We start from the raw sequence: 57,671 nt of genomic DNA, 5'->3' as shown, positions 1-57,671 counted from the left end.
CTTTTCCATTTAGTAATTGGTTTAAATGTGTGGGATAAAAATGTTCAGAAAAATAGAGCTCTACTTCTGCCTTTCCTTGTTCAGAAAGATAAAACTCCCCACTTGTGTCGTTTGCTTTGATCCAACCTCTGGTAATAAAAACTTGAATCATCTGATTATACTGCTCTCGTTTTAAATTAGGAAAAATCGAAAAAAACTTTATCATATTGTACATATGCGCTTTGAATAAAATAGAAGCGGTTCTTTTTCCTGTTAAGATATGGTATAACGTTGAAGGTTTAATTAGATAGTCTTTAGAAAATAATGAAAGACAGAAAAACTGACTGTATAACGATTGATCCAAGACATTCACCCTCATTTCAGATACTTTAACAATCCTAACAGCTATGCTGATACATCGTTAAACCTAATATACCAAAAATAACTAATTTTAGGGTATTCTTTTATAAATTTTAATAAATATTAATCAGGAGCGTTTACATAAGCTTAGAAAAAAAGAAACCGCAAAAATTTGCGATTTCTCTTTTTTTATTTAAAACTAACTTTTGTCATTTGATTACGAAACAACCAATTTTTTAATTTTGCAAAGATTAAGATAAATACTGTGCTTACTATTGCTCCTTTTATTATATTAAATGGTATAACACCCATTAAAAGATACTCTCTAATAGGTCCTACACTAAAGTTTAATACCTTTAAGTATAAAGGAAGTAAGAATAAATAATTTACCAATGATAAAACAACTGTTAAAGATGCTGTTCCAATCACATTTGCAAACACAATATTTTTCATATCATGAACTTTAGTCTTCATGATTAAATAGATTGGCAATGTATACGCGACAGAAGCTATAAAACTTGCAGTATCCCCAATGGGATATCCTGCGTCACCACCCGTTTGAATATAATGAAGTAATGAACGTATAAACGCAACCATTATGCCTCCAACGGGGCCGTATAAAAACATTCCAATCAAAACAGGAATATCACTAAAGTCTACTTTAAGAAAAGTAACTCCTGGAATTATTGGAAAACCAAATGAAATCAATATGGTTGCAAAAGCAGCCAACATGGAGATTCCCACCATTTTTTTCGTATTGCTAGTTTGCATAAAAATCCTCCTAAAAGGATTCATCAGCATAGGCATTTCTGAGTTTATTTAAATAAAAACAACATAAAAATGCTCGTCCTAATTATCTTCAGATAATTAAACAGAGCACTTGAATAATGAAACCTATTCAAATAAACTCCATCTTCTTTATCCAGACTTTACTGTCGGTACTGGAATTAAACCAGTTCAACTAAATAATGCTATTTAGCTCGTGGACTATACCACCGGTCGGGAATTTCACCCTGCCCCTGAAGACGAATCTTTATATTTTTTTTACACTTTAATTGTATATCATAATAAAAGAAAAATCAATAGTTACTTACTTTATATTAATGAATCAATCAATATACGGCAAATGAATAATAAAAACAGTGTGTTCATGCACAACACTTTTTACTTCAACAAAGCCACCATGCGCTTCTATAATGTTTTTAACAATAGATAAGCCAATACCCGTTCCCGTTTTGTTTCCTTTCATTACAGTACGTGATTTGTCAGCTTTATAAAAACGATCAAAAACATATGGGATGTCTTCTTCAGAAATACCTGTTCCGTTATCCTTTACTTCGATTAGAACCTCATCCATGATTCTATCCAAATGAACCCAAATTTCAACTTTTTTATGCTCTTTATTAGACAAACTAGTATGTCTAATTGCATTATTAATCAAATTTACAAATACTTGATTCATCTTATCTTCATCCATATAATAAGAATCTAAATTAGGATCAATCGTCAATGTCATTTCAATATTATTTTTTTCAGACATCGTAGCAAATCGCGTAAATAATTTGTTAAAAAAGTCGTCTAACTGAACATCTAGCTTAATCAAATTAATAAAACCAGCTTCCATTCTAGAACTATCAAGCATTTCATTGACCATACGGTTCATTCGAATAGATTCTTCACCGATTATCTTAGCCATTTCTTTTTTTTCTTCTTGCGTTTCGGCTACATCATCCAAGATAGCCTCACTGTAACCTTGAATCATAACTAAAGGTGTTCTTAATTCATGAGAGATGTTGTTAATAAAATCATTTCTCATAATATCAAGTCTTTTTTCTTTAGTGATGTTCTGAATAGAAACCAATACACCACGAACACTTTCTAAATTTTCATCAAAAAGTGGTATCAACGTTATATTGTAATAATAATCATCGATATTGTTTTCGTAGCTTACTTTTTCTGGGAATTTGATAACAGAATCAATTCGGTATTCTAACACTTCAGGTACAACTGTTTTCATCACTTGATCTGATCGATACAAGTGTTGTAAGTACTCATCACCAAGTGGATTAGACATCAACAAAGTTTTATCCTGATTGTAATACAATACACCAGTCGAGATGGACGTAACAATATTTTCTAATAATTCTTTTTCTTGTCTAGTTGCAGCTCCAGTTACTTCCAATGATTTACCCATCTTATTCATAGCAAGCGCTAATTGAGCTAACTCATCTTTGTAATTCGACTGCGTTTGTTTTGAAAAATCATTTTTAGCATAGTCGTAAGCAATATCTCTCAATTGAGTTAAAGGATGACCTAGTCTGCGTTGGAAATAATAAAACAATAAAATTCCTATTATAATATAAAGAATTAAATTCGCAATTGACCACATTGCCATTCTACTATGGGTTTTATTTAAAAATGTTAAATCTCCATAGATGTATAGTTGACCCTCTTGATTATTAAGACTAAAATGCTTGATTTTCATAATAAAAGGTGTTTTTGATTCTCCATCAAATGCTACTTCATCTTTAATTAATGCATCTTTTCCACTATTTAATGCTGCGTTCACTTGACTGGTAGCCTTAACTTTTTCTATAACTTTTAATTGTTTATCCAAATCAACGTTTGAAGAATAAACTATTGGTTCATCTCCTTGCTGAAAGCCTAAAAAAAGATGTGAATTAAAAGCTCTTATTTTATCCAAATTTTCTATTAAAAAATTTGGATCTTCTTCAGACATGGTTGCAATAGCATCCATTGAATTTTCAAAATCTTTTATATAGTTTTCTTCAATATTTTTTTTGTAAATCATTCCATATACTTGAGTTGAGGTAAAAAAACAAAAACCTATAGCTAACATGGTTACTACCCAAGTACGGGTTACTAGGCTATTTAATTTAAACATATCCCGACCTACTTTTCAGATTCTTCTGGAAAAGAATTAAATTTATACCCAAGACCCCATACAGTCACAATCATTTTTGCGGCCGGTTCAGAATGCTTCGTTAATTTTTCTCTTAAGCGTTTGATATGAGTATCTACCGTTCTTAAATCACCAAAAAATTCATACTTCCAGACTTCACGTAAGAGCTGTTCTCTTCCAAAAATTTGATCCGGAGATTGTGCCAGATACAACAATAAATCATATTCTTTTGGAGTCAAATTAACAGCATTGCCATCTGCCAAGACACGATGAGATTGGTCATCTATTTCAAAATGAGGCATCTTAATTAAATCAGGATTTTCTTTTTCTTTTGGTTTTCCGCTTTGGGTTCTTTTTAGAATAGCCGATACTCTTAAAACTACTTCTCTCGGACTAAATGGTTTAACAATATAATCGTCTGCACCAACTTCAAATCCCTCTATACGACTAACTTCTTCCCCTTTAGCGGTCAGCATCATGATCGGAGTATTTTTACTTTCTCTTATTTTCTCAGCAGCTTGAATACCATCCATTTTAGGAAGCATCAAATCTAACAGAATCAAATCGTAATCATTTTCTAAAGCCATCTTAACGGCATCTTCGCCATTATCTGCTTCAGAAATGACATAATTCTCTCTCTCTAGATACATTTTTAATAGTCTACGAATACGATCTTCGTCATCTACTACTAATAGATGCATTACATCATTTTCCATTATATTTCCACCTCATCATTTTCCTTTAGCACTTTCACACACAAATTTAGTCTGATATCAGTATACACAACATTTGTTACAAGTTTCAACTAATTGATATGATTCCTTGTTGAAATATTAAAACGTTCTCAAAAGAAAGTATTTATTAAAAAAAAATAGAAAAATTAAATTATTATTTATCTATAAAAAAAAGAGCTTGATTTTTATTCAAGCTCTTTAATCATTTAATTATTTTCTTCTTGAATTGCTGAATTACGCAATTGATAGATTTCAAAAGTCTTTAATTCACGCCATTCGCCTGGTTGTAATCCATCCAACGTCAAAGTACCATAAGATTCTCTTTTTAATTTTTCTACCGGATGCCCAATAGCTTGAAACATATTTTTTACTTGTCTATTGCGACCTTCATGTATTGTTAATTCCACCATAGTGATATCTTTTGCTCGATCAGATGAAAGGATCTTAGCTTTAGCTGGTGCCGTTTTTTTACCTTCGACGACGATACCTTTTTCAAGTTTATTCAATGCTTTTCGATCAACTAAACCTTTCACTTTAGCAACATACGTTTTATCTATTTGATACTTAGGATGCATCAATAATTGGGAAAGTTCCCCGTCATTTGTTAACATCAATGCTCCTGTTGTGTCATAGTCTAATCGGCCTACTGGATAAATTCGTTGTTCGATATTAGCAAACAAATCCGTTACTACAGGACGTCCCTTATCATCTGAAACGGCTGTAATCATATTTCTAGGTTTATTTAATAAAAAATAGACCGGTTCTTCTCTATAAATCGGAACTCCATCCACTTCCACTACATCAGAATTTCCAATTTGAATTCCCATTTCCTTAACAACTTTTCCATTTACTTTAACATGTCCTTTAGAAATAAGTTCCTCTGATTTACGTCGCGAGGCTACTCCGGCATGAGCTAAAACTTTTTGCAATCTTTCCATAATTTCTCCTTCATACAACTCTATTTTTATTCTTATTCAAACTGCTGGTTAAAACGTTCAAAAAATAAATCTGATTCTTTTTCGTTAGTTTCAGTTTCTAATTCGGTTATCTTAGGTAGGTCGTTTAGATTTTTTAGACCAAAGTAATCCATAAAATAGTCCGAAGTCCCATATAAAATAGCTCTTCCAGGACCTTCTGCTCGGCCTTTTGGTTCAATCAACCCTCTAAGCGTGAGTTTTTGTAGTGCTCCGCTTGTTTGCACTCCTCGTATTTCATCAATCTCCATACGAGTCAACGGCTGCTTATAGGCTATAATGGCAAGTGTTTCTAGTGCTGCTTGTGAAAGATTAGTGGTCAAAGGCGAAATTGCATACTTTTTTATGACATCTGCATACTCTTTTTTTGTCGCTAGTTGATAGTGATTTCCCACTTCAAGCAACATTAGCCCACTGGTAGACATCGTTTCGTACTCTTTTTGAAGTCTCATCAGAAATTGATACACTTGCTGAGTGGAACACTCTAAAAGAGTTGAAATTTCTTCTAGTGTCATCCCCTCATCTCCAGCTACAAAAAGAAGTGCCTCAATTGCTGCTAATTCATCCATACTACTCATCACCTATTTCTTCTGTTTCTGATGGATAGACAATAATATCTCCATAGGTTAATTCTTGTTGAATGTAAATATCTTTTTCCTTGATGAGTTCAAGTAAAGCCATAAAGGTCGTTACCATCTCATTTTTTGTTGGCTCTTCAAAAAAACCTGCAAACAAAACCCCTTGGTGGGCTTTTACATTTCTCAGTTTCCCCATAATAAAATCCATTTTCTCATTAATTGAGGTCTCTTCAGCTTTAATTTTTGTTTGTAAGGGGACTTTTTTCATTTTCTTATTAAACATTTCTTGAAAAGCAGCTACTAAATCAAATGTACTGATTTGTAGAGGTTCGAGAGGAACCTTTTCTTGTAACAGTACTAAATTAGCGGGCTCCTTAGAAAAGTAAAGACTTCGTTCTTCTTCTTTAACTTTTAACAAAGCTGCGGCTGATTTAAATCTTTTGTATTCTAACAATTGTTCTACTAAGGCATCTCGAGGATCTTCACCAGAATCATAAAACCCTTCATCTTCTTGATCTGCATCGATTTCCTGTTTAGGCAATAGAAGTTTGCTTTTAATGGCCATCAACGTAGCGGCCATAACTAAATAATCACCTGCAACATCTAGCTGCAATACTTTCATTGCTCGAATATAATTTAAATATTGTGACGTTACATCAGCAATTGGAATATCGTAAATATCGATTTCTAAATGTTTGATCAAGTGCAGCAGTAAGTCTAACGGCCCCTCAAACGCATCGGTTTTTATATTTATATCGGATGACATCTAACCCTCGCCTTTTTCATCATCAGATACTAAGATCTGCTGTTGGTTCTGTTTACTTTTTTCTTGTTCCCACTTAGCAACTAAAGCAGACGTTTCTAATGTTCCCATTATTTTTTTTTGTAGGAAACGATGCTCTAAAGCTTCTAACATTTTATAACTAATGCCTTCATTTCTATATGAGGGATTGATTGAGATATGTCTTAACAATATCATATCGTTTCCAATTTCTACGCCTATTACACCTACGATATCTTGAGTGTCCTCACTTTTCCATAAATAAAGTTTGCGATCTTCTTTACTTTGATACCAATCCATTTCATCTTTCAAACGTGAAACGTCTTTTAAGTCTGGAACAAATGAGAGCAACCCCATTGAAATTTTTTCATAATCATTTTTGTAATCGAGTAACATAATTTCCTCCTAGCGCCTTAAGCTTGCAACACTAAATATTAGCGCATATCTATATTAATAAAGAGAGCATTCTAATCTCATTAAGTCTGCATAACTTTCTCGCTTAATAGCCAAAAAATCTTTTCCATTTTCAACAAATACTACTGGTGGTCTTGGAATGCGGTTGTAATTGCTGGCCATTGCATAACCGTAAGCCCCTGTACTAAAAACAGCTAAAATATCAGTGGCATCTGCTTTTGGCAGTGGCAGGTCCCAAATTAACATATCGCCAGACTCACAACATTTACCGGCTATAGAGTAAATTTCTTCTACTGCATCTGCTACACGATTAGCCAAAACTCCTGTATATTTTGCATCGTATAAGGCAGGTCTGATGTTATCCGTCATACCGCCATCAATGGCTAGGTAGTTTCGAACATCAGGTATCATTTTTTGCGAGCCGACTTGATATAAGGTTATCCCTGCATCACCAACTAGACTACGACCTGGTTCAATCCAAATTTCAGGCAAGGGCAGTTGAATTTTTTCTGAAACAGACTGAACTTCATCAATTAAGTTATTTACATAATCTTCAATTGGCAATGGTTCATCTTCAGATGTATATCTAATACCAAAACCTCCACCGACATTTAAAACACGCAATTGAAAACCAAACAATACTTGCCATTCTTTTGACTGCATCATTAGTTTATCAATCGCTAGACTAAAGCCGTCTGTTTCAAAAATCTGTGAACCAATATGACAATGCAAACCCAGGACATCGATATATGGCATTTCCAAGGACATTTCTAAAGCTTGTTTTGCTTGGCCATTTTCTAGATCAAATCCAAATTTAGAATCGGTCTGTCCAGTGGTAATGTATTCATGAGTATGAGCTTCGACTCCAGGAGTTACCCGTAATAGAATAGACACTTTTTGCTGGCGTTTTTTAGTATATTCATTCAATTTATTTAATTCATAAAAATTATCGACAACAAAACAACCAATGTCATAATCCAAAGCTGCAATAATTTCTGAATCTGACTTATTGTTCCCATGAAAATGAATTTTTTTATTTGGATATTCCGCTTGAATAGCTGTAAATAATTCTCCACCAGAAACAACATCTAATGACATTTCTTCTTTTGCCATCAACTGATAGATTGCCAAACAAGAAAATGCTTTACTGGCATAGGCAACTTGAGCTTTAATGTTACGATCTTGAAAAGCCTTTTTGAATGTACGTGCTTTGTATTTTATTTGAGAAATATCATATACGTAGACTGGTGTTCCATATTTTTCAACCAATGAAACTGTGTCTACGCCACCAATTTCTAAATGGTTAGCTTCATTCATTCTCATTGTGCCCGTTAGTAATCTTTCATCCATTAATCGACTATCCTCATTTCAATTTCTCTTGTTTTTTGCTTTACTTACTTTAACACAAAAAAAAGCATTTCTCAATGTAGGCTTGTACCTTGAATAAGCCTACATCGCTTCATTCTCCAACTTGATCACAAGATGAAGAAAAGAGAAACTGATTAAAATTACGGCTATTAAACCATAGATTTTTACAGTTTCTCTTTGTATTTGTCTGATCACATTTCTGAAAGGATATTTTTTACGAATGCTTTAAACGTATGTTTAACACGTTGAGTAGTTTCAACAACTTCTTCATGATTTAATTGAGCCTGCATCCCTGCTGCTAAATTAGTGATACATGAAATACCGATTACTTTCATATCGGCGTGTTTTGCTACTATAACTTCCGGAACAGTTGACATCCCTACTGCATCGGCTCCAAAAAGACGAACCATTCTTATCTCTGCAGGTGTTTCGTAAGTAGGTCCAGAAAACCCGATATAAACACCTTCTTTTAAGTCGATATTCATATCTTTTGCCACAGAACGGACTGTTTCTTGATACGTTGCATCGTAAGCATGGCTCATATCCGTAAAGCGTGGCCCCATAGAAGCATCATTTGGTCCAATCAAAGGATTTACACCTGTATAATTGATTTGATCTGTAATCATCATTAATTCCCCAGGTGTAAAGTCAGCGTTAACTCCACCCGCTGCATTTGTAACGATTAGAGAATGAATACCTAAAGCTTTCATTACACGTATCGGGAAAGTTACTTCTTCTAAAGAGTAACCTTCGTAAAAATGAAAACGTCCTTGCATAGCTAGTACTTTTTTACCACCAAGTGTTCCATATACTAATTGTCCAGCATGACCTTCTACAGTAGAAACAGGAAAATGAGGAATTGTACTGTAAGAAATCGCAATTGCATCTTCAACTTCATCGCCCAATTCACCTAATCCTGATCCTAAAATTAAGCCTATTTCGATATCTTGAACGCCTTTTTCTAGGATATAATTTTTTGCTTCATTTATTTTATTTGACAATGCAGTAGTCATAACCGTCCTCCAATAATTCTTTTTTAGTTTAATTCCTTTAAGAAACTTTTCCCAAAACCAGTATCTTGAACATTGAAGTTTTCTGCAATAGTCGCTCCAATATCAGCAAAGTGTCCTTGAGGAATTTCTCCGTGCGCTTTCATAGAAGGGGAATATGCTAGTAAAGGAACATATTCTCTTGTATGATCTGTTCCAGGAGCTGTCGGATCATTTCCGTGGTCAGCTGTAATCAATAATAAATCGTCTTCTTTTAATTTCCCAACAATTTCATCAATTCGATTATCAAATTCATCTATTGCTTTACCATAACCAGCAACATCACGCCGATGCCCAAACTTAGCATCAAAATCAACAAGATTTAAGAAGCTAAGCCCTTCAAAATCTTTGTCCATAACGGTCAATAATTTGTCCACACCATCCATATTGTCTTCCGTACGTAACGAATCAGTAATTCCTTTTCCATTATAAATGTCATTGATTTTACCAATTGCAATTACTTCTTTTCCAGCTTCGCTTAAATGATTTAAGACGGTTTTTCCAAAAGGATCTAACGCATAGTCATGACGTCCACTTGTTCTTGAGAAATTACCTGGTTTCCCAATATATGGGCGAGCAATAATTCTGCCAATCATGTAAGGATCTTCTTTTGTAATATCTCTTACAAATTGACAAATACGGTATAACTCTTCTAAGGGGATAACCTCTTCATGAGCTGCAATTTGTAACACAGGATCTGCAGACGTATAGATAATCAAATCTCCTGTTTCTAATTGGTGCTGTCCATATTCATCAAGGATAGCTGTCCCACTTGCTGGTTTATTTCCAACAATTTTACGACCAGAAAAGTCTTCAATTTTTTTTAATAAATCCTCTGGAAAACCTTCTGGAAAAACACGAAATGGAGTCTGAATATTCAGCCCCATAATTTCCCAATGTCCAGTCATCGTATCTTTACCTACTGATACTTCTTCTAATTTAGTATAATACCCTAAACTATCTGCCACACTGCGAACATCTTTCAACGGTTTTATATTTCCAAGCCCTAATTGTTCTAAATGAGGTATTGTCAAGCCAGCCTCTTGCGCAATATGACCTAAAGTATCGCTTCCTAAATCATTAAATTTATCAGCATCAGGCGCTTCACCAATACCAACTGAATCCATAACGATTAAATGCACTCTTTTATATGACATTCGTTCTTCATCCTCCTAATAATAGGTTTCTACAGTTTCATTATAGTAAAAAGTACACAATAAAGCGAGCAAAACTCAGAATACTTTATTTTTCAAGCTCTGGGATGATAGGTTTTGTAAACGCTTGACATCCTTTGTTTGGTAATATGTGTATATATTTGAGTTGTGGAGATATCTGAATGACCTAACAACTCTTGCACCACTCTTAAATCAGCACCATTTTCTAATAAATGCGTCGCAAAAGAATGACGCAAGGTATGAGGTGTCACTTCTTTTTCAATCCCAGCGTTTTTTACGATTATTTTCAAGTTTTTCCATACACCTTGTCTGGTTAATTTACGCCCATGGTGGTTTAGAAATAAGTACGGTGAACGCTGACCTTCTTTTTCTAACTTTGTCCGACTATAGCGTAAATATTTTTCAATCCATGTGATTGCCATATCTCCTAAGGGAATGATTCGTTCTTTATCACCTTTACCAATTGTTTGAATTAATCCAAGTGATAAATGCAAATCATCTAATTTTAATTCTGTTAATTCAGAAACGCGCAAACCAGTTGCATACATTACTTCAAGCATGGCCCGATCTCTTAATCCTAAAGTCACTCCTGTATTCGGAGTTTCTATTAGACGATCTACTTCTTTGATTGACAATACTTTTGGTAATTTTTGTGCTTTCTTTGGCGTGTCGATATGTAACATCGGATCACTTTGAGCTATTTGTTCCTGTTTTAAAAACTGATGGAATTGTCTTAGGCAAGAAATCATTCGAATAATAGTACCTGCTGATTTTTCTTTCTCCTTTAAATTCTGTAAAAATGACAACACAGTATACCGATCAATTTGATTCCATTCGATTACCTTAGTTTGTTCAATAAAAACCAAATATTGTTTGATATCTCTTTTATAGCTTTCAATTGTATTTTTTGAAAGACCACGTTCGATTGTAAGAAAACGTATATATTCTTCTATATCTTCATTCAATTTCTTCACCTCTATCACATTAAACATACTACATTGAGTGACATACAAAAAGAAGGCAAGAACACTTTGTGAACTGCCTTCTTTAGATTATTCATTATCTAGTTCTATTCGTTCTTCTTCATTTTCTACTTTAGTTACGGGTGAAACAAGTTTTGTTTCGCCATCTTCTTGTACGATTAAACGTTGTTTCATTAAATTTCCAATAGCACGCTTAAATTGACCTTTACTGATTCCAAATCGATCAGAAATATCTTCTGGCGAACTTTTGTCGGTATAAGGGAAACTACCTGTTTTTGTTCTTTCTAAAATGGCCATCAACATTGCAGCATCGTCTCCTATAGCTTCATAGGCACGTGGCATTAAAGATACATTTATAACACCATCTGGTCTGACACCTATGACACGTCCAGATACAACTTCTCCTAAACGAGGTTCGTCTTTACGTTCTGAAGGATGGATGAATCCAATTTGGTTATCTTCTGTCAAAATAAAAGTTCCAATCATCTTCAGGCGGTAAGCTGTTCCTTTAATATTTTGATTGATTAATTCTTCTGTTCCTTTTTTTGCTAGCGATTGATAGACTTCATCACTTGCCAGTTCTCCCCACATGCGGTCTTTGTCATCTACTCTTATTGTTATCAGTAAACGGTCACCTTTTTTAGGCCACAATTGTTTAATGGTAGGCAACTCGTCAAGCGAAACAACTAATTCTTTATCAGGTAAACCTACATCTACAAATACACCTAGATCTTTACGTGTATCTATAACCGTTCCCCACGCGTAATGTCCAACTTGAGCTTTAGGTATGTCTTGAGTCAACATAAAATCTTTATCCATTGAGATGTAAGCAAAACCTTCTACGGTATCTCCAAGTTTGTATTCCATTCCTTCTGCTTTATCTAACTTATAAGTTACTCCATCTTTTTGTATAAAAAACGCGTCCTCGTTTACATCTGTAACAAGTCCTGTAATGACTTTTCCTAATGATTGATTCATATTTTTTTCCTCCATATATTTCAAAATAATCTGTACCTTTTTGTTCTACTGATCCATCTATTTCATTTTATAGGAAAAAGAAGTAGATAGAAAGTAAGGAACAATTTATTTAAAACAAGTTTACCATATTTTTTTTATGTAAACTAAATAATAAATTTCTCAAAAAAAAACTCTCTATCGGATCTAAAATCAATCCTCAAGAGAGTTTTGTTTAGTTAATTGTAATTAGATTGCTGTAGTAGCTCCACGGTAAACAATTCCGCGACGTGAGTCAACAGTAATTAATTCATCATTTTTAATAAGTGTTGTTGCATTTTCAACATTCACAATTACAGGAATGTTCATTGCAATAGCAATAACAGCTGCATGACTAGTCAAACCGCCTTGTTCTACTACTAAAGCTGATGATTTTTCAATTGCTGGCAAGTAGTCTTTATCTGTTGTTTTAACAACTAAAATTCCACCTTCAACAGCATTTTTATTTGCTTCATCAGCACTTGTTGCGACAGTTGCTTTACCAATAACAGCATCTGATCCTACACCTTGACCACTAGCTAATTTAGTTCCAATTAATTGGATTTTCATTAAGTTAGTTGTTCCACGTTCTCCAACTGGCACACCAGCAGTAATGATGATTAAATCTCCTGCTGAAGCAAATCCAGTTTCTTGAGCGATTTTAGTAGCAAGATTAAACATATCATCAGTTGAACCAGGTTTTTCAGAAACAACTGGAGAAACACCCCATGTTAATGCTAAACCACGCATTTGACGTTCTGTAAAGGTAACTGCAACGATGTTAGCTTTTGGACGGTATTTTGCAATCATACGTGCAGTATGCCCAGATTCAGTTGCTGCAACAATTGTTTGAATGTTTAAGTTACGAGCAGTATGTCCTACTGATTGACCAATAGCTTCAGTCATATCTGTTTGGCTGTAAGCTTTTAATGCAAATGCATCTTGGTTTACTAACGCTTCTTCTGTACGAATAGCGATACGCGCCATAGTTTGTACAGCTTCAATAGGGTAATCCCCAGCAGCAGTTTCTCCAGAAAGCATAATAGCGTCTGTACCATCAAAGATAGCATTTGCAACGTCACTTGCTTCCGCACGAGTTGGACGTGGATTTTGTTGCATTGAGTCTAACATTTGTGTAGCTGTGATAACTGGCTTACCAGCTTGATTACATTTTTGGATAAGTGCTTTTTGAACAATAGGAACTTCTTCTGTTGGAATTTCAACTCCTAAGTCTCCACGTGCAACCATTAATCCATCTGAAACTTTCAAGATTTCGTCAATGTTATCTACGCCTTCTTGGTTTTCAATTTTAGGAATAATTTGAACGTGTGTCATGTTTTCTTCTTCAAGAATTTGTGTGATTTCTAATACATCACTTGCACGACGTACAAAACTTGCAGCAATATAGTCAATATCATTTTCTAAACCAAAACGAATATCAGCAGCATCTTTATCAGTAATACCTGGTAAGTTAACAGATACGCCTGGTACGTTAACACCTTTTTTGTTTTTCAATGTTCCAGGATTTTTAACTAATACAACAATTTCACCATTTGCATGGTCTAAATCTGTTACTTCAAGATCCACTAAACCATCATCTAATAAGATGTGAGTTCCAGGGTTTACATCATTGATCAACTCAGGGTAACTGATTGAGAATTTTTCTTTTGTTCCTTCAACTTCTGTCATTGAGATGCGAACAACGTCTCCTGCTTCAAAATCCACACGACCATCTTTCATGTTATGTGTACGCATTTCAGGACCTTTTGTATCTAATAGAATTCCTACCATTTTGCCAGTACGTTTTGAGGCTTCACGAATGTTTTGGATACGCGCACCATGCTCTTCAAAATCACCATGTGAAAAGTTTAAGCGGGCTACATTCATACCTGCATCTATCATTTGAACCAGTTGATCAACTGTTTCACTTGCTGGACCAATCGTACATACAATCTTCGTTTTTTTCATTCTATTATCTCTCCCAACAGCAATTTTTTATTACAATTTTTTAAAGTTTGTAATTCGTTTAATAAGATATTTCTTGATTTAATTTGTATAAGCTGACATCAGGCATATGTTTTTTTGTTTTCAAGGTTTCAACAATATCATTTTCAACAATTTTATTGTTTACGATTCCTATGCATAATCCGCCTTTACCAACTTTTAATAAATCAACAGCTCTCGCACCAAAAACACTTGATAGTACTCGATCACGAGCAGTTGGAGAACCTCCGCGCTGAACATGCCCTAGAACCGTAACACGAGCTTGATAATCACCAAATTTTGATAACTCATCTGCAAAGTCATTTCCGTTCATTACGCCTTCAGCTAAAATAATGATACTGTGTTTTTTACCACGTTCACGACCTTTTTGAATCGTGCCTGCAATTTCTTCCATATTAAATTCTGTTTCAGGAATAATAATTTGTTCTGCTCCTCCTGCTACACCAGTCCATAATGCGATATCTCCTGCATTACGTCCCATGACTTCAATAATGAAAGTACGCACGTGACTTGTTGCTGTATCACGGATTTTATCAACAGAATCTAATACAGTGTTTATAGCCGTATCAAAACCGATACAAAAATCAGTACCTGGAATATCATTGTCGATCGTACCTGGTAAAGCTACAGTTGGATAGCCGTGTCTAGTTAAAGCAGCAGCACCCATATAAGAACCGTCTCCGCCAATAACTACTAAGCCTTCAATTCCAAATTTATTTAGTTGTTCAATACCTTTTAATTGACCTTCTTCAGTAGCAAATTCAGGATAACGAGCAGAATAGAGAAAAGTTCCACCTCTCGAAATCTTATCACCTACATCTCTACGAGTTAATTTACGTATATCACCAGCTACCAAACCAGCATAGCCATAGTTAATACCATATACTTCCATACCTTCATAAAGACCTTTACGCACAACAGCTCGAATAGCTGCATTCATTCCTGGAGCATCTCCACCACTTGTCAAAACAGCAATACGTTTCATACTGACTTCACCTCATAAAATAGATTAAAGTAAACAGGTCTTCTAAACAACTCGTAACTAGTATCATTTAAAAAATCTTTTTACTCATTACACTTATATATTCTAGCACAAATCATTCTTGGTTCAAACTTACAAACATAAGCTCAACTGCTATTCTACCATTTTTATAACGGCTTGTCTTTTTAAAAATCAGTTTTTATTAAAAAAATACTTATATTTAACTATTTTTGATCACAACATTTTCTTTCCCAAGCAGTTCTTCTAATTGTTCCATTAATTCTGGTGTGTCCTGGATCCAATTCTCTTCTGCTAAAACAATTTTTTTGTTTGTTTGTACATAATAGAGAACGACCGGTATATTGCCTTTTGCCTTCATCATCATTTTTTTCATTTGTTCTAACGTATCGTTAGTATTCTGCAAAGTTTGAATCCGTATAAAGCATTTCTTAGTGGTATAATTGTCCATTACGCTATTAACATCTTCTATTTGACTGACGATCATTTGAGGTGTATCTTCACGTTTTGAATCGACTTTCCCGGAAACGTATAAAATAGTTCCGTTATTAAGAACATCAATAAATTGACGATATTTTGTTGGGAAGAGTGTGAGCGAGCAATCTCCAGAAGTGTCACTAATCGTTACGAAAGCCATAGATTCGCCTTTTTTCGTGCGGATTTTATGCACATTTTTTATCATCCCGATAATTCTACTTGTTTTTCCAACAGTCAACTCGCTTATATACTCAACTTGTTTCCATTGCCTCAGCTGATCATACTTTTCTGTTGGATGACCTGACAAATAGGTGCCTAAGTATTGTTCTTCTGTTTCAAGTTTTTCTTCCAGCGTTAGATCTGGGGCAAATTCATATTTAGGTTTTAATAATTCAAACAAACCAATATTATTTCCGCTCATTTTTATACTTTGAACAATTCCATCAACAGATGCTAAAAGAGCACCTCTAGAGTAATCAAATTGATCGAATGCTCCAGCGTAAATTAAAGGTTTAATGTATTCTGGCTTCAACCATTTTTTATCCAATCTTTTTAGAAAATCAATCAAATCTAAATATCTTCCATTATTTTTCCGATTTTGGATTATTTCGACAATCATATCTCTTCTTAGCCCTTTGATTGAATTGAAACCAAATAAAATATCATTTTCAGTTAATGTAAATCCGCTGAAACTCGTATTGATATTAGGTGGGATAACTTTTATTTTTCTTTTCTTTGCTTCAATAATATACTCTTTCATTTTAGCAGAACTGTTTAGAGCTGAATTTAATAGCGCCACAAAAAAAGCATTCGGGTAGTGCGCTTTTAAATAGGCCATCTGATAAGCAATGAAAGAGTACGCTACTGCATGGGAACGGTTAAACCCATAATTCGCAAATCGTTCGATGTAATCATAAACTTGCATGGCTACTTCTTTAGTGTATCCTAATTGTTTTGCACCAGAAATGAAATGGTGTCTCTCTTTATCAATAATTGATTTTTGTTTTTTCCCGATCGCTCGTCTTAAAATATCTGCTTGACCTAAAGTATATCCACCCATTTTAGCAGCCACCTGCATGACTTGTTCTTGATAAACCATTACACCATAAGTGACCGCTAAAATTTCTGACAAGCTTTCATGAGGATATTCTATAGGAAGGATACCTTTTTTCCTTTTAATAAAGGTATCGATTTGTTCCATTGGACCTGGACGATACAAAGCATTTACGGCTGCGATATCTTCGATTGAAGAAGGCTCTAATCTACGAAGAACATTTTTTATTCCAGTAGATTCAAATTGAAAAATTCCCACCATATCTGCTTGACGGAATAATTGAAGAGTCTCTTGGTCTTGCATTGGAATAGTCAAAAGATCCAAGCGTTTGCCTGTTTCCCTTTGAACCAATTTTAACGTGTTGTCAATAATCGTTAAATTTTTCAACCCTAAAAAGTCCATTTTCAATAACCCGATTTCTTCTACATTTCCCATCGGGTATTGTGTTAATAGAATCTCTCCTCCACCTTTTTGCAAAGGTACATACTGAGTTAATGGATTATCACTGATAACGATTCCGGCTGCATGTGTCGATATATGACGAGGCAAACCTTCAATTCTTTTGGCTGTTTTAAATAGCAACTTATTTTTATCATTTTCTTCAACTAATTTTCTGAGCATTACTGATTCTTTATAGGCTTTTTCTAAAGTGATGCCCAATATTTTGGGAATAGCCTTTGACCAAACATTTGCTTCTGAAGGACTTAACCCAAATACTCGTGCTACATCTTTTAGAGCCATCTTAGCTGCTAAGGTTCCAAAAGTGGCTATCTGAGCAACATGATTTTGACCATACTTACTTTTTACATAAAGTAAAATTTCTTCGCGACGATTATCAGGGAAATCCAAATCGATATCCGGCATTGTATACCGTTCTTCATTCAAAAATCGTTCAAATAATAAATTATACTCAATTGGATCAACGTCTGTGATTTCCAGTAAATACGCCACCAAAGAGCCAGCTGCTGAACCTCTACCAGCACCTGTAACGATTTTAACTTTGTGAGCATACGCCATGACATCCCAAACAATTAAAAAGTAATCTTCAAACCCCATTTTTTGAATAACGGCTAATTCATAATTTAATCTCTTTGTGTATCGTTCATCTGATTGAGGTACTCTCAATGTTAACCCTTTTAGGCATTGTTCTTTTAAAAACTCCGTTGTCATTGTGTCTTTAGGTAAAGGGAATTTTGGCAATAATTGTTGATGTAAGGATATATCCGCATCAATCATTTCAGCTATCTCATTGGTCCGTTGAGCAGCTTTTTCTAAGTCATTATCTATAAATAACTGTTCTACCTGATTGCTTTCAGGCAAATAATACTCGCCTTCTTCAGTCGCTTGTTGAGGAGAGAGAGTCTCTCCCTTATTGATTGCTCTTAATACTGTAGTACTAAAGTCGTCAGCTGCATCAATATACCGAATATCTTGCAATGCAACTGTTAAAGTGCCCGTTTTATTTGCTAGTTCATCTATTGCATCTTTAATTTTCTTTAGTTTTTGATGCAGCTGTATGCCAAGATAAAATTGCTGCTCAGGAAAAACAGTTTGCCATTCTTTAACAACTGTTGCTGCTGATTTTTTTTCATCTTGAAGTAAAAGAGATTCTACTTCTCCCTTTTCCCCAGGTGTGACTGCGATTAAATTTTGACTGTATTGACTTATTTGTTTAATTGTAAGACGTTCATTTTCAGCTAATAACATTTTTTCACTTGAAAGAGCCATTAAACTTTCATATCCTCTAGCATTTTTAGCTAATAGAATAAGTGAATATGTCTCTTCGTTATTTACAGTGCCACCAATATCTAACGTTAACCCTAAAATGGGTTTGATCTGATGTTTTTTGCACATTTTATAAAAGTCAACCATTCCATATAAGACATTGTGGTCTGTTAAGGCAATCGCTTGATAACCTCTTTCTTTTGCTTTGACCACTAATTCTTCAATTGAAGTTGTACTTTGTAATAAACTATATGAACTAATAACTTGCAATTGTACAAATGACATTTTGTCACCCCATTCTAACTCATTACTATCCATTATACCCTTCTAAGATTCGGATACGCAAACCTTCTAAAAAGAACTTTTTATTTTTTCTGCATTATTTTAAAGCAACCTATGATCAATAAAATTTCTACTTACTTTTGCTTTACAAAGTTTTTGAAAGTGCTAAAATGAACGAGTAAAAGAAGAGAGGTTATATCATGAAATATTTAGTAACATTATTTTGGGGATTCCTTATAGGACAAGCGGTAAATTACATTGGCAGCTCATTATCAAGCGGTTCGTATGACTTTGTTACAGCATCTGCTATTGGCTTATTTATTGGCGTTATGGTTATTTTAATTGCCAAGTCTTTTCCTGATCAAAAACACGGACATGCAGCTAAATAAGCTCTTATAAACAAAAAAAGACATTCTAATGAATGTCTTTTTTTGTTTAATCATTTAAAATTGTTGTCTCATAAGATAATTGATCCTCTTTTAAGGTAATCGTTACTTTAGATTTTGGTGGGATTTCTCCAGAAATGATTCCTTTAGCTAAAGGTGTTTCCACTTCTTTAGTAATAAATCTCTTCAACGGTCTCGCACCATACATAGGATCGTAAGCTTTTTCTGCTATCCATATTTGTGCCTCATCTGAAATAGTCAGCTCAATATCTTGTTCTGCTAAACGTTCTGACAAATTGCGTACTAATTTGAGAACAATCTTCTTCACAACTTGTATGCTAAGTGGGGCAAACAAAATCGTATCGTCGATTCGATTTAAAAATTCTGGTTTAAAGGACGTTTTTAACAAGGACATCACATGTTCTTTCGTCGCTTCTTTTATTTGTCCTTTTTCATCCGTCCCTTCCAACAATAGATCAGAACCAATGTTACTTGTCATGATTAAAACGGTGTTTTTAAAATCGACCATTCTGCCTTTAGAATCGGTTAGGCGTCCATCATCCAATACTTGTAATAAAATATTAAATACATCCGGATGTGCTTTTTCAATTTCATCTAATAAAACAATAGTATATGGACTTCTTCTTACCGCTTCGGTCAATTGTCCTCCTTCATCATATCCAACATAACCAGGAGGCGCTCCTACTAATCTTGAAACAGTATGTTTTTCCATATATTCGCTCATATCGATCCGCACCATATGATCTTGCGAGTCAAATAAGTTTTCGGCTAAAGCTTTAGCTAATTCGGTTTTCCCTACACCAGTAGGTCCTAGAAACAGGAATGAACCTAGTGGACGATTAGGATCTTGTATGCCAGCTCGAGCCCGGATAACAGCATCTGATACACTTTGTACCGCTTCATCTTGACCGATAACGCGTTCACTTAATGACGTATCTAAGTGCATCAATTTTTCACGTTCTCCCTTAACTAATCTACTAACAGGAATACCCGTCATCCGACCAATAACGACAGCAATTTCTTCATCCGTTACCGATTCTTGCACAAGCCTGGTTGAATTGCCTTGGGCAGCTAATTGTTCCTCTTCCAGATTTTTCAATTCTTTTTCTAAAGCAGGAATTTGCCCATGTCTTAAAACAGCGGCACGTTCTAGGTCATAGTTACTTTCAGCTTCTTCTAACTCATGACGCGCTTTTTCAATTTCAGCACGTTTATTACGCAATTTAGCGACTTCTTCTTTTTCAGTTTCCCATTTCATTTTCAACTGATTGGCTTCTTCACGAAGATTAGATAATTCTTCTTGAATGATATCTAATCTTCGGATGCTAGCATCATCTTTCTCTTTTTTCAACGCTGCTTCTTCGATTTCCAGCTGCATCAAACGACGCGAAACTTGATCCAATTCAGTAGGTCGTGAATTCATCTCCACTCGAATTGTTGCACAAGCTTCATCTATTAAATCAATGGCTTTATCCGGTAAAAAACGGTCCGTAATGTAACGGTTTGATAACGTTGCAGCAGCAACTAAAGCATTGTCATGGATATTTACACTATGGTGAATCTCAAATCGTTCTTTTAATCCCCTTAAAATACTGATGGTCTCTTCTACCGTTGGCTCATCAACGAGCACTTTCTGGAAGCGTCTTTCAAGCGCTTTATCCGTTTCCATGTATTTCCTGTATTCATCTAGTGTGGTTGCGCCAATACAGTGCAATTCGCCACGAGCTAACATAGGCTTCAATAGATTTCCTGCATCCATGCTGCCTTCTGTTTTACCGGCACCTACAATAGTGTGGATCTCATCAATAAATAAGATAATTTGCCCTTCACTTTTTTTCACTTCTTTTAAGACTGCTTTTAACCGTTCTTCAAATTCACCACGGTATTTAGCCCCTGCGATTAATGCACCCATATCTAATGAAAAAATAGTTTTTCCTTTTAAGTTTTCAGGAACATCTTTTCGAACGATTCGTTGTGCCAACCCTTCTACTATGGCTGTTTTACCAACACCAGGTTCTCCAATCAGTACAGGGTTATTCTTTGTTTTACGAGATAAAATACGAATCACATCACGAATTTCATCATCTCTTCCAATGACTGGGTCTTGATCTCCACTTCTTACCGCTTTAACTAGATCGGTTCCATATTTTTCAAGTGCTTGATAGGTTTCTTCTTGATTTTGTGAGGTCACGCGATCTCCTCCTCTTATTTTTTCAATTTCAGCTTTTAATGCTTTTTCAGTTAATCCATTTTTAGTTAAATACTTTGTTAAACTGTGGTTCTTTAATTTCATAAGTGCTAACAAAACAATTTCAGTTGAAAGGAAATCATCTTGAAATTCAGCCCTCAAGGTATCTGCTTCTGTTAGCAAACGATATAGGTTTTGGCTCATTCCTTGTCCATACTGCACATTTGAACCTTCAACAGTTGGGTAGTTGTCTAATTCTTGGTCTACAAAAAATTCAAAATCATCTGTATCGATTCCTAGAGATTGATAAAGTCCACGTGCAAAATGTTCAGGAGTCAAAAATACTTTCCATAAATGGAGAAGATCAATCTCTTGATGTTTTCTTGTTACAGCAATACTTTGAGCTTCGCCAAGGGTTTGCTGCATTGTTGTGGTCATTTTTTCTATATCCATTGGAAACCCTCCTTAATTTTTCTAATCATATTATATTTAATTAGTCAGTAAAGGTCAAACGAAAATAATTGAATTTTCAAACTCATTTTTTTGGATTTACTTGAATAGAACTTAATTCCAGCTACTAGAATTAAAAACGTTTACTCTGACTTTTGTAGAGTAAACGTTTCTTTATCTAACGCCTAACGCAATTCTTGCATAACGGCTCATTCTGCTAGTATCCCAAGCAGGATACCAGACTAGCTTAACTTCGGTTGAAGTAATTTCAGGGATCGATTGCATAGCTGTCATAATATCATTAGTTATGGTATCTGCTAATGGACAGCCCATTGTCGTTAACGTTAACTTTATCACACAGTGATTTTCATCCATTAGTTCAATAGCGTAAACTAACCCTAGATTGACAATGTCAATGTTCAGTTCTGGATCGATAACTTGTTCTAAAGCTGTCATTATGCGTCCTTTAAGCTCTTCTATCTGATTTTCACGAGTTGGTTCCATTGGGTAACCACCTTCTCATTTTTGACTTTATTTTACCTCTTATCAGAGGTGAAGTAAATCATTTTAACGAGAGATTGTGATTTTTTTATAAATGTTTATTGAAATATTCAGCTGTTTCAACCGAAATCATATAAGGGACATGATGACCATGTCCTTCCGTCGTTGTAAAACTCACATGTTGTCCATAATCTTGATCTTTTATTTTTTTATAAAAATCAAAAGTGGGTTGATAAGGTACTAAATCATCATCTTCATCATGCCAGAAATGAACAAATTTACCATCAATTTTTTCAGGTTGTAAATCGAGTGAAATAGCTTTTAACGATTCGATAGCAGGAGCAAATTGTTCTGACTCAAAATCGATTTCGACCCCTTGTTGCCATTTAGATGTCAATAACCATTTAGAAAATGGAATCGGTGCAGGACTTCCCATCAAGACAACCGCTGTTTTTATCCAAGGATATTGCGTTAATAAAGCTGAAGTTGTTACGCCGCCCATAGAAAGGCCAGACACACCGATGCGACTAGGATCTGTTAATCCCGCTTTTACATAATGGTCGATGATGGATGGAAATTCCACTAGACTATGTTGAACAACATCCCAAAATTCCATACTTCTTTCGTTTACTGGTGCTCCTTGACTTCTTTCTCCATGTAAATAAGCTTCAGGAATTAATACTCTAAATCCTTTTTTGGCGATTTCATACCCATGGACTAAAGAGCTTTCTTTAAAATTTGTCCATCCATGATAAAAAACAACAGTTGGTAAAGTTTCATTTATACTTTCTGTTGAAACAACTTCTAATATAGGGATGCCATTCACGTTCTCCTGTTTTACCGTTATCATCTATCTAACCTCTTTCTATATTTATTCTTATAGACTTTGTGGTACACTATTCGTAAAGGTTCTATGCAGTAAGTGTAGCATAAAAGAAACATAGAAGCTTTTATAAAGACAAATGAAGAATAGTCGGAGGATTTTGATGAATAAAAAATTAATTGCTCTTGATTTAGATGGCACTACATTGAACAATCGTTCAGAGATTTCAGTAAGAACACAAAAAGTTCTCACAACTTTAAGAAATGCGGGTCACCTTGTTTCAATCGTAACAGGCAGACCTTATAGAAACAGTAAACAGTTTTATACTCAATTAGGTATGGAAACACCCATGGTTAACTTTAACGGGGCATTATGTCATTTACCAGACCAGTTAAATTGGGAATCACAATACCATAAAACATTAGATCGTGAGATTGCCTTAGATATGCTGAATTTAAAAAAAGAGTTAGATATCCACTTAATTGCAGCCGAACTCAGAGATACTGTTTTTGCTGATAACTATTTCGTTCCTTATAGCGATTTCTTTCCAGAAGGAAAAAATGGTGCTTCAAAACTAACTTCTTCTAGTTTAAAAGAAGATCCTACCGCTGTTTGTGTATTTACAGATAAAGAAAACCAAGCTTATATCATTGAAAAAATTTCTGCTCGTTATGGTGATTCAGTCGAAATTAGAACTTGGGGCGGACAAACACCTTGCTTAGAAATCGTAGCAGCAGGTGTACAAAAAGCATTAGGTGTCGAACGCATTGCTCAAGTATATGGCATAAAACAAAAAGATATTATTGCTTTTGGTGATGAAGACAACGACTATGAAATGATTCAATATGCAGGTCATGGCGTAGTAATGAAAAATGGAATCGATACTTTAAAACATATTTCAAATGATGTAACAGAGAAAACCAATAATGAAGAAGGTTTGGCTCATTATTTAGAAAATTACTTTAAATTAGCCTAATTTTTTTCCATAATTAAGGTATAAAAAAGACAAGGAGTCATTCATTAGGAATGGTTCCTTGTCTTACTTTATTTATTTAATTGAGATTCCTTTTGTCGGTCAGAACTCCAAAATTCGCCTAATACTTTATTTGTTTCCATGAAATTAACAAATGCTGAAGCATCTGCTTCCCTGACCGCTTGTTCTAGTTCGTACATCTCATAACGAGTAATCACCACCATTAAAATAGAACGATCCATTCCTGAATAAGCTCCTTTTGCAGGTATAATGGTGATTCCTCTGATTAATTTCTCGTGGATGACTTTTACTAGAGCATCTGGTTCATTGGTCACGATCATTGCCGTTACTTTTTGATGACTGGTATGAATTGTATCAATTACTTTCGTCATAACATAAATCGATACTAATGTGTAAAGCGCATATTCCCATCCGTATAAGAAGCCGGCTGACGAAACAATCAGCAAATTCATGGCAAATGTTAAGGTTCCAATTGACCTACCCGTTGTTTTGGCTAACACCATTGAAATAATATCCATTCCACCAGTTGAAAAACCATATTTCAAAGCAAATCCAATCCCGGCTCCACTGATAATACCTCCAAATAAAGCATTCATCATAGGATCCGCTGTTAATGGATTAACCGGCAAGAGAATGATAAAAAATGAAATCAAGATAGAGGTTAAAAAACTATATAACGTAAAGTTTTTCCCTACTTTAAACCACCCAAGTATTGCGATTGGAATATTAAATACGAGAATCAGGATACCTGTATCAATGACGATTCCTGAACTGCTTCCTAGAATATCTGCTAATAATTGCGATACTCCATTAATTCCAGATGCATAAATATTAGAGGGAATTAAAAAGTTATTCATAGCTATTGCGTTTGTAATGGCTGCAAAAAAAATAAAAAAGATTTTTTTTGCATGTTCGATCCAATAATTTGGTGTTTTTAATTTTGTCATTTTGCAACTCCCTACTTACTTAATCAAACAAGGATAACAAGTTTTCCTTTATAAAGAAAGCAAAAAATACTTTTATTCATTACGCTCTCATTTGTATCCGTTTCCTTCTCCTACACACGTCTTTGTGGTACAATTTAAGAGCACAATGTAGAAGGAGGAAACAATTATGGCAAAAGAAGCAAGTTTTGATATCGTTTCAGAAATGAATATGGAAGAGATAAAAAATTCCATCCAGTTGGCAACAAAAGAAATCGCCAACCGTTTTGATTTTAAAGGCTCCATCAGCGAGATTAAATTAGAAAAAGAAAAATTGGTTTTAATTTCAGATGATGACTTCAAATTAGAGCAAGTAAAAGACGTATTGTCTAACAAATTAGTTAAAAGAGGTGTTCCTACTAGAAATCTACATTATTCTTCAACTGAAAAAGCTTTTGGTGGGAATGTCCGTCAATTCGCTGACTTAATTAATGGAATCGATAAAGAACACGCAAAAACGATTACTCAACTGATTAAAAAATCTGGTATTAAAGTTAAAACTCAAATACAAGACGATCAAATACGAGTAACTGGTAAAAATCGTGATGATCTACAACAAGTTATTGCTCTATTAAGAGATACAGATCTCCCAATTGATTTGCAATTTATCAATTACAGATAATTCAACATTTTTTTAGTGAGTAAAATGCAAAAGACCTTCAAATATAAACTTGAAGGTCTTTTCAGCGTTTTTATCTAAAACTGTTCAACTGCTGTTACAGAAACTGTTTGGCTTCCTGCCAATAATTTAGATACCGGACAACGATTTTCAGCTTCTTCTACGATTTTTTCGCTTTCTTCAAAAGCTAGCCCTTCAATTTTTGCAAAAGCTTCTACATTAAAGAAAAAACCGATTCCGTTGGGTTCACGCATATAGTCAACATGTACTTCAACGCGGCTTTCATTCTCTTTTCCTCTTGCTTTTAGCAAAGACTGAATCGTAGCATTGAGGCATGTACTAAACGATAATCCAAGTAATTCTTCAGGATTTGTTCCTTTTTCATCACTTAAAGGGCTGGACAATTTAACATTCAGTCCGCCATTTTTTACAAATGCTTGACCATTCACGCCTGTTTCGTTAACTATCTCAGTATGGAATAAAGGTTTGCGTTCTTTCATGAAATCCCTACTCTCTTTTCATGATAACGATTCTATTAAATCTATTTTTTTCCTACAGCTTCTTCTATTTTAGGGAGAATACTTTTAGCAATCGTTGATCCTACGATCATCATTTCATAAGCAGCTCTCACATCTTCTGTTGTACGCGAAAGAAGTCTCATATAAATTTCTCCATCTCCAGCAAGACAAACACGGTAGTAACCTGTTTTCATTTCATTTAATTCATTTAAAACTTCTAACACTTTTTGTTTTGCATCAAAGTTTGTTACATAAGCTAGTTTATGGTACACAATTTGAAAATCAATGATACCTTCTTCTTTATTATCAAAAACAACCCCAAATGGCAAAGCTTGTTGATCATTTAATTTAAATTTACCATTATACAAAATTTGTCCATTTTTTATTTCTTTTTTAGCTAAAGGCACATGTTTTGCCTTTAAGATGGCTTCAAAGTTTACTAATGCTTTATTCACTCTACAATACCCCACTTTTTTTTAGTTCTAATCGCTTTTTCATTTTCAATTATAACCTACTCTATTCATAATTAACAGCGTATTTAAGAAAACAAAAAAAGTTCTAACTCAGAAGAGTTAGAACTTAAAAAATTCATCTTAACGACGGATTTCTTTAATACGAGCTGCTTTACCGTGTAATGCACGTAAGTAGTACAATTTAGCACGACGTACTTTACCAAAGCGAACAACTTCGATTTGAGCAACACGTGGTGAATGTAATGGGAATGTACGTTCAACGCCAATTCCATTAGAAATTTTACGAACTGTATAAGTTTCGCTAACTCCAGCACCACGGCGTTTGATTACAACACCTTCAAATAATTGGATACGTTCTCTAGTACCCTCAACGATTTTAGCATGAACACGTACAGTATCTCCTGGACGGAAAGCTGGGATATCTTCACGTAATTGTTCGTTAGTGATTGATTCAATTAAATTACTCATTATGTTTTTCTCCTTCCAACAAACCTTCATATATCACATATGGATACAGCGGAACATCGTTTTAATGGCAGGCTTTACCCGCTCACCAAATAATTCTAACATATGCGCTAAAGGGTGTAAAGTAATTTTCCTTATTTTTAATAAAAAATAACGGGAATTAGAGTTTCTTTATTCTTTAAGTGTCGCTTCTTCTGTTTTTATTTCTTCTAAATATTTTTGTTGTTCAGCTGATAACAAAATGTTTTCAAGCATATCAGGGCGTCTTTCCAACGTACGTCTGATTGATTCTTTGTCTTGCCACTCTTTTATTTTTTTATGATTTCCACTAATAATCACATCAGGAACTTTCATTCCGCGGTACTCAGCAGGTCTAGTGTATTGAGGATGCTCCAATAACCCAGTGGAATGAGAATCCGTTTTAGCTGATTGATCGTTTCCTAAAACTTCAGGTAACAAGCGTACCGTCGCGTCAATCATCACCATAGCACCTAGTTCTCCACCTGTTAAAACGTAATCCCCTAACGAAATCTCATCCGTTACCAATGTCCGAATTCGTTCATCATATCCTTCATAATGGCCACAAATAAAAACTAGATGTTCTTCTTCTGCCAGTTCTTCCGCTACCGCTTGAGTAAACGGAACACCCGCAGGATCTAGTAAGATCACTCGTTTTTTAGTATCAGGCGCCTGTTCATTAATTGCATCTATGGCAGCAAAAATAGGCTGCGCTTTTAATAACATTCCTGCACCACCGCCATACGGATAATCATCTACATTCTGGTGCTTATTATCTGTATAGTCTCTAAAATTCATCACATTTACTTGTAATAGGTCTTTATCAATTGCTTTTCCAATAATGGATTCAGTTAATGGTCCTTGAAACATTCGTGGAAACAATGTCAAAATATCAATTTTCATTAATCATCTAGCCCTTCCATCATATGAATCGTTACCATTTGTTTTTCTAAATCAACCTCTAATACGACCTCTTCAATATACGGAATCAAGAGATCTTTCTTTTTGGGACGTTCAATTACCCATACGTCATTAGCACCTGGAGACATTACTTCGCTAATTTTACCAATAATATTTTTTTCTTCATCCTGTACAGTTAATCCTACTATTTGATGTAAATAGAATTCATTTTTTGGCAATTCTGTTAAACGATCTTCACTAACTTTCAATATGCCATCACGGTATTTTTCTACATCATTGATATTTGGGTGATTTTCAAAAGATAAGATATCAAAATTCTTGTGTTTACGATGGCTTGCAACAGTTAAATCTGTTACTAACTTGCCATCTTGAAATAAAGATAACGTAGACCCTTTTTTGTATCTTTCTTCGGGAAAATCAGTTTTTGAAATAACTCGAACTTCCCCTTTTATCCCTTGTGTATTAACAATTTTCCCTACATTATACAATGTTTTCATTGCGTTCCCTCATTTACAATTAATTTTTCATTTAAGTATCTATTTAGCTGGACGTCTTATAAAATCATTTATAAAAAAAGAAACCATCTCTTATTGAAGAAATGATTTCTTTTCCGGAATTTAGCTATTGGCAATTGTTAATCTTACACGTTTGGGTCCAAGAACTCTAACACTGTAAACAATTGTACGAATAGCTTTTGCTACGCGACCTTTTTTTCCAATTACTCGTCCAACATCATCAGGGTGAACAAACAATTGATATTCTAAAAACTCTTCAGTTTCTACTACATCAATTGTCAACTCATCAGGATGACTTACAAGAGGACTTACAACTGTAAGAATTAAATCTTTTATGTCAGCCATAGAAAACATCCTTTTTATTTAATGTTTTTTGATTCATGGAATTTTTTCATAATGCCTTCTTTTGAAAGGATGTTACGAATTGTATCAGAAGGTTGAGCACCATTAGCTAACCATTTTAATACTGCTTCTTCGTCCACTTTTACTTCTGCTGGATTAACAACTGGGTTGTATGTTCCTACAGTTTCGATGAAACGTCCATCACGTGGAGAACGTGAATCTGCAACTACGATACGGTAAAAAGGATTTCTTTTAGATCCCATGCGTTTTAAACGAATTTTTACTGCCATATTTCTTACACCTCCATTAACTATCTCACAATAAGTAGTTTACCAGTTTATTTATAGCTTGTAAAGTGTTTTTTCTTTACAGCTTGTTTTTTTTTTACAAAGTACTTATTTACTATCTCAAGCTATCATTTACGACTTTTTTTATTCTTTTTCTTCATTTTTTTCTTGTTTTTACGAACCATAGAATTCATAGCCATTTTTCCAAGTTTGCCTTTTGCACCTTGTCCAAATAGATTTTCCATACCGTTCATATTTCCTTTAGACATTTGACTCATCATTTTTTTCGATTCATTAAATTGCTTGATCAATCGATTGACTTCAGCTATTGGACGAGCTGATCCTCGAGCAATCCTACGACGTCTGCTTTGAGATAAAAGATCAGGATTTTCTCTTTCTTGCGGTGTCATAGATAAAACAATAGCTTTCATTCGAGCTGTATCTTTTGGATCGATTTGAAGTTTGTCTAATCCTGGAACATTGCTCATACCTGGAATCATTTTTAAAATGTCTTCCATCGGACCCATATTGCTGACTTGGTCCATTTGTTCAATGAAATCATTGAAGTCAAAACTATTTTCACGTAATTTTGTCATCATTTCTTCTGATTTCTTTTCGTCAAAATCTTCTTGAGCTTTTTCAATCAGAGTTAACATATCTCCCATACCTAAAATACGGTTAGCCATACGCTCTGGGTAGAAAGGTTCTAAAGCATCTAGTTTTTCACCAGAACCTGTAAATTTGATAGGTTTACCAGTGACAGCACGGATAGAAAGGGCTGCTCCTCCACGAGTATCTCCATCTAATTTCGTTAAGATGACACCTGTGATATCTAATTGTTCATTAAAAGATGAAGCAACATTTGCAGCTTCTTGACCAGTCATTGCATCAACAACTAAGAAAATTTCTGTTGGTTGTGTCGTTTCTTTAATATCGCTTAACTCTTGCATCAGTGTTTCATCAATTTGTAAACGACCAGCAGTATCGATCAACACGAAATCTAAGTGTTCTGCTTTTGCTTTTTCGATCCCTTGTCTTGCAATTTCAACTGGACTGACTTGATCTCCCATAGAGAATACAGGAACGTCTAATTGCTTACCAATAGTTTCTAATTGTTGAATGGCTGCTGGACGATAAATATCGGCAGCAATCAATAAAGGTCGTTTATTTTGGTTTTTGCGTAAATAGCTAGCTAATTTACCAGCTGTAGTCGTTTTACCTGCCCCTTGCAAACCAACCATCATGACAACTGTAGGAGCTTTAGGTGACGTTTGAATCGTAGCTTGTTCTCCACCCATCAACTCAGTCAATTCTTCATTAACAATTTTAATTACTTGTTGTCCAGGAGAAAGGCTATCCAATACTTCAGAACCTACTGCACGAGCACTCACCGTTTTAACAAAATCTTTTACAACTTTAAAGTTAACGTCAGCTTCTAATAAGGCTAAACGTACTTCTCTCATCATTTCTTTTACATCAGCTTCTGATACTTTCCCTTTGCGACGCATCTTTGTCATCGCATTTTGGAGACGTTCAGTTAAACCTTCAAATGCCATTCTACTTCACCATTCCTTTATTTCTCATCTCTGTCTTTTTTTAATAACTCAATAAACTGTTTTAATACCTCATCTTTTGGATAATGACTTTTAATGTAACTTGACATATCCTCTATGACGGCTTTTGTTGTATTGAAATCTTCCAATAAGTGTAGCTTTTTTTCATATTCGATTAAGCTATTTTCAGTTCGCCTGATGTTATCATAAATTGCTTGACGACTAACTTCAAATTCTTCTGCAATCTCACCCAGAGAAAAATCATCTGCATAATATAATTGCATATAACTTTTTTGTTTGTCAGTCAATAAAGAGCCATAGAAATCGAACAAGGCGTTCATTTGATTTGTTTTTTCAATTTCCAATCGTAACCCTTCTTTCTTTGCTTAACAACTGTCAAGGAAAACACGTTTACACACCTTAATAGCGTACCTGTTTTTGCCTAAATAATCAATAGTTTGTCTTGTTTTTACAAACATTTATTAAATCTATTTAGTCGCTTTCACTGTTTTTAATTACTACCTTATAAGGTTATTGCCTAACACACAAAAAGAACCCCTTTAACGACAAGACAATCAACGTCGATTAAAGGAGTTCTTCACTAGTTTAATTACTCAAGAAACAGATTAAAGTCTACCATTACGGTATTCTTCAATATTTGATTTAATATTTGATACTTTTGGTCCATAGATAACTTGAGCACTAGTGCCTTTGACAACAACTCCAGCTGCTCCTGTTGATTTCAACTTCGCTTGATTAACTAATTGTCCATCTTTAACAGTAACTCTTAAGCGAGTAGCACAATTGTCAACATCGATTAGATTTTCTTCTCCGCCAAGTCCTTCGATAATATCTGCAGACATTTCATCAGCAGGATTAGAAGGTTTAACAGGAGATGCAGATCCTTTATTTGTTGAACTAGCTAAATATTCATCTATATTTGATTTAATATTTGATACTTTTGGTCCATAAATAACTTGAGCACTAGTACCTTTGACAACAACTCCAGCTGCTCCTGTTGATTTCAATTTAGCTTGATCAACCAACTGACCATCTTTAATCGTTACTCTTAATCGTGTTGCACAATTGTCAACATCGACTAAATTGGCTTTTCCACCCAGTCCTTCTATGATATCATGTGACATTTCATCTAGAACGGGCTCATTAGATGCAGTTCCGCCAGCTTTTTTAGCTTGGTAATCTGCTTTTGTATACATTTTTGATTCAGCTACTTCATCTTCACGACCTGGTGTTTTCAAGTCGAATTTTGTAATAAAGAAACGGAAAACAAAATAGTAAACTAGCGCATAAACAATTCCTACTAAGACAACTGGTATCCAGTTGGTTATTCCTTGTCCTGGTAAGATACCATACAATACAAAGTCAAGTAAGCCACCTGAGAAAGTCAATCCTACTCCAACATTTAAGAAGTGCATAATTACAAATGAGAATGCAGCTAATACACAATGTACTCCGAAGTATAAGAAAGGTGAAGCAAATAAGAATGAAAATTCAAGCGGCTCTGTGATTCCTGTAAAAATTGATGTTAGTGAAGAAGACATCATAAGTCCCTTAACGTCTTTTTTACGTTCAGGTTTAGCCGTTTGGTACATTGCAAAAGCTGCTGCTGGGAATCCGAAAATCATGAACGGGAATAATCCAGAGAAGAATTTTGCTGCTTCAGGATCAACAACTTGTCCATTAGATAATTGTGAAAAGACGATGTTTTGAGCTCCTTCAACAATTGTTCCATTAATTTCAGCTGTTCCTCCAAGTGCTGTCTGCCAGAAAGGAAGATAAAACACGTGATGTAAACCTAATGGAATCAATGCACGATAAATAAAACCATACAAGAAAGTTCCAATATACCCAAGTTCAGCTACAACTGAACCTAACCATGCAATTCCTGCACCAGCATATGGCCAGATAAATGCAAGAATCATTCCTACGATTACAGCTGCAAATGCTGATACAATTGGTATGAAACGCGTTCCAGAAAAGAACGATAAAGCATCTGGTAATTCAATTTTATAAAAGCGATTGTGCAAGGCCGCAACGATTAATCCCATAATGATTCCGCCAAATACACCTGTATTCATTGTTGCATCAAAACTAAGTACCGAAGCAATTAATCCCGGAGTTTGTTGCAATTTTTCTATATTTCCAAAGTTTGTAATGGTACTTGTTAAAGATGCATACATCATAAAGTATGCTACAACAGCTGATAAAGCCGCAACTTCTTTGGCAGCTTTAGCCATTCCTAAAGCAACCCCAACTGCAAAGAGCAGTGGTAAATTATCAAATACAATCGTTCCACAATCTTTTAATACTGTTAAAATACCGTATAACACAGTACCTTCCCCTAGTAACCACTCTAAGTCATATAGACTTACAAATGAATCTCCAGTAAAAGATGACCCTATTCCTAACAGCAAACCTGCTACTGGAAGTAATGCAATAGGCAACATAAAGGTTTTACCCATTTTTTGCAGCCCTTCAAAAACTTTATCTTTCACTTTTTTTCCTCCTTTAAATCTAAATAATTGCAAAGTATGGATGTAAAAATAACAACATACTTTGCAATATTATCACATTGGAGAACCCGTTTCAAAATGTAAACGCACACACGTTAAAAAAAGAGCAACCTTTTAATATTACTTAAAAGGCTGCTCTTTAAGAATGTTATTAAATCGAATTTTGAATTAATTCGCTGAATAATCCATAAATGTATTCATTTGGATCAAATAGCTGCAAGTCATCCATACTTTCCCCTAATCCAACAAATTTCACAGGAATATCCAACTCTTTACGAATAGCTAAAACAATTCCACCTTTTGCTGTACCATCTAATTTAGTTAACACGATCCCAGTTACATTGGTCGTTTGTTTAAACTGTTTGGCTTGGTTCATCGCATTTTGTCCAGTTGTAGCATCTAATACAAGTAATACCTCATGTGGACCACCTGGTATTTCACGTTCTATAATACGTTTCATTTTTTCTAACTCATTCATAAGGTTTACTTTATTTTGTAAACGTCCAGCTGTATCTACGAATAAAATATCCGCTTGTTGCTGTTTAGCTTCTTTAATCGCATCAAACACTACAGCTGCTGGATCTCCGCCAGCTTTACCACTGACTACTTCTACGCCAACACGTTCACCCCAAACATGCAATTGTTCTATCGCGCCGGCTCTAAATGTATCGCCAGCAGCTAAAAGTACTTTTTTTCCTTCTTGCTGGTAAAGATGCGCCATTTTGCCAATTGTCGTTGTTTTTCCTACACCATTTACGCCAACCATCAAAATCACCGTTAACCCATCAGGATTTATATGGACTTCCGGCTTTTCAGTATTCCCTTTTTCATAAATTTCAACCATTTTTTCAATAATAACTTGTTGAACCTCATTAGAAGCTTTTGCATTTTTTAGTTTTACTTCTTGACGTAAGGCATCTGTAATTTCCATTGTCGCTTCAAAACCAACATCTGCTCCAATTAAAACTTCCTCAAGTTCATCAAAGAAGTCTTCATCAACTGTTCTAAAATTAGCAAACAATTCATTCATGCGTTGAGAAAAAGTTTTTCTCGTTTTTTCAAGACCTTTTTCATACTTTTCGGTTACTTCTGTGGTTTCAACCTTCTCTTCACCTGTAAAAGCTTTTTTAATTTTGTCGAATAATCCCATTTTACACCCTCTTTTCTTGGCATTGTTAATGATTAATTGAGTACAAATTTTTGAATGGCATGTGCCACGCCATGTTCTTCATTTGTTTTAGTAATATACTGAGCCATAGCTTTAATGTCATCCGTAGCATTTCCCATGGCTATTCCCATGCCTGCATATTCAACCATTGCTGCATCGTTAGCTTCATCCCCTAATGCCATTACCTCTGATGCTTCAAAACCTAGCAAATCGGCTAAAACAGCTATTCCACTGCCTTTATCTACACCTTTAGGCATTAGTTCTAATAATATTGGACGAGATTTCATTATCGTATATTTTTTATAAAAATGAACGGGAATGTTTTTGATGGCTTCATCTAAATCCGTTTGAGTGTAACAAAAAACTGTTTTATTGATAGCAATATCTTCTGGTACTTCTTCCATTGCTATGGGAACATACGGCAATGCTGACATGACTGTTGGATAGAGTGAGTCTCTCCCTTTAGGGTATGGCGGCTCATAAATTTTTTCTAAATCAATGAAGTTACAAGGGAGATTGATCTGTTTGCTTAGTTCAAAAATTTCTTCTGTTTCAGCTTTTGTTAATGTTGTCTTAGATAATACTTCACCAGTATCTGTACGTTGTACTAGACCACCATTGTAAGTAATGCCATAATCTCCAGCTTCTCTTAAATTTAACTCTTCTAAATAGGCGATCATTCCTAACAAAGGGCGGCCAGTACAAAGGACTACTTTTACGCCTTGTTCTTTTGCTTGTTTGATTGCTTCTTTATTTTCATCTGATATGCCATGTTTTCCATTTAGTAAGGTACCATCCAAATCAATTGCAATTAATTTAATCATACTTTGGCTCCAATCTTTTTATAGCTACATTAAAAGGGAAAAAAAGATCGACACTAATCGATCTTTTCTCCGCTATCGTTTCTAGGTTATTCCTACATGTGCTTCTGCTAATTCTTCTAAACGAACAGATACAACCTTAGAAACACCTGATTCTTGCATGGTTATGCCATAAAGAACATTAGCTTCTTCCATTGTTCCTTTACGGTGAGTAATGACGATAAATTGAGTATCTCCATCAAATCGCTTTAAATATCGTCCAAAGCGGATGACGTTAGCCTCATCTAGGGCGGCTTCAACTTCATCTAAAATACAGAAGGGTACTGGCCGAACTTGTATAATTGAAAACATTAGAGCTATTGCTGTAAATGCTCGTTCCCCTCCAGACAAGAGACTTAACTGCTGTAACTTTTTACCAGGAGGCTGAGCAATGATCTCAATACCGGTCGTTAACAAGTTTTTAGGATCTGTTAACCGTAATTCAGCTGATCCTCCGCCAAACATCTGCGGGAAAACTTCGGAAAATTTCAGTCGAATATCTTCAAACACTTCAGAAAAGCGGATCTTAACTTCTTCATCCATTTCATTCATCGTGGTATACAAACTAACTTTTGCTTCTATCAAATCTTCACGTTGATCCACAAGGAAAGAATACCGTTCATTCACACGTTCAAATTCTTCGATAGCACCAAGATTAACAGAACCCAACTCATCAATACTTTGTTTCAGAAGTTTCACTTTACGTGTCGCTTCTTCTAAAGAAACTTCAAGCAAATGGCTTTCTTTAGCCGCTTCAAAAGTCATACTGTACTCTTCATTTAAATAAGTTAAGCGATTTTCAATTGCAACATCTGTACGATTCATTGAAACTTCAGCTTTTGCCTTTTCTTCTAACAGATAATGTTTTTGATTATTCGTTAGTGTCGTTAATTGTTCAATTTCATTCAATTGCTCTTCAATAAGCACTTTTTCTTTTTTTATTTTTGATAATTGATTTTCTAGCGTCTGTTTTGTAGCTGATAATTGCGCTAACTGGTCGCTTAATTCTTTTTTAGTCATCTGATGTGTACCATCAGAATGCGTCATTTGTTCCATTCGGCTAATGATGGTCGTAATATCTTTCTGTTGATCATCTAATTGACTAGAGACCGCTTTTTGTTCTTTTTTCAAACTAAGCAATTGCTCTTTTAAAGCAGCCAATCTCGTTCTTAGTTGTTGTTGCTTTTCATTAATCAATGTATGATTTTTTTCACGCTCTTCATTTTGAGAAGAAGCCAGTAAAATCTGATGATTGATGTGCTCCATTTCTTTTTTGACCGTTTGCAAAGATTCCGTTAACTCCGTATTTTTCAACTCATAGGATTCTACTTCTTCTTTTGCTTCCTTGAATTCGTATTGAACAGCTTTTAACTCTCTTGTTAACCGAATCTGTTTTTCTTCAAGCATTTCTGCTTGATTTTTCAGTTCTTGTTCTTTCAAACGCTGTCCTTCTCCAAGTTCACGTAACTCATTCAAGGTTGATTCTTCTTTCTTGATTACTTGTTTCATTGTGCGAACTTTTATTTCTTTTTTCGTCAAGGTTGTTTCCATTTGAGCTATTTGCTTAGTTAAATTTGTTAATTCATTTTTCCGAGCAAATAAACTCCCCTGATTGCCAGATTTGCTCGCTCCACCAGTCATTGAACCACCGGCATTCATCACATCGCCTTCAAGTGTCACTACACGAAACTTAAATTGGATTTCACGTGCAATGATATTAGCAGACGACAAATCTCTGGCAACAATAGTTGTTCCCAATAAATTTTGTATAACTGTTGAAACAGCTTCAGGATAATCAATCAATTTACTTGCAATCCCTAAGAAACCATCACAACTGCTAGCCTTATTTTCTACAGATGTTGGAAGATGACGAGCTTTAATTGTGGTTAAAGGTAAAAATGTTGCTCGGCCAATACGTTTTTGTTTTAAGTATTGAATCCCTTTACGTCCGCTTTGTTCATCTTGGACGATGATATTTTGGCTAGCTGCACCGAGTGCAATATCAATAGCTAATTCAGCTTGTTTGGGTACTTCAATCAATTCCGCAACGGCTCCGATGATCCCACCGATGTCTTTTTTACGCTTCAAAACTTCTTTTACACCTTGATAAAAACCAGCATAATCTTCATTTAATTCTTTCAAACTTTCTTTTTTTGCTTTTGCCTGCTGCACAACTTTTAAAGCGTCATACATACGCGTTTCGTTTGCTTCTAATTCTTGTCTTTTGGTTTGAATGCTTGCTTGTTTCTCTTGGTAAAACAATAACTTTTGAGCAATTTCTCGTTGTGTATCCTTTAATTCTTGAGCAATGTGTGCAAAGTCTGCCGTAATTTTTTCAATCGTTTTCTCAAGTTCACTGACTGCTGCGGTTGACTTTAAGTTCTTTTGCGCCATTTGATAAGAGCTTCGTTCAAGATAGGTTTGCTCATTGCGCAAACTGGTTTGTTTTTGCATTAAATCAACATATTCATCTCGCAAAGTCTCAATCGTCTCTTTTGAATTCCCTGAAAGAGACAATGCTTCTTTTTCAACAGCTATAAGTTCTGACTTTAATTGTCGCTCATGTTCCGTTTTCTTCGCTAAAATTTCATCGATCCCTTTAAGTTGTTGCTCTAATTGACCCACTCTCTGGTTTGCTTGCTCTTTAGAGGTTTCAAGTTGTTGCAGGTTTTCAGAGGTGAATTTATTGCGTTCAGATAAAACATTTTTTTGACCGTCTGTCTGTTCAAATAATTGAATAGTTTGAACTAAATCTTGCTGAATTTTTTCAATTTCATCAGTCAATTCAGCTTTTTGTTTCCGTTTGTGTTTCAATTGCGTTTCACAATCCGATAAACTTAGTTGCTTTTCAACTAAGTGTTTCTCAAACGAACTCATTTCATGTTTGCTTTCATCCCAATTTACTTTCAAACGTTCAATTTCAACAACCGTTAAAGCAATGTCCATTTCGGTCAATTGTTCCTTATAAAACAAAAAGTCTTTCGCTATACTGCTTTGTTCTCTCAAAGGTTCAACTTGCCCTTCCAGTTCATAAACAATATCTTGGACACGATTTAAATTTTCTTCGGTTTCAGTTAATTTTTGTTCGGCTTTTTTCTTACGTGTCTTGTATTTTAGCACACCGGCTGCTTCTTCAAAAATTGCTCTTCTTTCTTCTGGCTTACTGTTGAAAATACTTTCAACTTTCCCTTGAGAAATAATTGAAAAAGATTCTTTTCCCAATCCCGAATCCATAAAAAGATCAACAATATCTTTCAAACGACAAGCTTGTTTATTCAAATAGAATTCACTCTCACCGTTTCGATGCAATCGTCTCGTAATGCTTATTTCGCTAAATTCTAAAGGTAAAAAATAATCTTCATTTTCTAGTATCAACGTAACTTCAGCTAAGTTGACTGGTTTTCTTGTATCAGATCCTGAAAAAATAACATCGTTCATTCTTCCACCACGTAGGTTCTTTGCTGATTGTTCACCTAAAACCCAACGAATAGCTTCTGTTATATTACTTTTCCCACTTCCGTTTGGACCTACTACAGCTGTCACACCATTATGAAATTCAATTGTTGTTTTATCCGCAAATGATTTGAAACCAGCGATGTCTATTCTTTTTAATTGCACAACTACTGGCTCCTTTCCCCTGTACTATTTTTCTTGCAAAGCAAGTAATGCATTTTCTGCAGCCACTTGTTCAGCTGCTTTTTTAGTTTTCCCTTGTCCTTGTCCAAGTACTTGCCCTTCAGCGCGTACTTCTACCACAAAGGCCTTTTGATGTGCTGGCCCAATTTCATCCACTAATTGGTAGTCGATTCCAATTTCACCTTTTTGTTGTAAAAACTCTTGTAAATTAGTTTTATGATCCATCACATGTGAGAAAGCACCGGACTTGATTTTTGGAAAAATCGTTTGTTCAAGAAAAGATAATACACTATCTATTCCTTGATCTAAATATAACGCTCCAATAAAGGATTCAAATAAATCGCAAAGTAATGCTGGACGTTTTCGTCCATTCATACGTTCTTCGCCTTTACCTAAACGGATAAATTGATCGAATTCGTATTCTTTTGCGAATTGACTCAAACTAGCTTCACAAACAATAGTCGCTCTCAATCGTGTTAATTTCCCTTCAGGCAAGTTAGGATATAATTCATATAAAAATCTTGATACGGTTAATTCTAGTACCGCATCTCCTAAAAATTCAATTCTTTCATTATCCTTTAATTCAAGATTCCTGTGCTCATTCACATATGATGAATGGGTGAATGCTTCTTCTAAATAAGATAGGTCGTGAAAAACCAAATCGAATTTAGTCTTTAATTGTGTTAAAAATGCGTCATCCATTGTATTCTTCCTTTCTATAAAAATTTCTCCATGCTCTTTCATTATACTGTGTTTAGTCATAAAAATAAACCATTTCTAGGTTTTATGCTCTACCGTCCCGTTCAACAAGAGTAGAATCTCTCCGTATCAATTATATCAAAAGAAAGAGTCGCTAAACTCAAAATAAGTTAAGCGACTCCGGATAACACTATTAGTCTTTGTGTTGATCGATATAGGTTACTGCATTTCCAACTGTAGATATTTGTTCAGCATCTTCATCAGATATTTCTGTTCCGAAGACGTCCTCTAATTCCATAACTAATTCTACAACATCAAGAGAATCAGCACCTAGATCATCTTTAAAAGTAAGTTCTTTAGTTACTTTTTCTTCATCAATGCCAAATCTTTCAACAATGATTTTTTTTATTTTTTCGAAAGTTTCATTAGTAGACAATTTGTTACACCTCCGCATTTGACTTTATTATTATTGGTAAATTAATATCACTTTATTCATTTTAACGATATTCACAAATATTGTCCAACTATTTTTTAGGGCTGCCTTTTTTCTTTGTTCAGAAAAACTTATTCAGCCGTTAGTTCTTTTGCTTCAAAATAGTGAACCAAGTCATCAATAACATGTGATTCCAACATTTCGTGAATTTGCTTAATTGTATGGTAAACAGCAACTTTTTCCGTTGATCCGTGAGTTTTGACAACAGGTGCTTTAACTCCGAATAACACTGCTCCACCATGCTTTGAGTAATCCATAACGTCTTTCATATTAGAAAGACTATCTTTTAATAATAATCCACCTAATTTGGCTTTTGTGCCATTTTCATACACAGCATTTTTAAGAAGTTTCATCATAGACATAGCCGTACCTTCAACTGTTTTTAATACAGCATTTCCAGTAAAACCATCAGTAACAACTACATCCGCTGCTCCACTTAACAATTCACGTGCTTCAACGTTTCCGATGAAGTTAATATCTGTATTGTTTGCTAACAGTTGGTATGCTCTTTTTGTTACATCATTTCCCTTGTTTTCTTCTGTTCCGTTATTCAATAAGCCCACTTTTGGATTTTTGATTCCTCGAACGAATTGAGCGTAATAGCTTCCCAGAATCGCATATTGATGAATGTTTTCTGGTTTAGTGTCTGCATTTGCACCAACATCCATTAAATTAAATGTTCCATTTTCTGTTCCAATTACAGGTAACGAAACTAACAATCCAGGTCGATCAATACCTTTAATTCTTCCAATGATCAATAGTCCAGCAGTCAATAATGCGCCTGTGTTTCCTGCAGAAAATAAAGCATCTGCTTCCTTATCTTTTACAGCTTGCGCCGCTAAAACCATAGAAGCGTTCTTTTTGCGACGAACTGCACGAACAGGATCGTCATCACTCGCTATTTTTTCATCTGTATGAATAATCGTAATATTTGTTTCATCCGTTAAGTATTTTCTTATTGAATCTTCTTTTCCATATAAAAGAAATTCAATATCATTGTATTCTTTAGCTGCCATCATGACACCTTCAACAATTGCTTTTGGTGCGTTATCTCCGCCCATAGCATCTACTGCAATTTTCAAATCATTTGCCTCCCTAGTTAACTTTCAACATTTCTAAACTTTACGTTCCTAATAGATATTACCACTAATCATGATTGAACCTCAATTAAAATCTAGTCCTTCTAACTCATTAAACCCAACAGCTTCTCTAATCGGTTGATAACGTTCGTTTGTTAGAAAGTCTTTTTGATTGATCAATTGAACTGCTTCTTGCCTAGCTGCTTCCAAAGCTCCAAAATCTCCCACGATATCCCCGATTTTAAAATCAGGTATCCCAGATTGTTTATTGCCAAACAAATCTCCAGGACCTCTAAGTTCTAAATCTTTTTCACTTAACAAAAAACCATCCGTTGTTTCCGTCATAATTTTCATACGTTCCATCCCATTTTCAGTTTTTGGATTTGCAACAAGAATACAGTAGGATTCTTTATCTCCTCGACCAACCCGACCTCTTAACTGATGCAATTGAGATAATCCAAAGCGATCTGCATCATAAATAATCATAGTCGTTGCATTTGGCACGTTTACACCTACTTCGATTACTGTAGTGGAAACAAGAACTTGTAGTTTTTTTTCTTTAAAATTTTCCATAATGCTTTCCTTATCGGCTGACTTCATTTTCCCATGCAACAAACCCACTTGAAAACGATCGCCATAATAAGCTGTTAATTTTTCATAGATATCAGTCGCATTTTTGACATCGATGCTTTCCGATTCTTCAATCAAAGGACAGATTACATAGGCTTGTGACCCTTTTTTCAACTGAATTTCAATAAATTCTAGCGTTTTTTCAAAATTTTTAGGTTTGATCCATGTGGTTTGAATCGGGATTCTTCCTGCAGGCATTTCATCAATAATGGAAACATCCATTTCGCCATATGTCGTAATCGCTAAGGTACGAGGTATAGGAGTAGCCGTCATGAATAAAACATCCGCATCTTTTCCCTTGTCCCTTAATAATTTCCGTTGATTTACGCCAAAACGATGTTGTTCATCGGTAATAACTAACCCTAATCGAGAAAAATAAACATCTTGTTGGATCAATGCATGTGTACCTATAAGAACATCTAATTCTCCATTAGCTAATTGCTCTAATATGATGCGTCGTTCTTTAGTTTTTGTTGAACCTGTCAACAATGCAATTCTCACTTCAAGTGGATCGAATAATTCCGTCAAACTCTCCATATGCTGTTCAGCTAGAATTTCTGTAGGAACCATCAAGGCCGATTGAACACCAACATTCGTGGCAGCGTATAAAGCAATCGCCGCTACGATTGTTTTTCCGCTCCCAACATCTCCTTGAAGTAAACGATGCATGTGAATCGGTTGCCTTAAATCACTGCAGATTTCATTCACTACTCTTTTTTGTGCTTTCGTTAATTCAAAAGGCAAAGTCTCAATAAAATTTCTCAAATCATTCACATTGTAATTTAGTGTATTTCCTTTACCCATAGCTTTTTGCTTTTCGCGTACAATCTGCATGCGCATTTGGTACAATAAGAATTCTTCAAAAACAACCTCTCTTCTAGCTTGCTTTTTTTGTTCTTCTGAAGCTGGAAAATGCATCGCATAAACAGCATCATGATGAGAGATCAAGCGGTATTTCGTTCTTAGTTCTGGAGGAATAACCTCCGGGATATACTCTTGATAGAGTTTAAAAGCTTCTGTGATCAATTGCAGTATCGTGCTTTGTTTAATATGTTTATTTGCACTGTAAACTGACTCAAAATCTCCCTGATCAGAACCTGATTTGGTGCCCAAAATTTTCATACCAGTCAAACTTTTTCTCTTTGCATCCCATTTTCCAAATACAGCAATTTCTTCTCCTGTAACGATTTTACTTTTTAAGTAGGCTTGATTAAAAAAAGTCACCGTTATTACTGCATGCTCAATGATTAAGCGAAAAGACAAGCGATTCTTTTTGGGTCCAAAACGACTGACTACTGCTTCTGAAACTACATTTCCTTTTAACGTCACTTTCTCTTGGTCTTCTATCTCTAATAAATCTTTTTCTTGAATATCCTCATAACGAATAGGATAATGAGAAATTAAATCAGAAATAGTATGAATACCTAATTGATGCAAAGCCTCTAAACGCTTTTCACCAACATAAGGGAGGACCGAAACAGAATCATAAATTGATTTAGCCATAAATTTTTAAACAGATTAAACAGCTTCAGCTCTTTTAACCTGTCACTTACCTCCCTTTAGTGTAATAAGTACTTTATTTATTTTCTTTAAACTGACTAAAAAAGACAAAAATAGGCTAGGAATAACATCCGGTTCTATTTTTGTCTTTTTAATTATTCTACTGACAAGATGTACGGATAAACGGGTTGTTGTCCGTCATGAATTTCAACTTCTACTTCTTCAAAGAGATTTTCAATTTCAGCGGCAATCTCAGCGGCTTCAGCTTCGTCTCCATCTTCTCCAAGTAAAATAGTTACAATTTCACTATCTTCTGATATCATTTTTTTCAAGGTTTCAATCGTAACATTTTTACGGTTGGATTGAGATACTTTGATTTTACCTTCAATAATCCCCATAAAATCGTCTTTTTTGATTGCCATTCCATCGATTTCTGTATCTCTTACTGCATTTGTTACTTGTCCACTAACAACATTTTTTAATTCGCTCATCATTTCAGTTTTATTAGTATCTAAGTCATTCAACTCATTAAATGCTAACATTGCAGTCATACCTTGAGAAATGGTTTTACTAGGGATAACGACTACTGACAATTCGCTTACTTCTGCAGCCTGATCAGCCGCCATAAAAATATTTTTGTTGTTTGGCAAGATAATAATTTTCTCAGCATTTACTTCTTCAATTGCTTTAAGAATGTCTTCTGTACTTGGATTCATTGTTTGTCCACCACTAATGACATAATCTACACCTAAACTTTTGAATAAGTTTTGAACACCTTCTCCTGCTGCAACTGCGATGATACCATAAGGGGTTTTAGCTGCTTTTTTAACAGGCTGAGGTGCTTCATTTTCAAGAATCGTTTCATGTTGAACACGCATATTATCCACTTTAATTTTCAGCAATGACCCAAATTTTTGTCCGTAATTCATTACTTCTCCTGGATGTTCTGTATGAACATGCACCTTAACGATTTCGTCATCAGAAACTACCAATAAAGAGTCCCCGATTTCGTTTAAATGATTACGGAATGTATCATAATCAAATTCGCTATCAACTGTTTCACCTTTACCAATTTGAACCATAATTTCTGTACAATAACCGAATTTTATGTCTTCAGTATGAATATGATTTGACACACTTCTGTGATGTTCGGCATTAACCAACTCTGTCATTTCTTCAGCAGAAGGTTGATAAATATCTTCTTCTACAATTTTGCCAGACAATACTTCTAAGAATCCTTCATAGATAAACAAAAGACCTTGTCCACCACTGTCTACAACCCCTACTTCTTTAAGTACTGGCAATAAATCAGGTGTTTTAGCTAATGATTTTTTAGCCCCACGAACGATGGCTTCCATCACTTCAACAATATCATCTGTTTCTTTTGCTTTTTTTTCACCAACTTTAGCTGATTCGCGAGCTACAGTTAAAATGGTTCCTTCAACTGGCTTCATAACAGCTTTATATGCTGTTTCAACACCCTTAGTGAATGCTTCTGAGAATTCCTTAGAAGACACTGTTTCTTTATTTTCAATAGCTTTGCCGAATCCTCTAAATAGTTGAGATAAAATAACTCCAGAATTCCCACGAGCTCCCATCAATAATCCTTTAGAAAGGGCTGCTGACAAATCACCAACACTTTCAGAAGTTGTATTTGCAACTGCCTTAGCACCACTTGCTAAAGATAAATTCATGTTGGTACCTGTATCGCCATCTGGAACTGGAAAAACATTCAATGAGTTTACATATTCTGCATTCTTATCTAAACGATTAGCTCCTGTTGCTACCATTAAACGAAACTGCTTACCTTCTAATTTTGTAACTTTCACTACATATATCCTCCTTAGTTACTTTTTAATAAGTATTAGTAACTATTTCTTCTTTGACTAATCACATTTTTAATCAGTTAATACGCGAACACCTTGAACATAAATATTTACAGTGTTAGCTGTAACACCTAACATTGTTTCCAAATTGTACTTCACGATTTCTTGCACATTACGGCTGACTTCAGAAATTTTTATTCCGTAACTAACAATAATGTAAATATCTATTGCAACACCATCATCTTCTTGACGAACGACTACTCCACGTGAATAGTTTTCTTTTTTTAGTATGTCATTTAAATTATCACGTATTTGGCTTTTACTTGCCATACCAACGATTCCAAAAATTTCGGTTGCGGCACCACCAACAACGGTTGCAATAACTTCATTTGAGATATCTATTGTTCCAAATTGTGTTTTGATTTTAACTGCCATGTTAAAAATCCTCCTCTTGGCTAGCAAGCCATAAATTACTACTCTACATTTTATCATAGCAGACCTAATAAGAAAAGAAAAACTAAGTTTCCTCATTTTTAAATAATACTAAGGAACAATAAAAGACTGTCAAGTAAATTTCCTTGAAAGAAGTTCTTGCAAAGGCAACTAAATTATGATAAATTATTGAAGTATGAGTATTGATTGAAGCTTTGCTTCGATATATCGGCAAAGGAGGAAAGACTAATGGCTAAAGAATGTGTAATTACAGGACGTAAAGCAAGAAGCGGAAATAACCGCTCTCACGCTATGAACAAAACAAAACGTACTTGGGGTGCTAACTTACAAAAAGTTCGTATCATGGTTGACGGATCACCTAAAAAAGTTTGGGTATCTGCTCGAGCACTTAAATCTGGTAAAGTTGCACGCGTATAATCTTACCAAAAAAAAAGAACCTTTCCCGGCATCATGGAAAAGGTTCTTTTTTGTTTATTCTTTTTTAATCTTTACTTTGAATAACGGCTATCATTCCAGATATAAAAGAAAAATTTACGGTATCTGTAATAAATTCATTACTTGCCAACGAAATCGGATGAGTAAAATCCGCATCAGTTAATTGATATTTGGCGTCTTGTATCGATAATTTTTCTACAGGAGATAGACAAGTAAATGCAAGGTATTTTTTATCTTGCTCTTTTGATAGGGTATGTGTACCTGGTAAAAAATATATGATGGTATTTTGGACATCTATTAGACGTATTTTAGCAGCATGATCGAGCAGCTTAGGCTGGAATATCATAAAGATATTGTTTAATAAATGATCCATTCTTCCACCAGTCGCTCCGTAAATAGAGACACTCTCCGGTTTGAATTCATCAAAAGCTATTTGGACTGCTAGCTCTGTATCGGTCTCATCTTTTTCCGCTTTGTAAACTCGAACATCGGCAACTTCATTTTTTATTATTTTCAGTTCTTCCTTTGTGACTGAGTCAAAATCTCCAAGGGCAATCTTAGGAACAATTCCGTGCTCTAATAACCGTAAGGCCCCTCTATCAACACCGATCCAAACGAGTTCTTTTGATTGACTATTTTCTATTACTGGAACGCGCTCATAAGGTCCACCGACCATAATTGCTAAGTGTCTCATCTTATCTTACCGCGTCTATTAATAAGTTTAGTTGATTCAATGGATCTTCTGCACTATAAATATATGAACCCGCAACAAAAACGGTCGCTCCTGCTTCTTTACATTGTTTAGCGGTTTGTTCAGCTATTCCTCCATCAACTTGTATTTCATAAGTATAGCCTTCTCTATCTTTTATTTCTTTTGCTTTTTCTATTTTCTTTAGCATTTCTGGAATAAAGCTTTGTCCGCCATAACCAGGATTAACTGTCATCACTAAAACTAAATCGACTATTCCTAATACATGCATCATTGTTTCAATCGGTGTTCCTGGATTCACAGCAATCCCTGCTTTAACACCTTGGTCTTTTATCAACTGGATGACACGATGAATATGGGGTGTGCTTTCAGGATGCACGGTAATAATATCTGCACCTGCTGCAGCAAATTGTTTAACATAGTTTTCAGGATGCTCTACCATTAAATGACAATCCAGCGGTAATTTCGTTACCGGACGAATAGCAGCTACTGTATCTGCACCAAATGTAATATTCGGAACAAAATGTCCATCCATTACATCAACATGAATATAATCTGCCCCTCCATCTTCAACTAACTGAATATCTCTTGCTAAGTTTGCAAAGTCTGCGCTTAAAATAGATGGTGCTAATTTCATTTTCTTATCCTCATTTCTTATGTTTATTGTCGTATCTTGGTTTACGACTTTCAATTTCATCTAAAAACTGCAAGTAATGTTGGTAACGGTATGCTGGTATTGTATTTAATTCTACTTCTTTTTTCACTTGACACCCAGGTTCTTTTTTATGCATGCACCCTCTAAATCGACATTCATCTTGCACTTCAACAAAGTCAGGAAAGCATGCAGAGAGTTCTTCTGCTTCGAGTTCTAAAAAATCGATGGAACTAAAACCAGGAGTATCCGCAACTAATCCCCCGTATAATGGCAATAATTCAACGTGTCTAGTCGTATGCTTTCCTCTGCCAAGAGAACTTGAAATTTCAGCTGTTTTCAGTTCTAAATCAGGTGCAATACTGTTCAGTAATGTTGATTTCCCTGCACCAGATTGACCCATAAAAACAGACAATTTATTAGGGAAATAAGAGGTTAACTCCTCTAAAGATTTTTTGTTGTCAGTTTGTTCAGGTACGATAATAGGATACCCAATTTTTTCATAAGCTCGCTCTTTTTCTTTTAATTGTTGCAATAGTTCATCTGTTAACAAATCAATTTTACTTATGTAGATGATCGCTTGGATTCCTTTACTCTCTAAAGTGACCAAGAAACGATCTAATAGGTTTGTTGAAAAGTTAGGTTCGATTGCTGACATCACTACAATACCGATGTCCACATTGGCCACAGGTGGACGGACCAATTCATTTTTTCTAGGTAACAGTTCTTGTACAACACCTTCTTTTAAATTGCCACTTTCAAATAAGACATAGTCACCAACCAAAGGCGTTAATTCCCTTTTTCGAAAATTTCCTCTCCCTCTTGTTTGATAGGTTTCTCCTTGATAATAGACATAATAAAAACCACTTAATGCTTTTCTGATTTGACCTTCCGGCAATAAAACCCCTCCTATAATGTGTTCTCTTTTATACTCTACTGAATGAAACCCAAGAAAGCAAGATTTTAATCATAGTTAATAGGTTTTATGAATAGCAAAAAAAGGCCTATAAAACTGAAAAAAACAGTTTTTTTAAGCCTTTTTTTATTTGTTTATTCCGTTGTTACATTGGTATTTTCTTCTATCACTTCTCCATCACGTTCAATTCGATACGTACCTGCTTCGCCCTCTTGAAGAACAAATGGTATAACTGTTTCAAAATCTTCGGTGATAGTGAATTTTTGAAATTCATTTTCTAAAGAATGTTCTTTGTCTTGGATGTAGATAACAATTTCATTCGGTACGGGTGTTGATTCTTGTGAACCACTTTCAGAACTTGATTCATCAGGTTCTTCTATTTCTGGTTCAGCATACGGTATGGTTACCGTTTCAGAAAATTTTTGTTCCGGTGCTGTACCTAATGAGATAACAACGGAGAATGACGAGCCGTTTGATAACAATGCTCCTGCAGAAGGATCTTGTGATATCACTTGACCTTCTGAAATTTCTTCAGAGTACTCTTCATTAATCGTAACCGTCAACCCATTTTCATTAGCATAGTCTTGTACACCTTTTTCAGAATATCCAGCCAAATCTTTCATTTCAATCATTGCTTCACCAGTACTTACAGTCAATGTCACCGTTGTGTCGCTTGGTACCACTTCTTCATCTTCAGCTACACTTTGTTCAATAATCGTACCTTCAGGGTAAGTATCACTGCTGGCATCAACTCGCTCAGTATCGAAGCCTTGATCGATTAATTCTGCTTTGACCTCTTCATAAGGTTCACCTGTATAATCTTTAAAAGAAACTGTCTCTTTTCCAGAACTGATGTAGAGATTAACATCGGTCTCTTCTTTAACGCTAGAACCTGTTTCGGGGTCCGTTCTTGTAACCAGTCCCTCTTCAACATCTTCACTTGTCTCTACGATCGTCTTGTTGATTTGTAATTTAGCTTCTGAAAGTACATCTTCAGCCTCAGCTTCCGACAGACCTACTACATCTGGCACTGAAATATCTTTTGGGGCTGTTAGTGCAAATGCGACCACACTACCGGCAACAAGCAGTAAAAGCAATAATAGTGTCAGCCAAATAATTTTCCTCTTTTTCTTCTTAGGTTTTTTCTCTTTTGCCGTCTCATTTTTAGACTTAACTTTTTGTGCCGTTTCTTCTTCGGGTGCTTTTCCTTCTACCAAACTAGTAGGAGCTACTGGAACAATCGGTTCCAATACTTTTGTTTTTTCCATTAAACTCGCTGGAACAAATTTTGGTTCATTGATTCTTTGCGGTGATAACGAGGTCGCTAAGTCAGAATCCATTTCTTGCACCGAACGGTATCTGTCAATCGTTTCCTTCGCTGTTGCTTTAAGAACAACATTTTCTAAAGGTTGCGGAATTCGATGATCAAAATCCTTCACTGAAGGGAGAGATTCTTGAAAATGTTTTAACGCAATCGATACAGCTGATTCGCCTTCAAATGGAACATTTCCTGTTAGCAATTCATATAAAATAATCCCTAATGAATAGATATCGGATTGATTGGTTGCCATTCCTCCCCTTGCTTGTTCTGGAGAAAGGTAATGGACCGACCCTAACAAAGAATTTGTTTGGGTGATCGATGTTTGTGACAACGCTACTGCTATACCAAAATCAGTTATTTTTACGACACCTGATTCATCGATTAACACATTTTGCGGTTTTAGATCTCTATGAATGATTCGATTATTATGCGCTTCTGCTACAGCTGCCAAAATTTGTCTCATAATATCAAGAACTTTTTGATAAGGAATAGGAAAGTTGCTGTGGATATAGTGCTTCAAATCCATTCCTTTAATGTATTCCATAACAATGTATTGATTATTTTCTTCTTCTCCAACATCATACACACTAACAATATTAGGATGGATTAATTCGGTCGCAGCTAGTGCTTCTCGTTTAAAGCGGCGAATAGTATCTTGATCGTCTCTGAAATCAAAACGCAAGACCTTAACAGCCACATCTCGTTCCAAAATTAGGTCTCTGGCAAGATAAACATTTGCCATACCGCCTGAGCCGACCGTACCAATTATTTTGTAACGTCCGTTTAATTTTTTACCTATTTCCATGAATGCTGTCCCTCCCCTCTGCATTTGTATGAACTAATATAATGGTTATATTGTCATAGCCTCCATGCTCATTAGCCATAGTAACTAGCGTTTCAACTTTTTCATCTAATGGTTTTTTGGTACTTAAAACTTGTTTTATCTCTTCATCTTCAACCATATTTGTTAATCCATCTGAACAGAGCAACATTTGGTCGTTAGGTAAAGCTGGTAAAATTGTTACATCAATATCTATCTCATTTGTAACGCCCAAAGAACGAGTCAATACATTTTTTCTAGGATGGTTTTCAGCATCTTCTAAAGAAATTTCTCCACTTTTAACTAGTTCATTGACTAATGAATGGTCTTCTGTCACTTGGCTTAAACGCCCTCCAGTATAGTGGTACCCTCTGCTGTCTCCAATATTCGCAATCACAAATTCTTGTTCTACAAGTGCTGTTGCAACAAGTGTTGTTCCCATTCCTTCTAAATCAGAAAACTTACGTGATTTTTCAAGAATACGTTTATTTTCACGACTGATGCGTGTTAACATCCATTGAGTAATCTGCTCAGCATTGTGCACATCTGACTCTTCCCAGGAATGCCCTAAATGAGAAACGGCCATTTCACTAGCCACATCCCCACCTCGATGTCCACCCATACCATCACACAAAATTGCCAACGTAATATTGTGTTTATTTATAAAAAAACCGGCGAAATCTTGATTGTTTTTCCTCTTCTTGCCGGTATCACTGCGAAATACAACTTCCATTGTTTCACCTCATACCTTTCAATAAGTCATGTCATCACTTATAAGTGATCATCAACGCTCTGTATCATTTCACTAAGGCTTGAATAAACAAGCCTTAGTGAAATGATACAGAAATTTAATCGCTCATCACGTATAAAAAGACAACACAAAAGAAAATGGGAGAAAGTATCAAACTTGGACCTTGGTACTCGACTAACATTTTTTAGTTATGCCCCTCTCTATCCTGAAATAATAGTGAGCAGGTCTATGTCGAAAAATTCAGATCCAAAGATTTGTTCTTCCATTCTCAAGTTTTAGTTGTTTTTTTATTAGTTGATTTTAACTAAATTTATTTCTGTGTTTTTCTTAGGCAGCTAATAAAAAAGCCGTCTGTTCCAAAATCATGCGGATAAATTTGAAGAAAGCCATCTTTCAGACAACCTGATAGTGATTCTTCAGTTTTAACAGAAACTTTTTCAAAATCAGCATGTGCCGCTAAAAATTTCTCAACCGTTTCTATATTTTCCTCATTTGCTATTGTACACGTACTGTAAACTAAAAGTCCACCTACTTTTAGTTTTGGAGCTACTTGTTCTAGAATACCAAGCTGTATTTTTTGAAGATTCAACAAATCTTTTTCTTTTTTAGTGTACTTGATATCAGGCTTACGTCTCATTAATCCTAAACCAGAACAAGGCGCATCTACTAGTATGCGGTCAAATTGCTCGTCTGAGAACTCTTGATCCACATTTCTGGCATCTAGTTTCATTGCTGTTACTACATCTTCTACATGCATTCTTTTAGCATTTTCTGTAATCAAAGCCACTTTGTGTTCATGAAGATCAAGTGCTGTTACTTTTCCGCCTTCTTCAGCAGATAAGTAAGAAGCAATATGGGTTGTTTTACCACCTGGAGCAGCACAAGCATCCAGTACTTGATGATGTGCCTCAAGTTGTAAAGCTGGTGCAACTAATTGAGAAGATTCATCTTGAATCGTTAATTGTCCAGATTGAAACAACGGTGAAGACGCGAAGTGCCCACCATCACTGACGATACCAACTGGAGAAATAACACTTTCACGAACATCAAATCCTTCTTCTTCCATAGCTTCTAATGCTTCTTCAACTGTCAAAAATTTCTTATTTACTCGTGCGCTTGAATGACTCGGACGGAGTAACGACTCACCTAATTTTTTTGTTTCTTCTAACCCAATATCTGCAATGAATTTTTCTACTAGCCATCTCGGCATGCTTAACTCAATGCTTAAACGTTCAATTGGATCTGCGATTTTCTCTAGACTAGGAAATCCATTGCGGTCAGCATTTCTTAGAACTCCATTTATAAATTTACTGATCCCAACGTGACCTTTTTTCTTAGCTACTTCAACGGCTTCAAATAAAATGGCATGAACCGGGATTTTATCTAAATAAATCATTTGATAAATGGACAATCTTAGTAGATTTCGTACCCATATATCAATTTTTTTATCTTCATTTAAAAATGGGAACAAGTAAAAATCCAATGTCAATTTACGCTGCAGAACACCATATACCAATTCTGTTAATAAGCGCGCATCAGCTGCACTTAATTTATTTTTTTGAATGGCTTCGTTGATTAACAAATTCGAATAAGAACCCGTTTTATCTGTTCGTTCCAAAATCGACATCGCTAAATAACGACTTGTTTTCTTAACATTTCTTTTTTCAGGTGTTTGATTAGTTTCCATTTGACCCTACCTTTTCTCCAACTTTTAGTTGGCTGCCCACTCCACTTAAAAAAGCCATGACAGTCATTTTACTTTTCCCAGCTGGTTGAACTTCATTTATTTTTACAACTGTCTGATTCCCACAAGCTATATAGATCGCTTCTTTTTCAATCCGTATAATGGTTCCGGGAACAGCTGTTGTTTTTTCTTCAGTAGGTGTCACATCCCATAGCTTCAGTCTGTTTTCTTCTAATAAAGTATACGCTACTGGCCAAGGGCGCATGCCACGAACTTGATAATCGACTTCAGCTGCTGTTTTAGTCCAATCCACCAATTCTTCTTCGCGTTTAATGTTTGGCGAATAAGTAACTTCCTCTTCATTTTGCTTTACTGGTGTGATATCTCCAGCCAATAACTTAGGCAACGTGTCCATTAATAAGTCTTTACCTAAGGCACTTAAACGATCAAACAACGTTCCAACATCGTCGTTACGGGTGATGTCTAACGATTTTTGTGAGAGTATGTCTCCTGCATCCATTTTTTTCTCCATATACATAATAGAAACACCTGTCTCTTTTTCGCCTTTCATAAGAGCATAGTGGACTGGAGCGCCACCACGATACTTAGGCAACAAAGAAGCATGCACATTAATCGCTCCATATTTTGGAACAGATAATAATTTTTGTGGTAGGAATTGACCAAACGCTGCAGTAATGATCAGGTCTGGATCAAGTGCGATCAGTTCCTCCATTTCAGGAGAACCTGAAATTTTTTCTGGTTGAAAAACGGGCAAACCGTGTTGAACAGCAGCTGCCTTAACAGGTGAAGACGTCAAGGTTTTCTTTCTCCCTACCGGTCTATCTGGTTGAGTGACCACTGCAATCACTTCATACTCTGAATCAATCAATGCTTCTAAAATAGGAACAGAAAATGCAGGAGTTCCCATAAATACGATTTTTATCATTCTAGATTCGCCTCCATATAACTTTCTAAATCTTCCGGTTTAATTTTTTGAATAATCTTATCTGTAAATAACTTTCCATCTAAGTGTTCCAATTCATGCTGGAATGCTCTTGCAAGATAGTCATCAGCTTCCACTTCAAATTCATCACCATTACGGTCATAAAATCTTAACAAGATAGTATCGGCTCTTTTTATTGTCCCGTATACTTCTGGAAAACTCAGACAACCTTCTACATCAATCGTTTCACCAGATGATTGCACGATTTTTGGATTGATCATTTCAAATAATCCTGATTCTTCGTCAATTTCTACTAAAGCTAGTCTAAGGTTGCTGTTTACTTGTGGAGCTGCAATGCCAATACCATCATTTGCTATCATGGTATCATGCATATCTTCTAATAATTGGATAATCTCATCTGTGATTTCCTCTACTTCTTTTGTTGGAGTAGTCAGTAGTGAATTTGGGTAAGTTAATATTGGTAGTACGGACATGATTGACCCTCTTTCTTTTAAACTATTTAATACTATAAAGCTTCTGTGTTAGATAAAATTCATCGGCTCCGAGTCAATAGCAATTTGTAACCCTTTAGCCATTTCTCTTTGAGATTCTACTAAGATCGTTTGCAAAACTTCCTTTAAATGCGGTTCGCTTTTGTATTTAATAATCGTTTGGTAATAATAGCGATTATTCATACGAGCAACTGCTTTTGGCGTGGGCCCTAACATAATGGTCTCTGGTTGCAACTGTGGTTTAATGTGTTGAACGATTTGTTGCATTTTCTTCGCAGCTTTTAGTTCTTCTTCATGAATAGTTGTGATCAAAATTGTATAGAAATAAGGCGGGTAATTTCCACGATGTCGTAACAACATTTCTTGTTTATAGAACGTATCATAATCATGTTCTTTAGCTAGCTGAATCGCATAATGCTCAGGATTAAATGTTTGAACGATTACTTCACCCGTTAGTTCAGCTCTTCCAGCACGTCCGCTAACTTGTGTTAGCAATTGGAACGTCCGCTCACTCGCTCTAAAATCAGGTAAGCCTAGTCCGGTGTCTGCATTTAAAACGCCCACCAAAGTAATATTGGGAAAATCTAACCCTTTTGCAATCATCTGTGTACCCAATAAAATGTCCGCTTCGCCATTTCCAAAAGAAGCTAATAACTTTTCATGCGCCCCTTTTTTACGCGTCGTATCCACATCCATACGGATAACTTTTGCTTCAGGCAAGACGTCTCTTAGTTCTTCTTCAATCTTTTGCGTTCCAGTACCATAGTAGCGTATCTTACTTCCTCTGCAACTTGGACAAGTATGTGGAATGTTTTCTTCATGACCACAATAATGGCATTTCATTGTTTTTGTATCCATGTGCAAGGTTAAAGAGATATCGCAATTCGGACAAGGCAAGACAAATCCGCAGTCTCGACACATCACAAAAGAAGAATAGCCACGTCTATTCAATAACAACACGATTTGTTCTTTTTTTGCTATTCGATCTCGTATCTTTTCTTGTAAAAGAATTGAGAAACTACTGCGATTAGCGTTTTTTAATTCTTCTCTCATATCGACAACTTCAACATCAGGTAAGTCTTTTTGATTGACTCGTGTTGGCAATTCCAACAATGTATAAACGTTTTTTTGCGCTCTGGCTCTCGACTCTAATGAAGGAGTAGCACTTCCTAAAATAACAGGACAGTTATGGTAATTTGCTCTCCAAATCGCTACATCCCTAGCATGATACCTAGGGTTTTCATCTTGTTTATAGGTAGCTTCGTGCTCTTCATCAATAATAATCACTCCGATATTTTTAACCGGTGCAAAAATAGATGATCGAGCACCTACTACAACTCGAGCTTCGCCACGTTCAATTTTTCGCCATTCGTCGTATTTTTCGCCAACAGACAAACCACTGTGCAAAACAGCTACTTCTTCTCCAAAACGACCTTTAAAATGATTCACCATTTGTGGAGTCAATACTATTTCAGGTACAAGCATCAAAGCACTTTTATTATTTTGAAGTGTCTGAGCAATAGTCTGCAAATAAATTTCTGTTTTCCCACTTCCAGTTACCCCTTTCAGCAAGAAAATTTCCGTTCTTTCTTCTGTTACAGCTTTCAAAATAGGTTGAATAGCATTTTGTTGTCCTTCATTCAGTTGAAACGATATGGTTTGTTTAAATGTCTTATCTTTAAACGGATTACGGTAAACTTCAACTTCTTCAATTGTTAACCAGCCTTTTTTTTCACCTGTTCGAATATCCGATGCTGTGAGTTCCGTATTTTTAGTGAGTTCATTCACACTTATTGTTTGCTCATTGAATGATTGCAATACATCAAGAAGAAGGCGTTGTTTTGGACCGCGTTTGCCTAAAGTCTGTTTTTCATCTTCAAATTGTTCAAAAGATAAACTTGCTTGGACCATTCTCTTTTTCTTTGTCTTCGCTTGATTTTTAACTTCATACATTACTTCAACAGCATCTTTTTTCTTCAATTCAATCAACTGCGGCAAGATGCCTCTATCTTCAGCTTCTTCCCATTTAATTTCATTTTTCCCTTTGAATAACTCGAAAAATAAGTCTTCAGAAATTTCATCAGTTAGTCGGATTTTTTTTTCATATTTCGCTTTCAATATAGCTGGCAACATCGTTTGGTAACACGTTATTTGAAAAGCATAAGTTTTGCGTGCCATTTCTTTACCCAACAACAGCATTTCTTCATCAAGAACCGCTGTTAAGTCCATTAGACCAACAATAGGTTTTAACTCGCCTTCATAATCTGTTGAGTGAGTAATCTCCACAACAAAGCCTTGGACTTGCCTAGTTCCTTGGCCAAATGGAACAGCCACACGCATTCCTTGAACAATATCTTGTTTGAATTCAGAAGGAATACGATAATCATAAGGCTTGTTTGTCTGCATTGTTGGAACATCTACAATTACTTTAGCAATTGATACCACTCATTCTCACACCTTTATTTTTTCATTTTAGTAAGAGCAACACCTAAAATTTCTTCTGCTATGGCTTGCTTACTATTTACTTTTAATTCTATTGGCTGTTCATCTGTCATAAAAATAGTTACTTCATTTGTGTCTTTATTAAATCCTGCATAGGGTTTAGACACATCATTGGCTACGATCATATCTGCATTTTTCTTTTTTAATTTACCTTGAGCATACTCTTCAATATTGTGCGTTTCAGCAGCAAACCCAATTAAAAATTGGTCATTTTTCTGACTCCCTAAAGTAGCTAGTATGTCTGTATTTTTGACCAATGTCAGTGTCATTTCTTGTTCACTTTTCTTGATTTTTTTATTCGCAACATGATCTGGACGGTAGTCAGACACTGCTGCCGCCATAATAACGATTGCTGCCTCTTTAAATTCAGCATTTATCGCTTGATGCATTTGTTCAGCAGTCTCAACAGACACTATCTCTACCCCATAAGGTGCCTTTAGTGTCTTGGAAGTAGAGATCAAAAAAACTTCTGCTCCTAGATCACGAGCAGCACGAGCTAAACTGTATCCCATTTTACCTGAAGAATCATTTGTAATATATCGAACAGGGTCGATTCTCTCTTTAGTTCCACCAGCTGTTATCACAACTTTTTTATTTTTCAACGGTAAATGAGCTTCTTTTTTAATTAAAAAATCTTG

The 57,671-nt window shown here is 35.3% G+C and carries 53 protein-coding genes and 1 riboswitch (2 of these 54 running past the window's edge); of the genes, 4 read left to right on the top strand and 49 right to left on the bottom strand.

The window, feature by feature from the left end:
- The 16 genes from ACKI3H_RS01390 to dnaE form a co-directional block, all read right to left on the bottom strand.
- Positions 1 to 343: the beginning of a helix-turn-helix domain-containing protein gene (locus tag ACKI3H_RS01390; RefSeq protein ID WP_407370517.1), read on the bottom strand. Its footprint begins 728 nt before the window's first position; the window shows 343 of its 1,071 coding nt (coding positions 1–343); the start codon lies at positions 341 to 343; the stop codon falls past the left edge of the window.
- A gap of 185 nt (positions 344 to 528) precedes the next feature.
- The gene (locus ACKI3H_RS01385; RefSeq protein ID WP_407370516.1) at positions 529 to 1,110 is read right to left on the bottom strand and encodes an ECF transporter S component; all 582 of its coding nucleotides are present in this window, start codon (positions 1,108 to 1,110) and stop codon (positions 529 to 531) included.
- A gap of 136 nt (positions 1,111 to 1,246) precedes the next feature.
- Positions 1,247 to 1,370: riboswitch (FMN riboswitch) on the bottom strand.
- Between the two features lie 77 nt (positions 1,371 to 1,447).
- Positions 1,448 to 3,244, bottom strand: a complete 1,797-nt coding sequence (locus tag ACKI3H_RS01380; RefSeq protein ID WP_407370515.1) for an ATP-binding protein — start codon at positions 3,242 to 3,244, stop codon at positions 1,448 to 1,450.
- A gap of 8 nt (positions 3,245 to 3,252) precedes the next feature.
- On the bottom strand, positions 3,253 to 3,978 hold the full coding sequence (locus ACKI3H_RS01375) for a response regulator transcription factor (RefSeq protein WP_407370514.1): 726 nt from the start codon (positions 3,976 to 3,978) through the stop codon (positions 3,253 to 3,255).
- Positions 3,979 to 4,202: 224 nt separating this feature from the next.
- Entirely contained in the window at positions 4,203 to 4,934 is a 732-nt protein-coding gene (locus ACKI3H_RS01370; RefSeq protein ID WP_407370513.1) for a pseudouridine synthase, read from the bottom strand.
- A gap of 32 nt (positions 4,935 to 4,966) precedes the next feature.
- Positions 4,967 to 5,539: an SMC-Scp complex subunit ScpB gene (gene scpB / locus ACKI3H_RS01365; protein WP_407370512.1), complete on the bottom strand. Its 573-nt coding sequence runs from the start codon at positions 5,537 to 5,539 to the stop codon at positions 4,967 to 4,969.
- A 1-nt stretch (position 5,540) separates the two neighbouring features.
- A complete protein-coding gene (locus ACKI3H_RS01360) occupies positions 5,541 to 6,314 on the bottom strand; it encodes a segregation/condensation protein A (RefSeq protein ID WP_407370511.1) in 774 nt (257 codons plus the stop codon).
- The gene (locus ACKI3H_RS01355; RefSeq protein WP_407370510.1) at positions 6,315 to 6,725 is read right to left on the bottom strand and encodes a GNAT family N-acetyltransferase; all 411 of its coding nucleotides are present in this window, start codon (positions 6,723 to 6,725) and stop codon (positions 6,315 to 6,317) included.
- 54 nt (positions 6,726 to 6,779) lie between these two features.
- A complete protein-coding gene (gene lysA, locus ACKI3H_RS01350) occupies positions 6,780 to 8,093 on the bottom strand; it encodes a diaminopimelate decarboxylase (protein ID WP_407370509.1) in 1,314 nt (437 codons plus the stop codon).
- 209 nt (positions 8,094 to 8,302) lie between these two features.
- Positions 8,303 to 9,124: a purine-nucleoside phosphorylase gene (locus ACKI3H_RS01345; RefSeq protein WP_407370508.1), complete on the bottom strand. Its 822-nt coding sequence runs from the start codon at positions 9,122 to 9,124 to the stop codon at positions 8,303 to 8,305.
- A 23-nt stretch (positions 9,125 to 9,147) separates the two neighbouring features.
- Positions 9,148 to 10,317 (bottom strand): phosphopentomutase, encoded by a 1,170-nt coding sequence (gene deoB, locus ACKI3H_RS01340; protein ID WP_407370507.1) that lies wholly within the window; start codon positions 10,315 to 10,317, stop codon positions 9,148 to 9,150.
- Between the two features lie 92 nt (positions 10,318 to 10,409).
- Positions 10,410 to 11,300, bottom strand: coding sequence for a site-specific tyrosine recombinase XerD (gene xerD / locus ACKI3H_RS01335; RefSeq protein ID WP_407370506.1), 891 nt, complete (start codon positions 11,298 to 11,300; stop codon positions 10,410 to 10,412).
- Between the two features lie 87 nt (positions 11,301 to 11,387).
- On the bottom strand, positions 11,388 to 12,296 hold the full coding sequence (locus ACKI3H_RS01330) for a S1 RNA-binding domain-containing protein (protein WP_407370505.1): 909 nt from the start codon (positions 12,294 to 12,296) through the stop codon (positions 11,388 to 11,390).
- 225 nt (positions 12,297 to 12,521) lie between these two features.
- The gene (gene pyk, locus ACKI3H_RS01325; RefSeq protein ID WP_407370504.1) at positions 12,522 to 14,279 is read right to left on the bottom strand and encodes a pyruvate kinase; all 1,758 of its coding nucleotides are present in this window, start codon (positions 14,277 to 14,279) and stop codon (positions 12,522 to 12,524) included.
- Positions 14,280 to 14,337: 58 nt separating this feature from the next.
- On the bottom strand, positions 14,338 to 15,300 hold the full coding sequence (gene pfkA / locus ACKI3H_RS01320) for a 6-phosphofructokinase (protein WP_407370503.1): 963 nt from the start codon (positions 15,298 to 15,300) through the stop codon (positions 14,338 to 14,340).
- 217 nt (positions 15,301 to 15,517) lie between these two features.
- Positions 15,518 to 18,856 carry a DNA polymerase III subunit alpha gene (dnaE, locus tag ACKI3H_RS01315; RefSeq protein ID WP_407370642.1) on the bottom strand — a complete coding sequence of 1,113 codons (3,339 nt, stop codon included), beginning with the start codon at positions 18,854 to 18,856 and terminating at the stop codon, positions 15,518 to 15,520.
- Between the two features lie 197 nt (positions 18,857 to 19,053).
- On the opposite strand from dnaE, the gene ACKI3H_RS01310 reads away from it, so the two are divergent.
- Positions 19,054 to 19,242 (top strand): YjzD family protein, encoded by a 189-nt coding sequence (locus ACKI3H_RS01310; RefSeq protein ID WP_407370502.1) that lies wholly within the window; start codon positions 19,054 to 19,056, stop codon positions 19,240 to 19,242.
- A 46-nt stretch (positions 19,243 to 19,288) separates the two neighbouring features.
- Here ACKI3H_RS01310 and clpB read toward each other — a convergent pair whose 3' ends face one another.
- The 3 genes from clpB to ACKI3H_RS01295 all read right to left on the bottom strand — a co-directional run bounded on the left by clpB (position 19,289) and on the right by ACKI3H_RS01295 (position 23,249).
- Positions 19,289 to 21,901 (bottom strand): ATP-dependent chaperone ClpB, encoded by a 2,613-nt coding sequence (clpB, locus tag ACKI3H_RS01305; RefSeq protein WP_407370501.1) that lies wholly within the window; start codon positions 21,899 to 21,901, stop codon positions 19,289 to 19,291.
- Between the two features lie 171 nt (positions 21,902 to 22,072).
- Positions 22,073 to 22,402: a metal-sulfur cluster assembly factor gene (locus tag ACKI3H_RS01300; protein WP_407370500.1), complete on the bottom strand. Its 330-nt coding sequence runs from the start codon at positions 22,400 to 22,402 to the stop codon at positions 22,073 to 22,075.
- Positions 22,403 to 22,487: 85 nt separating this feature from the next.
- On the bottom strand, positions 22,488 to 23,249 hold the full coding sequence (locus ACKI3H_RS01295; protein ID WP_407370499.1) for a prolyl oligopeptidase family serine peptidase: 762 nt from the start codon (positions 23,247 to 23,249) through the stop codon (positions 22,488 to 22,490).
- 136 nt (positions 23,250 to 23,385) lie between these two features.
- Here ACKI3H_RS01295 and ACKI3H_RS01290 point away from each other — a divergent pair, with 136 nt between their 5' ends.
- Positions 23,386 to 24,198, top strand: coding sequence for a Cof-type HAD-IIB family hydrolase (locus ACKI3H_RS01290; RefSeq protein ID WP_407370498.1), 813 nt, complete (start codon positions 23,386 to 23,388; stop codon positions 24,196 to 24,198).
- Between the two features lie 68 nt (positions 24,199 to 24,266).
- On the opposite strand, the gene ACKI3H_RS01285 is transcribed toward ACKI3H_RS01290, so the two are convergent.
- On the bottom strand, positions 24,267 to 25,163 hold the full coding sequence (locus tag ACKI3H_RS01285; RefSeq protein WP_407370497.1) for a YitT family protein: 897 nt from the start codon (positions 25,161 to 25,163) through the stop codon (positions 24,267 to 24,269).
- A 166-nt stretch (positions 25,164 to 25,329) separates the two neighbouring features.
- Here ACKI3H_RS01285 and ACKI3H_RS01280 point away from each other — a divergent pair, with 166 nt between their 5' ends.
- Entirely contained in the window at positions 25,330 to 25,821 is a 492-nt protein-coding gene (locus ACKI3H_RS01280; RefSeq protein WP_407370496.1) for a YajQ family cyclic di-GMP-binding protein, read from the top strand.
- Positions 25,822 to 25,895: 74 nt separating this feature from the next.
- Here the strand turns inward: ACKI3H_RS01280 and ACKI3H_RS01275 are convergent, their stop codons facing one another.
- The 19 genes from ACKI3H_RS01275 to ACKI3H_RS01185 form a co-directional block, all read right to left on the bottom strand.
- The gene (locus tag ACKI3H_RS01275; RefSeq protein ID WP_407370495.1) at positions 25,896 to 26,318 is read right to left on the bottom strand and encodes an OsmC family protein; all 423 of its coding nucleotides are present in this window, start codon (positions 26,316 to 26,318) and stop codon (positions 25,896 to 25,898) included.
- A 41-nt stretch (positions 26,319 to 26,359) separates the two neighbouring features.
- Positions 26,360 to 26,791 carry a hypothetical protein gene (locus tag ACKI3H_RS01270; RefSeq protein WP_035022582.1) on the bottom strand — a complete coding sequence of 144 codons (432 nt, stop codon included), beginning with the start codon at positions 26,789 to 26,791 and terminating at the stop codon, positions 26,360 to 26,362.
- Between the two features lie 138 nt (positions 26,792 to 26,929).
- Positions 26,930 to 27,277, bottom strand: a complete 348-nt coding sequence (gene rplS / locus ACKI3H_RS01265) for a 50S ribosomal protein L19 (protein WP_013710634.1) — start codon at positions 27,275 to 27,277, stop codon at positions 26,930 to 26,932.
- A gap of 168 nt (positions 27,278 to 27,445) precedes the next feature.
- Positions 27,446 to 28,195, bottom strand: a complete 750-nt coding sequence (gene trmD / locus ACKI3H_RS01260) for a tRNA (guanosine(37)-N1)-methyltransferase TrmD (RefSeq protein ID WP_407370494.1) — start codon at positions 28,193 to 28,195, stop codon at positions 27,446 to 27,448.
- On the bottom strand, positions 28,195 to 28,710 hold the full coding sequence (rimM, locus tag ACKI3H_RS01255; protein ID WP_407370493.1) for a ribosome maturation factor RimM: 516 nt from the start codon (positions 28,708 to 28,710) through the stop codon (positions 28,195 to 28,197). Before rimM ends, trmD begins: the two co-directional genes overlap by 1 nt.
- A gap of 120 nt (positions 28,711 to 28,830) precedes the next feature.
- Positions 28,831 to 29,073: a KH domain-containing protein gene (locus ACKI3H_RS01250; RefSeq protein ID WP_407370492.1), complete on the bottom strand. Its 243-nt coding sequence runs from the start codon at positions 29,071 to 29,073 to the stop codon at positions 28,831 to 28,833.
- A 14-nt stretch (positions 29,074 to 29,087) separates the two neighbouring features.
- Positions 29,088 to 29,360, bottom strand: a complete 273-nt coding sequence (gene rpsP, locus ACKI3H_RS01245; RefSeq protein WP_013710630.1) for a 30S ribosomal protein S16 — start codon at positions 29,358 to 29,360, stop codon at positions 29,088 to 29,090.
- A 125-nt stretch (positions 29,361 to 29,485) separates the two neighbouring features.
- The gene (ffh, locus tag ACKI3H_RS01240; protein ID WP_407370491.1) at positions 29,486 to 30,913 is read right to left on the bottom strand and encodes a signal recognition particle protein; all 1,428 of its coding nucleotides are present in this window, start codon (positions 30,911 to 30,913) and stop codon (positions 29,486 to 29,488) included.
- A 17-nt stretch (positions 30,914 to 30,930) separates the two neighbouring features.
- A complete protein-coding gene (locus tag ACKI3H_RS01235; RefSeq protein ID WP_407370490.1) occupies positions 30,931 to 31,275 on the bottom strand; it encodes a putative DNA-binding protein in 345 nt (114 codons plus the stop codon).
- A 261-nt stretch (positions 31,276 to 31,536) separates the two neighbouring features.
- On the bottom strand, positions 31,537 to 33,426 hold the full coding sequence (locus ACKI3H_RS01230; RefSeq protein ID WP_407370489.1) for a PTS transporter subunit EIIC: 1,890 nt from the start codon (positions 33,424 to 33,426) through the stop codon (positions 31,537 to 31,539).
- Between the two features lie 169 nt (positions 33,427 to 33,595).
- Positions 33,596 to 34,594: a signal recognition particle-docking protein FtsY gene (gene ftsY, locus ACKI3H_RS01225; protein ID WP_407370488.1), complete on the bottom strand. Its 999-nt coding sequence runs from the start codon at positions 34,592 to 34,594 to the stop codon at positions 33,596 to 33,598.
- A 32-nt stretch (positions 34,595 to 34,626) separates the two neighbouring features.
- Positions 34,627 to 35,436: a Cof-type HAD-IIB family hydrolase gene (locus ACKI3H_RS01220; RefSeq protein ID WP_407370487.1), complete on the bottom strand. Its 810-nt coding sequence runs from the start codon at positions 35,434 to 35,436 to the stop codon at positions 34,627 to 34,629.
- A gap of 81 nt (positions 35,437 to 35,517) precedes the next feature.
- A complete protein-coding gene (gene smc / locus ACKI3H_RS01215) occupies positions 35,518 to 39,090 on the bottom strand; it encodes a chromosome segregation protein SMC (protein WP_407370486.1) in 3,573 nt (1,190 codons plus the stop codon).
- A gap of 24 nt (positions 39,091 to 39,114) precedes the next feature.
- On the bottom strand, positions 39,115 to 39,810 hold the full coding sequence (gene rnc / locus ACKI3H_RS01210) for a ribonuclease III (protein WP_407370485.1): 696 nt from the start codon (positions 39,808 to 39,810) through the stop codon (positions 39,115 to 39,117).
- 190 nt (positions 39,811 to 40,000) lie between these two features.
- Positions 40,001 to 40,243 (bottom strand): acyl carrier protein, encoded by a 243-nt coding sequence (locus tag ACKI3H_RS01205; RefSeq protein WP_407370484.1) that lies wholly within the window; start codon positions 40,241 to 40,243, stop codon positions 40,001 to 40,003.
- Positions 40,244 to 40,371: 128 nt separating this feature from the next.
- The gene (gene plsX / locus ACKI3H_RS01200; protein ID WP_407370483.1) at positions 40,372 to 41,382 is read right to left on the bottom strand and encodes a phosphate acyltransferase PlsX; all 1,011 of its coding nucleotides are present in this window, start codon (positions 41,380 to 41,382) and stop codon (positions 40,372 to 40,374) included.
- 81 nt (positions 41,383 to 41,463) lie between these two features.
- On the bottom strand, positions 41,464 to 43,512 hold the full coding sequence (gene recG, locus ACKI3H_RS01195) for an ATP-dependent DNA helicase RecG (RefSeq protein ID WP_407370482.1): 2,049 nt from the start codon (positions 43,510 to 43,512) through the stop codon (positions 41,464 to 41,466).
- 152 nt (positions 43,513 to 43,664) lie between these two features.
- Entirely contained in the window at positions 43,665 to 45,338 is a 1,674-nt protein-coding gene (locus tag ACKI3H_RS01190; RefSeq protein WP_407370481.1) for a DAK2 domain-containing protein, read from the bottom strand.
- Between the two features lie 69 nt (positions 45,339 to 45,407).
- Positions 45,408 to 45,770, bottom strand: coding sequence for an Asp23/Gls24 family envelope stress response protein (locus ACKI3H_RS01185; protein WP_407370480.1), 363 nt, complete (start codon positions 45,768 to 45,770; stop codon positions 45,408 to 45,410).
- A 246-nt stretch (positions 45,771 to 46,016) separates the two neighbouring features.
- On the opposite strand from ACKI3H_RS01185, the gene rpmB reads away from it, so the two are divergent.
- Entirely contained in the window at positions 46,017 to 46,205 is a 189-nt protein-coding gene (gene rpmB / locus ACKI3H_RS01180; protein WP_035022537.1) for a 50S ribosomal protein L28, read from the top strand.
- 64 nt (positions 46,206 to 46,269) lie between these two features.
- Here the strand turns inward: rpmB and ACKI3H_RS01175 are convergent, their stop codons facing one another.
- The 10 genes from ACKI3H_RS01175 to coaBC form a co-directional block, all read right to left on the bottom strand.
- On the bottom strand, positions 46,270 to 46,917 hold the full coding sequence (locus ACKI3H_RS01175) for a thiamine diphosphokinase (RefSeq protein WP_407370479.1): 648 nt from the start codon (positions 46,915 to 46,917) through the stop codon (positions 46,270 to 46,272).
- Position 46,918: 1 nt separating this feature from the next.
- Complete coding sequence (gene rpe / locus ACKI3H_RS01170; RefSeq protein ID WP_407370478.1) at positions 46,919 to 47,569, bottom strand: ribulose-phosphate 3-epimerase; 651 nt, start codon at positions 47,567 to 47,569, stop codon at positions 46,919 to 46,921.
- A 10-nt stretch (positions 47,570 to 47,579) separates the two neighbouring features.
- On the bottom strand, positions 47,580 to 48,482 hold the full coding sequence (rsgA, locus tag ACKI3H_RS01165; protein ID WP_407370477.1) for a ribosome small subunit-dependent GTPase A: 903 nt from the start codon (positions 48,480 to 48,482) through the stop codon (positions 47,580 to 47,582).
- A 152-nt stretch (positions 48,483 to 48,634) separates the two neighbouring features.
- Entirely contained in the window at positions 48,635 to 50,626 is a 1,992-nt protein-coding gene (gene pknB / locus ACKI3H_RS01160) for a Stk1 family PASTA domain-containing Ser/Thr kinase (RefSeq protein WP_407370476.1), read from the bottom strand.
- On the bottom strand, positions 50,613 to 51,374 hold the full coding sequence (locus ACKI3H_RS01155) for a Stp1/IreP family PP2C-type Ser/Thr phosphatase (RefSeq protein ID WP_407370475.1): 762 nt from the start codon (positions 51,372 to 51,374) through the stop codon (positions 50,613 to 50,615). The genes pknB and ACKI3H_RS01155 overlap by 14 nt, the downstream gene beginning before the upstream one ends.
- A 328-nt stretch (positions 51,375 to 51,702) precedes the next feature.
- Positions 51,703 to 53,079: a 16S rRNA (cytosine(967)-C(5))-methyltransferase RsmB gene (gene rsmB, locus ACKI3H_RS01150; RefSeq protein ID WP_407370474.1), complete on the bottom strand. Its 1,377-nt coding sequence runs from the start codon at positions 53,077 to 53,079 to the stop codon at positions 51,703 to 51,705.
- Positions 53,069 to 54,022 carry a methionyl-tRNA formyltransferase gene (fmt, locus tag ACKI3H_RS01145; RefSeq protein WP_407370473.1) on the bottom strand — a complete coding sequence of 318 codons (954 nt, stop codon included), beginning with the start codon at positions 54,020 to 54,022 and terminating at the stop codon, positions 53,069 to 53,071. The genes rsmB and fmt overlap by 11 nt, the downstream gene beginning before the upstream one ends.
- Positions 54,019 to 54,513, bottom strand: a complete 495-nt coding sequence (def, locus tag ACKI3H_RS01140; protein ID WP_407370472.1) for a peptide deformylase — start codon at positions 54,511 to 54,513, stop codon at positions 54,019 to 54,021. The genes fmt and def overlap by 4 nt, the downstream gene beginning before the upstream one ends.
- A 48-nt stretch (positions 54,514 to 54,561) precedes the next feature.
- Positions 54,562 to 56,976 (bottom strand): primosomal protein N', encoded by a 2,415-nt coding sequence (gene priA, locus ACKI3H_RS01135; RefSeq protein ID WP_407370471.1) that lies wholly within the window; start codon positions 56,974 to 56,976, stop codon positions 54,562 to 54,564.
- Positions 56,977 to 56,990: 14 nt separating this feature from the next.
- On the bottom strand, positions 56,991 to 57,671 hold the 3' portion of the coding sequence (gene coaBC, locus ACKI3H_RS01130; RefSeq protein ID WP_407370470.1) for a bifunctional phosphopantothenoylcysteine decarboxylase/phosphopantothenate--cysteine ligase CoaBC. It continues 525 nt past the right edge of the window; 681 of the gene's 1,206 nt are visible here — the last part of the coding sequence; the start codon falls outside the window, past its right edge; the stop codon is at positions 56,991 to 56,993.

This window comes from Carnobacterium sp., assembly GCF_045617425.1.
Classification (GTDB): domain Bacteria; phylum Bacillota; class Bacilli; order Lactobacillales; family Carnobacteriaceae; genus Carnobacterium_B.
The sequence above is the reverse complement of the archived record's forward strand: the minus strand, read 5'-3'. Positions and strand labels throughout refer to the sequence as shown.

Excerpts from the sequence above, each read along its gene's own strand:
- ACKI3H_RS01385 (WP_407370516.1), bottom strand. The coding sequence starts at position 1,110 with ATGCAAACTAGCAATACGAAAAAAATGGTGGGAATCTCCATGTTGGCT.
- ACKI3H_RS01380 (WP_407370515.1), bottom strand. The coding sequence starts at position 3,244 with ATGTTTAAATTAAATAGCCTAGTAACCCGTACTTGGGTAGTAACCATG.
- ACKI3H_RS01375 (WP_407370514.1), bottom strand. The coding sequence starts at position 3,978 with ATGGAAAATGATGTAATGCATCTATTAGTAGTAGATGACGAAGATCGT.
- ACKI3H_RS01370 (WP_407370513.1), bottom strand. The coding sequence starts at position 4,934 with ATGGAAAGATTGCAAAAAGTTTTAGCTCATGCCGGAGTAGCCTCGCGA.
- scpB (WP_407370512.1), bottom strand. The coding sequence starts at position 5,539 with ATGGATGAATTAGCAGCAATTGAGGCACTTCTTTTTGTAGCTGGAGAT.
- ACKI3H_RS01360 (WP_407370511.1), bottom strand. The coding sequence starts at position 6,314 with ATGTCATCCGATATAAATATAAAAACCGATGCGTTTGAGGGGCCGTTA.
- ACKI3H_RS01355 (WP_407370510.1), bottom strand. The coding sequence starts at position 6,725 with ATGTTACTCGATTACAAAAATGATTATGAAAAAATTTCAATGGGGTTG.
- lysA (WP_407370509.1), bottom strand. The coding sequence starts at position 8,093 with ATGGATGAAAGATTACTAACGGGCACAATGAGAATGAATGAAGCTAAC.
- ACKI3H_RS01345 (WP_407370508.1), bottom strand. The coding sequence starts at position 9,124 with ATGACTACTGCATTGTCAAATAAAATAAATGAAGCAAAAAATTATATC.
- deoB (WP_407370507.1), bottom strand. The coding sequence starts at position 10,317 with ATGTCATATAAAAGAGTGCATTTAATCGTTATGGATTCAGTTGGTATT.
- ACKI3H_RS01330 (WP_407370505.1), bottom strand. The coding sequence starts at position 12,296 with ATGAATCAATCATTAGGAAAAGTCATTACAGGACTTGTTACAGATGTA.
- pyk (WP_407370504.1), bottom strand. The coding sequence starts at position 14,279 with ATGAAAAAAACGAAGATTGTATGTACGATTGGTCCAGCAAGTGAAACA.
- pfkA (WP_407370503.1), bottom strand. The coding sequence starts at position 15,300 with ATGAAACGTATTGCTGTTTTGACAAGTGGTGGAGATGCTCCAGGAATG.
- dnaE (WP_407370642.1), bottom strand. The coding sequence starts at position 18,856 with ATGTCATTTGTACAATTGCAAGTTATTAGTTCATATAGTTTATTACAA.
- ACKI3H_RS01310 (WP_407370502.1), top strand. The coding sequence starts at position 19,054 with ATGAAATATTTAGTAACATTATTTTGGGGATTCCTTATAGGACAAGCG.
- clpB (WP_407370501.1), bottom strand. The coding sequence starts at position 21,901 with ATGGATATAGAAAAAATGACCACAACAATGCAGCAAACCCTTGGCGAA.
- ACKI3H_RS01300 (WP_407370500.1), bottom strand. The coding sequence starts at position 22,402 with ATGGAACCAACTCGTGAAAATCAGATAGAAGAGCTTAAAGGACGCATA.
- ACKI3H_RS01295 (WP_407370499.1), bottom strand. The coding sequence starts at position 23,249 with ATGATAACGGTAAAACAGGAGAACGTGAATGGCATCCCTATATTAGAA.
- ACKI3H_RS01290 (WP_407370498.1), top strand. The coding sequence starts at position 23,386 with ATGAATAAAAAATTAATTGCTCTTGATTTAGATGGCACTACATTGAAC.
- ACKI3H_RS01285 (WP_407370497.1), bottom strand. The coding sequence starts at position 25,163 with ATGACAAAATTAAAAACACCAAATTATTGGATCGAACATGCAAAAAAA.
- ACKI3H_RS01280 (WP_407370496.1), top strand. The coding sequence starts at position 25,330 with ATGGCAAAAGAAGCAAGTTTTGATATCGTTTCAGAAATGAATATGGAA.
- ACKI3H_RS01275 (WP_407370495.1), bottom strand. The coding sequence starts at position 26,318 with ATGAAAGAACGCAAACCTTTATTCCATACTGAGATAGTTAACGAAACA.
- rplS (WP_013710634.1), bottom strand. The coding sequence starts at position 27,277 with ATGAGTAATTTAATTGAATCAATCACTAACGAACAATTACGTGAAGAT.
- trmD (WP_407370494.1), bottom strand. The coding sequence starts at position 28,195 with ATGAAAATTGATATTTTGACATTGTTTCCACGAATGTTTCAAGGACCA.
- rimM (WP_407370493.1), bottom strand. The coding sequence starts at position 28,710 with ATGAAAACATTGTATAATGTAGGGAAAATTGTTAATACACAAGGGATA.
- ACKI3H_RS01250 (WP_407370492.1), bottom strand. The coding sequence starts at position 29,073 with ATGGCTGACATAAAAGATTTAATTCTTACAGTTGTAAGTCCTCTTGTA.
- rpsP (WP_013710630.1), bottom strand. The coding sequence starts at position 29,360 with ATGGCAGTAAAAATTCGTTTAAAACGCATGGGATCTAAAAGAAATCCT.
- ffh (WP_407370491.1), bottom strand. The coding sequence starts at position 30,913 with ATGGCATTTGAAGGTTTAACTGAACGTCTCCAAAATGCGATGACAAAG.
- ftsY (WP_407370488.1), bottom strand. The coding sequence starts at position 34,594 with ATGGGATTATTCGACAAAATTAAAAAAGCTTTTACAGGTGAAGAGAAG.
- ACKI3H_RS01220 (WP_407370487.1), bottom strand. The coding sequence starts at position 35,436 with ATGATTAAATTAATTGCAATTGATTTGGATGGTACCTTACTAAATGGA.
- rnc (WP_407370485.1), bottom strand. The coding sequence starts at position 39,810 with ATGGATGACGCATTTTTAACACAATTAAAGACTAAATTCGATTTGGTT.
- recG (WP_407370482.1), bottom strand. The coding sequence starts at position 43,512 with ATGGCTAAATCAATTTATGATTCTGTTTCGGTCCTCCCTTATGTTGGT.
- ACKI3H_RS01185 (WP_407370480.1), bottom strand. The coding sequence starts at position 45,770 with ATGGCAGTTAAAATCAAAACACAATTTGGAACAATAGATATCTCAAAT.
- rpmB (WP_035022537.1), top strand. The coding sequence starts at position 46,017 with ATGGCTAAAGAATGTGTAATTACAGGACGTAAAGCAAGAAGCGGAAAT.
- ACKI3H_RS01175 (WP_407370479.1), bottom strand. The coding sequence starts at position 46,917 with ATGAGACACTTAGCAATTATGGTCGGTGGACCTTATGAGCGCGTTCCA.
- rpe (WP_407370478.1), bottom strand. The coding sequence starts at position 47,569 with ATGAAATTAGCACCATCTATTTTAAGCGCAGACTTTGCAAACTTAGCA.
- pknB (WP_407370476.1), bottom strand. The coding sequence starts at position 50,626 with ATGGAAATAGGTAAAAAATTAAACGGACGTTACAAAATAATTGGTACG.
- ACKI3H_RS01155 (WP_407370475.1), bottom strand. The coding sequence starts at position 51,374 with ATGGAAGTTGTATTTCGCAGTGATACCGGCAAGAAGAGGAAAAACAAT.
- rsmB (WP_407370474.1), bottom strand. The coding sequence starts at position 53,079 with ATGGAAACTAATCAAACACCTGAAAAAAGAAATGTTAAGAAAACAAGT.
- fmt (WP_407370473.1), bottom strand. The coding sequence starts at position 54,022 with ATGATAAAAATCGTATTTATGGGAACTCCTGCATTTTCTGTTCCTATT.
- def (WP_407370472.1), bottom strand. The coding sequence starts at position 54,513 with ATGTCCGTACTACCAATATTAACTTACCCAAATTCACTACTGACTACT.